General features: G+C 49.1%; 40 protein-coding genes, 2 tRNA genes and 1 pseudogene (2 of these 43 running past the window's edge). 31 read left to right on the top strand and 12 right to left on the bottom strand.

Annotation, left to right across the window (positions count from 1 at the left end; all coding sequences use genetic code 11):
• The 8 genes from tig to METTU_RS17125 all read left to right on the top strand — a co-directional run.
• Window positions 1-362 carry the 3' end of a trigger factor gene (gene tig / locus METTU_RS17160; RefSeq protein ID WP_006893100.1) on the top strand. Its footprint begins 934 nt before the window's first position, so 362 of the gene's 1,296 nt are visible here — the last part of the coding sequence; its start codon lies beyond the left edge, outside the window; it ends in the stop codon at window positions 360-362.
• Window positions 363-371: 9 nt separating this feature from the next.
• A complete protein-coding gene (gene clpP, locus METTU_RS17155; RefSeq protein ID WP_006893099.1) occupies window positions 372-1,019 on the top strand; it encodes an ATP-dependent Clp endopeptidase proteolytic subunit ClpP in 648 nt (215 codons plus the stop codon).
• 87 nt (window positions 1,020-1,106) lie between these two features.
• Window positions 1,107-2,381 carry an ATP-dependent Clp protease ATP-binding subunit ClpX gene (clpX, locus tag METTU_RS17150; RefSeq protein ID WP_006893098.1) on the top strand — a complete coding sequence of 425 codons (1,275 nt, stop codon included), beginning with the start codon at window positions 1,107-1,109 and terminating at the stop codon, window positions 2,379-2,381.
• Between the two features lie 161 nt (window positions 2,382-2,542).
• The gene (gene lon, locus METTU_RS17145; RefSeq protein ID WP_006893097.1) at window positions 2,543-4,975 is read left to right on the top strand and encodes an endopeptidase La; all 2,433 of its coding nucleotides are present in this window, start codon (window positions 2,543-2,545) and stop codon (window positions 4,973-4,975) included.
• A 194-nt stretch (window positions 4,976-5,169) separates the two neighbouring features.
• Window positions 5,170-5,442, top strand: a complete 273-nt coding sequence (locus METTU_RS17140) for an HU family DNA-binding protein (protein ID WP_006893096.1) — start codon at window positions 5,170-5,172, stop codon at window positions 5,440-5,442.
• A gap of 13 nt (window positions 5,443-5,455) precedes the next feature.
• A tRNA-Val gene (locus tag METTU_RS17135) sits at window positions 5,456-5,531 on the top strand.
• 6 nt (window positions 5,532-5,537) lie between these two features.
• A tRNA-Asp gene (locus tag METTU_RS17130) sits at window positions 5,538-5,614 on the top strand.
• A gap of 78 nt (window positions 5,615-5,692) precedes the next feature.
• On the top strand, window positions 5,693-7,555 hold the full coding sequence (locus METTU_RS17125; RefSeq protein WP_006893095.1) for a SurA N-terminal domain-containing protein: 1,863 nt from the start codon (window positions 5,693-5,695) through the stop codon (window positions 7,553-7,555).
• Window positions 7,556-7,619: 64 nt separating this feature from the next.
• Here the strand turns inward: METTU_RS17125 and METTU_RS17120 are convergent, their stop codons facing one another.
• Entirely contained in the window at window positions 7,620-8,402 is a 783-nt protein-coding gene (locus tag METTU_RS17120; protein WP_006893094.1) for an enoyl-ACP reductase FabI, read from the bottom strand.
• Between the two features lie 47 nt (window positions 8,403-8,449).
• On the opposite strand from METTU_RS17120, the gene METTU_RS17115 reads away from it, so the two are divergent.
• From METTU_RS17115 to METTU_RS17090, 6 genes are all read left to right on the top strand, one after another.
• Window positions 8,450-10,648 carry an ABC transporter substrate-binding protein gene (locus METTU_RS17115; protein ID WP_006893093.1) on the top strand — a complete coding sequence of 733 codons (2,199 nt, stop codon included), beginning with the start codon at window positions 8,450-8,452 and terminating at the stop codon, window positions 10,646-10,648.
• Window positions 10,645-11,622 (top strand): ABC transporter permease, encoded by a 978-nt coding sequence (locus METTU_RS17110; RefSeq protein WP_006893092.1) that lies wholly within the window; start codon window positions 10,645-10,647, stop codon window positions 11,620-11,622. Before METTU_RS17115 ends, METTU_RS17110 begins: the two co-directional genes overlap by 4 nt.
• 112 nt (window positions 11,623-11,734) lie before the next feature.
• Window positions 11,735-12,271, top strand: a complete 537-nt coding sequence (locus METTU_RS17105; protein WP_006893091.1) for an REP-associated tyrosine transposase — start codon at window positions 11,735-11,737, stop codon at window positions 12,269-12,271.
• A gap of 110 nt (window positions 12,272-12,381) precedes the next feature.
• Window positions 12,382-13,752 (top strand): ABC transporter permease, encoded by a 1,371-nt coding sequence (locus tag METTU_RS17100; protein WP_006893090.1) that lies wholly within the window; start codon window positions 12,382-12,384, stop codon window positions 13,750-13,752.
• A complete protein-coding gene (locus METTU_RS17095) occupies window positions 13,745-15,349 on the top strand; it encodes an ABC transporter ATP-binding protein (protein WP_006893089.1) in 1,605 nt (534 codons plus the stop codon). Before METTU_RS17100 ends, METTU_RS17095 begins: the two co-directional genes overlap by 8 nt.
• Before the next feature lie 102 nt (window positions 15,350-15,451).
• Window positions 15,452-15,919, top strand: a complete 468-nt coding sequence (locus METTU_RS17090) for a CreA family protein (RefSeq protein ID WP_006893088.1) — start codon at window positions 15,452-15,454, stop codon at window positions 15,917-15,919.
• A 41-nt stretch (window positions 15,920-15,960) separates the two neighbouring features.
• On the opposite strand, the gene METTU_RS17085 is transcribed toward METTU_RS17090, so the two are convergent.
• From METTU_RS17085 to METTU_RS17075, 3 genes are all read right to left on the bottom strand, one after another.
• Complete coding sequence (locus METTU_RS17085) at window positions 15,961-16,548, bottom strand: hypothetical protein (protein ID WP_006893087.1); 588 nt, start codon at window positions 16,546-16,548, stop codon at window positions 15,961-15,963.
• Window positions 16,549-16,782: 234 nt separating this feature from the next.
• Window positions 16,783-17,358: a Uma2 family endonuclease gene (locus tag METTU_RS17080; RefSeq protein ID WP_006893086.1), complete on the bottom strand. Its 576-nt coding sequence runs from the start codon at window positions 17,356-17,358 to the stop codon at window positions 16,783-16,785.
• Between the two features lie 153 nt (window positions 17,359-17,511).
• On the bottom strand, window positions 17,512-18,825 hold the full coding sequence (locus METTU_RS17075) for a TRZ/ATZ family hydrolase (protein ID WP_006893085.1): 1,314 nt from the start codon (window positions 18,823-18,825) through the stop codon (window positions 17,512-17,514).
• Between the two features lie 59 nt (window positions 18,826-18,884).
• On the opposite strand from METTU_RS17075, the gene mtnA reads away from it, so the two are divergent.
• From mtnA to tusC, 5 genes are all read left to right on the top strand, one after another.
• Entirely contained in the window at window positions 18,885-19,925 is a 1,041-nt protein-coding gene (gene mtnA, locus METTU_RS17070; protein ID WP_006893083.1) for an S-methyl-5-thioribose-1-phosphate isomerase, read from the top strand.
• Window positions 19,915-20,634, top strand: a complete 720-nt coding sequence (gene cysZ, locus METTU_RS17065; RefSeq protein ID WP_006893081.1) for a sulfate transporter CysZ — start codon at window positions 19,915-19,917, stop codon at window positions 20,632-20,634. Before mtnA ends, cysZ begins: the two co-directional genes overlap by 11 nt.
• 92 nt (window positions 20,635-20,726) lie before the next feature.
• Window positions 20,727-21,488 carry a hypothetical protein gene (locus METTU_RS17060; RefSeq protein WP_150107884.1) on the top strand — a complete coding sequence of 254 codons (762 nt, stop codon included), beginning with the start codon at window positions 20,727-20,729 and terminating at the stop codon, window positions 21,486-21,488.
• A gap of 280 nt (window positions 21,489-21,768) precedes the next feature.
• A complete protein-coding gene (tusD, locus tag METTU_RS17055) occupies window positions 21,769-22,158 on the top strand; it encodes a sulfurtransferase complex subunit TusD (protein ID WP_006893077.1) in 390 nt (129 codons plus the stop codon).
• 4 nt (window positions 22,159-22,162) lie between these two features.
• Complete coding sequence (gene tusC, locus METTU_RS17050) at window positions 22,163-22,519, top strand: sulfurtransferase complex subunit TusC (protein WP_006893076.1); 357 nt, start codon at window positions 22,163-22,165, stop codon at window positions 22,517-22,519.
• An 80-nt stretch (window positions 22,520-22,599) separates the two neighbouring features.
• On the opposite strand, the gene ettA is transcribed toward tusC, so the two are convergent.
• The 4 genes from ettA to METTU_RS17030 all read right to left on the bottom strand — a co-directional run bounded on the left by ettA (window position 22,600) and on the right by METTU_RS17030 (window position 29,958).
• Window positions 22,600-24,267, bottom strand: coding sequence for an energy-dependent translational throttle protein EttA (gene ettA, locus METTU_RS17045; RefSeq protein WP_006893074.1), 1,668 nt, complete (start codon window positions 24,265-24,267; stop codon window positions 22,600-22,602).
• 1,534 nt (window positions 24,268-25,801) lie between these two features.
• A complete protein-coding gene (locus tag METTU_RS17040) occupies window positions 25,802-26,245 on the bottom strand; it encodes a host attachment protein (protein ID WP_006893072.1) in 444 nt (147 codons plus the stop codon).
• 532 nt (window positions 26,246-26,777) lie between these two features.
• Window positions 26,778-29,396, bottom strand: coding sequence for a PAS domain S-box protein (locus tag METTU_RS17035; RefSeq protein ID WP_006893071.1), 2,619 nt, complete (start codon window positions 29,394-29,396; stop codon window positions 26,778-26,780).
• 118 nt (window positions 29,397-29,514) lie between these two features.
• Window positions 29,515-29,958, bottom strand: a complete 444-nt coding sequence (locus METTU_RS17030; RefSeq protein ID WP_006893070.1) for a host attachment protein — start codon at window positions 29,956-29,958, stop codon at window positions 29,515-29,517.
• Between the two features lie 300 nt (window positions 29,959-30,258).
• Between METTU_RS17030 and dnaE the strand changes: the two genes are divergently transcribed.
• Window positions 30,259-33,753 carry a DNA polymerase III subunit alpha gene (gene dnaE / locus METTU_RS17025; RefSeq protein WP_006893069.1) on the top strand — a complete coding sequence of 1,165 codons (3,495 nt, stop codon included), beginning with the start codon at window positions 30,259-30,261 and terminating at the stop codon, window positions 33,751-33,753.
• Window positions 33,754-33,895: 142 nt separating this feature from the next.
• Here the strand turns inward: dnaE and METTU_RS17020 are convergent, their stop codons facing one another.
• The gene (locus tag METTU_RS17020) at window positions 33,896-36,355 is read right to left on the bottom strand and encodes an Rne/Rng family ribonuclease (RefSeq protein WP_006893068.1); all 2,460 of its coding nucleotides are present in this window, start codon (window positions 36,353-36,355) and stop codon (window positions 33,896-33,898) included.
• 501 nt (window positions 36,356-36,856) lie between these two features.
• Between METTU_RS17020 and rluC the strand changes: the two genes are divergently transcribed.
• The 6 genes from rluC to METTU_RS16990 all read left to right on the top strand — a co-directional run bounded on the left by rluC (window position 36,857) and on the right by METTU_RS16990 (window position 42,029).
• Entirely contained in the window at window positions 36,857-37,816 is a 960-nt protein-coding gene (gene rluC, locus METTU_RS17015) for a 23S rRNA pseudouridine(955/2504/2580) synthase RluC (RefSeq protein WP_006893067.1), read from the top strand.
• Window positions 37,800-38,453, top strand: a complete 654-nt coding sequence (locus tag METTU_RS17010) for an HAD family hydrolase (protein WP_006893066.1) — start codon at window positions 37,800-37,802, stop codon at window positions 38,451-38,453. Before rluC ends, METTU_RS17010 begins: the two co-directional genes overlap by 17 nt.
• A gap of 6 nt (window positions 38,454-38,459) precedes the next feature.
• Window positions 38,460-39,425: a signal peptide peptidase SppA gene (sppA, locus tag METTU_RS17005; RefSeq protein ID WP_006893064.1), complete on the top strand. Its 966-nt coding sequence runs from the start codon at window positions 38,460-38,462 to the stop codon at window positions 39,423-39,425.
• A gap of 230 nt (window positions 39,426-39,655) precedes the next feature.
• Window positions 39,656-39,910 carry a PepSY domain-containing protein gene (locus METTU_RS17000; protein WP_006893063.1) on the top strand — a complete coding sequence of 85 codons (255 nt, stop codon included), beginning with the start codon at window positions 39,656-39,658 and terminating at the stop codon, window positions 39,908-39,910.
• 18 nt (window positions 39,911-39,928) lie between these two features.
• A complete protein-coding gene (locus tag METTU_RS16995; protein WP_006893061.1) occupies window positions 39,929-40,606 on the top strand; it encodes a response regulator transcription factor in 678 nt (225 codons plus the stop codon).
• Between the two features lie 79 nt (window positions 40,607-40,685).
• Window positions 40,686-42,029, top strand: coding sequence for an ATP-binding protein (locus tag METTU_RS16990; RefSeq protein WP_006893060.1), 1,344 nt, complete (start codon window positions 40,686-40,688; stop codon window positions 42,027-42,029).
• 84 nt (window positions 42,030-42,113) lie between these two features.
• Here the strand turns inward: METTU_RS16990 and METTU_RS16985 are convergent, their stop codons facing one another.
• Window positions 42,114-45,557 carry an AAA family ATPase gene (locus METTU_RS16985; protein ID WP_006893059.1) on the bottom strand — a complete coding sequence of 1,148 codons (3,444 nt, stop codon included), beginning with the start codon at window positions 45,555-45,557 and terminating at the stop codon, window positions 42,114-42,116.
• A gap of 295 nt (window positions 45,558-45,852) precedes the next feature.
• Here METTU_RS16985 and METTU_RS16980 point away from each other — a divergent pair, with 295 nt between their 5' ends.
• Both METTU_RS16980 and lplT read left to right on the top strand, forming a co-directional pair.
• Window positions 45,853-47,994: an AMP-binding protein gene (locus tag METTU_RS16980; RefSeq protein ID WP_006893058.1), complete on the top strand. Its 2,142-nt coding sequence runs from the start codon at window positions 45,853-45,855 to the stop codon at window positions 47,992-47,994.
• Between the two features lie 223 nt (window positions 47,995-48,217).
• On the top strand, window positions 48,218-49,387 hold the full coding sequence (lplT, locus tag METTU_RS16970; RefSeq protein ID WP_006893057.1) for a lysophospholipid transporter LplT: 1,170 nt from the start codon (window positions 48,218-48,220) through the stop codon (window positions 49,385-49,387).
• Between the two features lie 133 nt (window positions 49,388-49,520).
• On the opposite strand, the gene METTU_RS16965 is transcribed toward lplT, so the two are convergent.
• Together METTU_RS16965 and METTU_RS25105 are read right to left on the bottom strand one after the other, a co-directional pair.
• Entirely contained in the window at window positions 49,521-50,864 is a 1,344-nt protein-coding gene (locus METTU_RS16965) for an MFS transporter (RefSeq protein WP_006893056.1), read from the bottom strand.
• Window positions 50,865-50,945: 81 nt separating this feature from the next.
• A pseudogene (locus tag METTU_RS25105) lies at window positions 50,946-51,835 on the bottom strand (IS982 family transposase).
• A gap of 497 nt (window positions 51,836-52,332) precedes the next feature.
• Here METTU_RS25105 and METTU_RS16950 point away from each other — a divergent pair.
• From METTU_RS16950 to METTU_RS16940, 3 genes are all read left to right on the top strand, one after another.
• Entirely contained in the window at window positions 52,333-52,608 is a 276-nt protein-coding gene (locus METTU_RS16950; RefSeq protein ID WP_006893054.1) for a hypothetical protein, read from the top strand.
• 142 nt (window positions 52,609-52,750) lie between these two features.
• On the top strand, window positions 52,751-56,302 hold the full coding sequence (locus METTU_RS24105) for a sensor domain-containing protein (RefSeq protein ID WP_006893053.1): 3,552 nt from the start codon (window positions 52,751-52,753) through the stop codon (window positions 56,300-56,302).
• 122 nt (window positions 56,303-56,424) lie between these two features.
• Window positions 56,425-57,671: the beginning of a bifunctional diguanylate cyclase/phosphodiesterase gene (locus METTU_RS16940; RefSeq protein WP_006893052.1), read on the top strand. It continues 1,702 nt past the right edge of the window; only the first 1,247 of its 2,949 coding nucleotides appear in the window; its start codon is at window positions 56,425-56,427; the stop codon falls past the right edge of the window.

Below are 57,671 nucleotides of genomic sequence, written 5' to 3'. Positions count from 1 at the left end.
TGAAACCGTACATAGAGACTGCCAAAAGACAGAAAATGAAGCTGGAAGATTTGAAGCTGCCCAGAGATGCATTTGAAGACCAGGCGAAGCGCCGTGTGGCGTTGGGTTTAATCTTGAGTGAAATTATTCATAAAAACGATATTAAAGTGGACGATAATAAAGTACGCTCTACTATTGAAGACATGGCGAAAAGCTACGAACGCCCTGGCGATGTTGTTGAGTGGTATTATTCCGACGAAAGCCGATTGAACGATGTTCGGCAGATGGTTTTGGAAAACCAAACTATCGACTGGCTAGTTGCGCGAGCAAAAGTGTCTGATGAAGCTATAAATTTTACTGATGCGATGAGCAAACAAGGGTAAGGAGTTCAGATGTATAACCAGTACGCAAGAAATCAAATGATGGCGCCTGAAGCAGCAGGTGGTTTGGTACCTATCGTAATTGAGCAAACTGCTCGAGGTGAGCGTTCTTTCGATATTTATTCAAGATTATTAAAAGAGCGGGTAATTTTTTTGGTAGGGCAGGTTGAAGATTATTCCGCTAATCTGATTGTTGCCCAGTTGCTTTTTCTGGAATCGGAAAATCCTGATAAAGATATTCATTTATATATCAATTCACCCGGAGGTTCAGTAACCGCAGGTATGTCAATTTATGACACCATGCAGTTTATTAAGCCTGATGTCAGTACCATGTGTATTGGTCAGGCTGCGAGCATGGGGGCATTGCTGCTGGCTGGCGGAGCAAAAGGCAAACGTTATTGTTTGCCTCACTCAAGAATGATGATTCATCAGCCGTTAGGCGGTTATCAGGGGCAGGCTTCTGATATTGATATTCATGCCAGAGAAATTCTGTTGATCAGGGAAAAGCTGAATAAAATTCTTTCAGATCATACAGGCCAGCCGATGGAAAAGGTTCAGCAAGACACTGACAGAGATAATTTCTTAAGTGCAAATGATGCTGTTAGCTATGGTCTTATTGATCAGGTGCTGTTGAGTCGAGCAACTGTTGCTGATAAATAACGGTTGGTATTTTTTTGTATTTCGATATATTCTTTGCCCAATCGAAAGTAAAAACATCATCTCTGGATGTTTGCGGGAGTCCAATTTATGAGTAATGACAAAAACAGCAAAGATGACGATAAACTGCTTTATTGTTCTTTTTGCGGTAAAAGTCAGCATGAGGTCAGAAAGCTTATTGCAGGACCATCAGTTTATGTCTGTGATGAATGCGTAGATCTTTGTAATGATATTATAAAAGACGAATTACAGGATGATTCTTCTTCTTTTGGTGGCGGTGAGTTGCCCAAGCCGAAAGAGATAAAAGAAGAGCTTGATAGTTATGTTATCGGGCAGGAAAATGCGAAAAAGATTTTGGCTGTGGCTGTTTATAATCACTATAAGCGTCTGCGCAGTAAGTCTAAAAAAGATACGGTTGAGTTAGCCAAAAGCAATATTTTGCTGATCGGTCCTACCGGTTCAGGAAAAACCTTGCTGGCTGAGACTTTGGCCCGATTGCTGGATGTGCCTTTCACCATCGCTGATGCAACTACGCTGACAGAGGCTGGTTATGTGGGGGAGGATGTAGAAAACATCATTCAGAAAATTCTACAAAAATGTGATTATGATGTAGAGAAGGCTGAAAGCGGTATCGTTTATATCGATGAAATCGACAAGATTTCCAGAAAATCCGATAACCCGTCAATTACCCGTGATGTTTCGGGCGAAGGTGTTCAGCAGGCTTTATTGAAGCTGATTGAAGGGACTATCGCTTCGGTTCCTCCTCAAGGTGGACGCAAGCACCCTCAACAGGAGTTTTTGCAAGTTAACACGGCTAATATCTTGTTCATAGTCGGAGGTGCTTTTGCCGGTTTGGATCGGGTTATTAAAGACCGCTCGGAAAAAGGCGGGATCGGTTTCTCTGCCGAAATAAAAACCAAAGACGAATCTAAGAATATTGGACAACTCTTTGCCGAAGTCGAGGCTGAAGATCTGATTAAATACGGATTGATTCCTGAGTTTGTCGGTCGTCTTCCGGTTATTGCGACATTAGAAGAGCTGGATGAAAAAGCGCTGGTGCAGATATTGACCGAGCCTAAAAATGCGTTGATTAAACAATATAAGCATTTGTTCGAGATGGAGGGCGCTGAACTGGAATTTCGAGATGATTCCTTAACCGCAATTGCTCGTAAAGCGATGGAAAGAAAAACAGGCGCGAGAGGATTAAGGACAATTGTTGAAAATGTTTTGCTGAACACCATGTATGAGTTGCCGTCTGCGGATAATATTTGCAAAGTGGTTGTTGACGGTAGTGTTATTTTAGGTGAGTCAGAGCCTATTCTGGTTTATGAAACAGAAAAGAAAAAGGCCTCTGCTGAATCTTAAAATTTATTCCTGGATCATAAAAAGGGAGCTTTTATTTTTTAAAGCTCCCTTTTTTTATGCTCCGGACAATCAAAGATACAATTTTGAGTCTGATTCCTTGCTATTTTAATTAACGTCCCCATAATCTTATTTTCCAAGAAAATTGTTATAAGGTTCCATTTATGGAAACGCACAAAATGACAGAGATACAACAAATAAATGTACTGATTCCGGTTTTGCCGCTCAGAGATGTAGTGGTTTATCCGCATATGGTAATTCCCTTGTTTGTCGGCAGGGAGCGATCGATTGATGCTTTAGATGCAGCGATGAAGGACAATAAACAGATTTTATTGGTCGCGCAAAAAGAAGCGGAAGTTGATGAGCCGGATATTGCTGACCTTTATGAGGTGGGTACTCTGGCTAATATTCTACAGATGCTGAAATTGCCTGATGGAACGGTCAAGGTTTTGGTTGAAGGGATTCAGCGCAGCAAAGTGTTACGCTATGAAGAAACGGGAAGCTATTTTTCTGCCGTGGTGACAGAAATTCACGATGTTTTAAAGTTGACCGAGCAAGAGCAGGATGTATTGCAGCGAACGGTCATTAATTCATTTGATCAATACGTTAAACTGAATAACAAGATTCCGCCGGAAGTTTTGAACTCGCTGTCGGGTATTGACGACCCAAGTCGGCTTGCCGATACGATGGCGGCTCATATGACTTTAAAGGTTCATGAAAAGCAGGCTATTCTTGAAACGGCAGATATTGAAAAGCGTCTTGAAAATTTAATGACGTTAATGGAAGGGGAGGTTGACCTTCTGGAGATGGAAAAAAGAATCCGTGTGCGGGTCAAGCAGCAAATGGAGAAAAATCAAAGGGAATACTATCTGAATGAACAAATGAAGGCGATTCAAAAAGAATTGGGGGATATGGATGATGTGCCCAATGAAATTGAAGAGCTGGCTAAGAAAATTGAAAGCGCCGGCATGTCAAAAGAGGCCAAAACCAAGGCGGATGCAGAGCTTAACAAGCTTAAGCAGATGTCGCCTATGTCAGCGGAAGCAACCGTGGTGCGCAATTATATTGACTGGATGGTCAATGTGCCTTGGAAGAAGAAAACCAAAGTACGGCATGATTTAAAGCTTGCAGAGCAGGTATTGGAGGCAGAGCATTATGGTTTGGATAAGGTTAAGGAGCGTATTCTTGAGTATCTTGCCGTTCAGCAACGGGTGAAGCAGCTCAAGGGGCCGATTTTGTGCTTGGTAGGGCCTCCGGGCGTAGGTAAAACCTCGCTGGGCGAGTCCATTGCCAGAGCAACCAACCGCAGCTATGTGCGCATGGCTTTGGGGGGCGTGCGTGATGAGGCGGAAATTCGCGGGCATCGTCGAACTTATATTGGCTCTATGCCGGGCAAGATTTTGCAGAATCTGGCTAAAGTGAAAACGCGCAATCCAATGTTTTTGCTCGATGAAATCGACAAAATGGCGGCCGATTTTAGAGGGGACCCTGCGTCGGCTTTATTGGAAGTGCTGGATCCCGAGCAGAATCACACTTTTTCAGATCATTATCTGGAGGTGGATTTCGATTTATCTGATGTGATGTTTGTTGCGACGGCCAATACGATGAATATTCCTCCGGCATTGCTGGATAGAATGGAAGTTATACGCATCGCCGGCTATACGGAAGACGAAAAAATCAATATCGCAATTCGGTATTTGATTCCAAAACAAGTGAAAAATAACGGTCTTAAAGAACGGGAAATTCAGATCACGGAAGACGCTGTCAGGGATATGATTCGTTATTATTCTCGGGAAGCGGGTGTCCGGAGTCTTGAACGGGAGATTTCGAAAATTTGTCGTAAAGTCGTTAAAGATTTGTTGTTGAAGCCGAGAAAAACCAAAATTGTAGTCAATTCTGAAAATTTGGATAAATATTTGGGGGTTAAACGTTTTCATTACGGCCTTGCTGAAGAGAAAGATCAGGTCGGACAGGTTACCGGTTTGGCCTGGACAGAAGTGGGTGGGGAATTATTAACTATTGAGACGGCGGTAATTCCGGGAAAAGGCAAGCATTCGGCAACGGGTAAGCTTGGCGATGTGATGAAAGAGTCCATTGAAGCGGCGATGACTGTGGTCAGGAGTCGATCACAAGTCCTGGGTATTGATAATGAGCTGTTCCAGAAGAATGATATACATATACACGTGCCCGAAGGTGCGACGCCAAAAGATGGCCCGAGTGCCGGTGTCGGGATGTGTACAGCCATTATCTCCGCCTTGACCAAGATACCTGTTCGAGCTTGTGTAGCTATGACCGGTGAAATTACCTTACGAGGTGAAGTGCTGCCTATCGGGGGCTTGAAAGAAAAGCTTCTGGCGGCTCATCGCGGTGGAATAACAACGGTTTTGATTCCTGCCGAGAATGAAAAAGATCTGGCGGAGATACCGGAAAATATCAAGAAAAACCTGGAGATAAAGCCAGTTCATTGGATAGATGAAGTGTTGGAAGTCGCTTTGCAATATATGCCGGTTCCCGTTGAAAAAATGGGCGTCGAAGAACAAGGAAAAAATGAAGCTGAGGCGGTTAAAGTAATAAAACAAGGTCTAACCGCTCATTAATCAGTTTGCGGTTTTGTCGGGAAAGTTGGCAAAACCGCAAAAATCATGGCTTCCGGGGTGGTTAGTGCTTGACACTGCGTAAGTGCAGTTGTTATAAATACAGGTGTTTCTTGTGTCGCTGACGATGGGATATAAGAATTATCACGCTGGTCTTCTAGAATATAACTTTAAAAATGACTTCCTAAGGGGGAATAATGAATAAATCGGAACTTATTGACGCTATAGCAGAATCTGCTGAATTAACTAAAGCGGACGCGGGTCGTGCATTGGATGGCTTTATTGGTGCAGTGACAAAAGCATTGAGCAGCGGTGATTCGGTCGCTTTAGTTGGATTTGGAACCTATGCCGTAAAAGAAAGAGCGGAGCGTAAAGGACGTAATCCACAGACTGGAGCTGAGATTACTATTAAAGCTGCAAAAATTCCTTCATTTAAAGCTGGTAAATCTTTAAAAGATGCTGTAAACTAGGATTTCTTTAGTCGGGTGCTTAGCTCAGCCGGGAGAGCATCGCCCTTACAAGGCGAGGGTCGGGGGTTCGAACCCCTCAGCACCCACCAGACTTTGGAGTGGTAGTTCAGTTGGTTAGAATACCGGCCTGTCACGCCGGTGGTCGCGGGTTCGAGCCCCGTCCACTCCGCCAAAATCAAAAAGCTCCGGATCGATTGGTTCGGGGCTTTTTTTTTGATTAAAATTTAAGTTGTTTCTTTAGGACAGAGCTATGCTGACAAAGATTAGAGAAAAAGCACAAGGTGCTTTTGCATGGGGTATTTTGATAATAATTTGTGTGCCTTTTGCTTTATGGGGTATTCAGAATTATCTGGACACCGGGGAAGAAGCCCCTGTCGCTTCCGTAGGCGATAAGGATTTTTTTCAGCGCGATGTTAACAAGGCTTATGAACAATATAGCCAGAATCTTCAAGGAATGACGATTGACGAGCAAACTTTGAAGGCGCAAGCGCTAGAGAAACTGATAAAGGATGAGGTTTTATTGCAGTATGTGCATGCCAATGGCCTTGTTACAACGGATGATGCCGCGCGTGAATTTATACAGTCCCTGCCTTATTTTCAGGTAGACGGTAAGTTCGATGACAAGCGGTATAAGACAATGCTCAATTTACAAAAAATGTCCTCCGGGGAGTTTGTAAACAGAATCAAGAATGCGCTGATCATGGAACAGTTTCAGCGCAGTATTATAGATAGCAGTTTTGCAACGAAATACGATGTTGAAAGTTTTTTCAAAATCCAGAATCAACAGCGCGATGTGGATTATGTCACCGTTGCGGTACAAAAGTTGGCAGAACAGCCCGCAGAGGAAGAAATAGCGGCCTATTATCAGCAGCATCAGGATTTGTATCAAACGCCTGAGCAGGTTTCTGTAGAGTACATAGAATTATCGCTTGAAGATATAGCCAAGACTATAGCGGTAACCGATGACAAGTTGAAAGCCTTCTATGAAGAGCAAAAAGATCAATACACCACTCCCGAGAGAAGAAAAATAAGCCATATACTGTTTGCAATTAATGATAAGGTCGACGAAAAGACCGCGTTGGAAAAAGCCTTAAAAGCGCAAAAAGAATTGGCAAATAAAGACTTCGCAGCTGTTGCGGCGGAAGTTTCCGATGATAAATTAACCGCTAAAACAGGCGGAGATTTAGGCCTGTTTAATGCAGGCGTTATGGAGAAATCGTTTGAAGATGCGGCAAGCGCTTTAAAGCTGGGTGAAGTATCGAATCCAGTGAAATCGGCATTCGGTTATCACTTGATTAAGGTAACCGAGTTAGTGCCGGGAGAGATCAAACCGTTCGAGTCAGTTAAAAATGAAGTCACCAAGGCTTATCAGAAAGCCCAGGCAGAAAACGCGTTTTATGAGGCGGGTGAAACTTTAACCGAAATGAGTTATGAAAACCCCGACAACCTGAAAACAGTGGCGGATGCTTTAGGTGTCACCATTAAGAAATCAGCGTTGTTCACTAAAGATAAAGGTGACAGCATTGCAGCTGACGAAAAAATTCGTAACGCTGCCTTTACCGAAGAAGTTCTGCAGGGTAACAACAGTACCCCCATAGAATTGGGAACCGATCGCCTGGTTGTATTGCGAATGTTGGAGCACAAGCCAGCTGCTGCGCGAGAGCTAAGCGATGTTAAGAAGGACATAGTCGCTGTATTGTTGTCTGATAAAGCTAAACAACAGGCTATTGAAACATCTAAAAAGATCAAGACCAGATTACAGGCAGGCGAGTCCATTCAAACTGTTGCGGCTGAAAATAAATTGCAAGTAAAGACAGTTGCAGGATTAACGCGCAGCAAGGAAGATGTGCCGTTGCCGTTGAGTCAGGCGATTTTCAAGGCGGCTAAACCTGTTGGCGGCAAGCCGACTGTCTTTATTGCCGAATTGCCCGCCGGCGAACAAGTGGTGGTGAGTCTGTCAAAAGTAAAAGAAGGCGTGATGACTGAGGATGACAAGAAGCAAATGGAACTGGCGACCAAGAATATCGCCAAAGCTTTCGGTCAGACTGAATTTAATGCGTTGATAAACAGTTTGCAGGCAGAAGCCGATATATCGGTGAAGGCGCCTAAGTAAAACTGCTGAACCGGAAATAAAAAAGGGAGCTTAAAGCTCCCTTTTTTGTGTCAAAATTATTGCTTTAAGATGCCGCTAAACCGGCAATGTTATAGCCGCAATCGACAAAAGTGATTTCGCCGGTAATACCCGAAGCCAGATCGGAACACATAAATGCCGCCGCATTGCCGACTTCTTCAATGGTTACGTTTTTCTTCAGCGGTGCCGTATCGGCCGCTTTGTTAAGCATGGATTTAAAGTCATTAATACCCGATGCGGCAAGCGTTCTGATTGGCCCTGCTGAAATCGCATTAACGCGCGTACCTTCGGCGCCCAAGGCCACAGCCATATAGCGGACATTGGCTTCCAGGCTGGCTTTAGCGACACCCATGACATTGTAGTTAGGAATCGCCCGGTCGGCGCCTAAATAAGTCAGGGTTAAAAGAGAACCGTTACGGCCTTGCATCATCGCGCGTCCGGCTTTTGCCAGAGCGGTAAAGCTGTAGGAGCTGATGTCATGGGCAATCTTAAAGTTTTCGCGGGTGGTGACATCAACATAATCACCATTCAGTGCGTCGCGGGGCGCATAAGCGACCGAATGCACGATACAATCCAAGCCGTCCCAGTGTTCGCCCAGCTTGTTAAATACCGTGTCGATATGCTCATCAATGCTGACATCGCATTCAATGGTAATGTTGGAATTACATTGCCCAGCCATTTCTTCGACGCGACTTTGCAGCTTTTCATTTTGAAAGGTAAAGGCTAATTCAGCGCCTTCGCGGTGCATGGCTTGAGCAATGCCCCATGCAATTGAACGGTTACTGGCTAAACCCACAATCAAGACTCGTTTGCCCTGCATAAAACCCATTATCATCTCCCAATGTTTTTGTTGTTACAATAGAGTTTCAAGTATCTATGACCCTTTTATTGATGTCCAGTCTTTTGTCTATGAAGATGCAAACCTGCAAAGCTCGCGTATTAGTTCTGATGTTGTCGGTCATATTTTGGGCGGCCTCGTATTCGTGCGCGGCGTGGGCATCCGCACAACCTAATAACCCTTATCCGGAAGATGAGGACAAACAGGTGATTTTGTATGAATCATTTTCAGAGCGGCCCAAGCATATGGATCCGGCTGTAGCTTACAGTTCCAACGAATATGCCTTTATCGCGCAGATTTACGAGCCGCCGTTTCAATATCATTACCTGAAAAGGCCTTATCAAGTGGTACCGCTAACCGCTACCCGCATGCCTGAAGTTATTTATCTGAACCAGAAAGGCGACAAACTGGAGCAGGGCGCAAATGACAACGACATTGCATTTACTGATTATATGATTGAAATCCAGCATGGTATCCGCTACCAACCGCACCCCGCGCTGGCTACAAACACTCAGGGCGATTATGAATATCATCAGTTAAGCACAGCGCAAATCAAGGCCGCTACGTCGTTGAATGATTTTAATATTACTGGCTCGCGTGAACTCACCGCCGAAGATTATGTGTACCAGATCAAGCGTCTGGCGCATCCCAAAATTCAGTCGCCGATAGCCGAAATCATGAAAAACTATATTGTCGGCTTTGACAATTTTTCCAGACAGGTCAAAGATAAACCCAAGACGGCGATTAGAAATTTGCCGATAGCCGGTGTAACAGCACTAAGCCGTTATCAATACCGGATTCGCATTAAAGGTAAATATCCGCAATTTATCTATTGGTTAGCCATGCCGTTTTTCTCGCCGATGCCGTGGGAAGCCGATGTGTTTTACGACCAGGCGGGACTTGCCGACAAAAACATTACGCTGGACTGGTTTCCGATAGGCACCGGGCCTTACCTGATGGCGGAGAATAACCCGAACCGGCGCATGATCCTTTTAAAAAACCCGCTGTTTCATCTCGAAACCTATCCGACCGAAGGCGAGCCGGAAGACAAACAAAAAGGCCTGCTGACTGATGCCGGAAAACAACTGCCGTTTATCGATAAAGTGGTTTTCATGCTGGAAAAAGAAACCATTCCCTATTGGACCAAATTTTTGCAAGGTTATTACGATGCGTCGGGTATTGCCTCGGACAGTTTCGATCAGGCCATACAATTTACCGGCAGCGGTGGCGTGGCGCTGACGCCGACCCTGCTGGAAAAAGGCATCCAGTTGCAAACTTCGGTGACCACTTCCAGTTTTTACATGGGCTTTAATATGCTTGACGCCACCGTGGGCGGTGCAACCGAGCAGGCCAGAAAGTTGCGGCAGGCTATTGCTATCGCAGTTGATTATGAAGAGTTTATCTCTATTTTCATGAATGGCCGCGGCGTCGCGGCGCAAGGCGTTTTACCGCCTGGCATCTACGGGTTTGCGGAGTCTAAAGAAGGTATCAATCCTTATATTTACGATTGGCTGGATGGCAAGGCGCAGCGCAAAAAAATCGATGCCGCGCGGCAACTGATGGCCGAAGCCGGTTATGCCGGCGGCATAGACCCCAAAACCAAAGAAGCCCTGATTTTGTATTTCGATACCACCGCCACCAGTGTTGACGATCGCCCCAGGATGAACTGGTATCGCAAGCAATTTGAAAAGCTGGGCATCAAACTGGTGATACGCGCCACCGACTACAATCGATTCCAGGAAAAAATGCGCACCGGTAACGCCCAGCTCTTTGTGTGGGGCTGGAATGCCGATTATCCCGACCCCGAAAACTTCTTTTTCCTGCTGTACGGTGCAAATTCCAAGGTGCAATACGGCGGCGAAAATGCCGCCAATTATCATAACCCTGAATTCGACCGTTTATTCGAGCAAATGCGCAACATGGATAACAGCGAGCAACGCTACCGGATTATTCAACAACTCCAGGAAATAGCGCGTCATGACGCGCCGTGGATTTTCGGCTTTCATCCGAAGAATTTTGCGTTGTTTCACAGCTGGTACAAAAACCTTAAGCCGAATCTGATGGCGAATAACCAGCTTAAATATACTCGCATCGATACGGCCGCCCGTGCCGAAAAAAGGCAGCAATGGAACGAGCCGGTGTTTTGGCCTTTGGTGCTGGGCGGCGTGGTATTTGTGCTGATGTTGATTCCGGCGGTTAATGCCTACCGCCGACGCGTTAAGGAAACCAAGCGATGACCCAATATATTATCCGGCGACTTTTATACAGCCTGCCATTGTTGATGGGCGTCAATATTTTAACGTTCGTCCTGTTCTTCGTCGTCAACAGCCCGGGCGATATGGCGCGGATGCAGCTGGGGCAAAAGCACGTTACCGAGCAATCCATCGCCAACTGGAAACAGCAACACGGCTACGATGTGCCGCTGCTCTGGAATTCTGACGCGCAAGGCGAGAAAAAAATAACCGACACCATTTTTTATCAAAAATCGGTCGGCTTGTTTTTGTTTCGTTTCGGCGTGTCCGATAGCGGCCGGAATATCGGTGCGGACATTAAAGAACGCGCCTGGCCCAGTCTTGCCGTGGCGTTGCCGACGTTGATTGTCGGCCTGCTGGTGAATATTTGTTTTGCGCTGCTAATGGTATTGTTCCGCAACAGTTATCTGGAGCATGCAGGCATCGTGCTGTGCGTGATTTTGATGTCGATTTCCTCGCTGTTTTACATCATCGGCGGGCAGTTTTTCATCGGCAAGATATTAAGGCTGGTGCCCATTTCCGGCTATGACGACGGCATGGCGGCGATCAAATTCCTGATCTTGCCGGTGTTGATCGGCGTGTTTTCAGGCATAGGTTCAGGCGCACGCTGGTACCGGACCTTGTTTTTGGAAGAAGTCGAAAAAGACTATGTGCGCACCGCAAGAGCCAAGGGGCTGTCAGAAACCCAAACCCTGTTCCAGCATGTGTTGCCCAATGCGATGATTCCCATTTTGACCGGCGTTGTGGTGGTGTTGCCGCTGTTATTCATGGGCAGCTTAATCATGGAATCGTTTTTCAGCATTCCCGGTTTAGGCAGTTACACCATAGACGCGATCAACAGCCAGGATTTTGCGATCGTTCGCGCGATGGTTTTTCTGGGTTCGGTGTTATATGTGATCGGGCTGTTGTTGACAGATATTTCCTATACCCTGGTTGATCCGCGCGTGAGGTTGTCGTAATGATTTGGGTATTGTTCAAAGCCAGCTTTGAACTCCACCGGTGGTTTAACACGTATTCAGTTATTTAGTCGGAGTTCAAAGCTGGCTTTGAACGATTTGTAAAGGTTCTGCGATGCTAAAGAAAAGCTTACATACGCCAGCGCATTTATTTTTGGATAATACGCCTTATTTCGTCACCAGCGCCATTTACCAAAAAAGACCGCTATTAGCAGACAATGCCATTAAGCAGCACTTACTTGAGACGATTCAGGATTGCTTTCGTGAGAAAAATTGGACGTTAAACGACTGGGTGATTCTGGATAACCATTATCATCTGCTAGGCGTGAGTAATAAGGGCGATGATTTAAGTCATATTTTTCGTAAAATTCATGGCATAACCAGTCATGTTATTCACGCGCATTGTTCATGTGAGCTACCGGTTTGGTGGAACTTTTGGGATTATTGTCCGCGTGATGAAAAGGATTACATGCTGCGGTTGAATTATTTGCTGATTAACCCAGTCAAGCATGGCTACTGTGACAATTTACACGATTACCCGTTTTCCAGTTTTCATCAACGGTTAGCGCAATCGGGACGGGAAAAGCTGGCTAAACAATTTAAAGACAATGACGGCTATCAAAAAATGGTGTTGCAAGAAGATGATTTTTAACTGTCCAAAGCCAGCTTTGGACTCCGACTTAGGCGTCCGTCATTTAAAATGGAGTTCAAAGCTGGCTTTGAACATTGTCGAACATGACTTGACCAACACAGGCTAATGTAATGATTATTCTATGGACAGACGCACTGATCTATTTGCTGATCCTGGTGATGCTGGCACTGGGCTTGTATCTGCGCGGCAAAGAACACATCAAGCGCCCGTTGCAACAAATAGGCAGCAGTAAAATCGGCATGATATCGCTGGTGGTGCTGCTGTTTTTTGTGCTGATCGGCTTGCTCGATTCCGTGCATTTTAAGCCTGCCGATGACAAGAAAAACGAGATTATCAGCCTGTTGGACGATTGGGCGACGCCGCTGCGGGAGCATGGCGAAAAAACCTATTCCGCGCCTTTTGCGACTAAGCTATACAGCAAGGAAATGATGGCGATGCCGGACGGCTCGATGCAATGGGGTTATCCGCGCCTGGAGTTCGGCGGCAGACATTTGGATGATCCTGAAACGCAGCGTATTCGCGATATTCTGCAAAAAGGATTTTATGGCTTGGCTCAAGGCGTAGGTTTGACGGGATTATTTATGATGCTCTATCTCTGTATTCCCACGCTCCGGCGTGGGAATACAGTCCGTGTCGCTCCAGCGGCACGAGCGGTGGTGAACCCAAGCACCAAAGTCGTCTGGTTAGTCCTGTTTATTATCGTGCCGCTCGCCACGACCCTGATCCACCTGTCCGCCTACTACCACGTGTTCGGCACCGACAAAGTCGGCGAAGACGTCTTTTATCAAGCGGTAAAGAGCATCCGCACCGGCTTGGTCATCGGCACCTTAACCACGCTAATCATGCTGCCAATGGCGATCATCTTCGGCATCCTGGCCGGGTTTTTTCGCGGCTGGGTGGACGACGTCATCCAATACGTCTACACCACGCTCAATTCCATTCCCGGCGTGTTGCTGATCGCCGCTTCCATCCTGATGGTGCAAGTGTACATGGCCAATCACGAAGCGGCTTTTACCAGCGTCATCGTCAGGGCCGATATGCGCTTGCTGTTCCTATGCATGATCCTCGGCGTGACCAGTTGGACAGGCTTATGCCGGTTGCTTCGGGCGGAAACCCTCAAGCTCAGGGAAATGGAATACGTTCAGGCCGCCCATGCCTTGGGCGTTAAGCAAGGCGCGATTTTACTGCGCCACATCCTGCCGAATGTCATGCACATCGTGTTGATTTCAGTAGTACTGGATTTCAGTTCGCTGGTGTTGGCCGAAGCGGTGTTGTCGTACATCAATATCGGCGTCGATCCGACCAGCTACAGCTGGGGCAATATGATTAACGGCGCGCGGCTGGAAATGGCCCGCGAGCCTATCGTGTGGTGGTCGCTGACGGCCGCCTTCGTGTTTATGTTCGCGCTGGTGCTGGCAGCCAATCTGTTTGCCGACGTGGTGCAGGATGCGTTCGATCCGAGACGGAGCGGTAATGAATAATCCGATACTGGCTGTTGAGCGTCTTAGCATCACCTTCAACCACCGGCAGACGGTGGTCGACGACATCAGTTTTGAAATCCATGCAGGCGAAACCTTTGCATTGGTCGGGGAATCCGGTTCCGGCAAATCGATCACAGCCTTGTCGGTGCTCAGATTGTTGCCTAATAATGCACGGCTTAATGCCGAAGCGATCAACCTGCACGGCGATGATTTACTGAAGCGTTCGGAATTCGAGTTGTGCAAAATTCGCGGTCGACGCATCGGTTTTATTTTTCAAGACCCGATGTCTTCGCTGAACCCGGTGATGACCATCGGCAGTCAAATCGAGGAAGTCATCAAACTGCATTTCGACTTACCCAGAGACGCGATACAACAAAGGGTGCTGGAACTATTACAGCAAGTCGAACTGCCCCAAGCCCCGCAGCGCATTAAGGACTATCCGCACCAGCTTTCCGGCGGCCAGCGGCAGCGGGTGATGATCGCCATTGCACTGGCGGGCAAGCCGGATTTGCTCATCGCCGATGAGCCGACCACGTCCCTGGACGTGACTATCCAGGCGCAAATCCTGGCGTTGCTGAAAGACATCCAGGAGCAAACCGGCATGGCGTTGTGGCTGATTAGTCATGACTTGGCGCTGGTGTCCAGCATCGCCGACCGGGTTGCAGTTATGCAGCAGGGCAAAATCGTCGAAACCGGCGCGACCGCCGAGTTCTTCAACCAGCCCAAACATCCGTACACCCGCAAGTTGCTTAACGCCTTGCCGTCGATGCAGAACTGCTTAGCGCACAGCACAGAGGAAAATCCGCCGCTGCTGCAAGTCAGCGATTTTTATTGTCATTACCCGATCCGTAAAGGCATATTCAAGCGAATCGTCGATTATGTGCGGGCGGTCGATGGCGTCAGTTTCGACATCCAGCAAGGCAAAACTCTGGCCTTGGTCGGCGAGTCCGGCTGCGGCAAAACCACGCTGGGCAAGAGTTTGCTAAACCTGATACCCGGCAGCGGTCGGGTCGTCATCAACGGCGTCGAGTTGAATGGCTTGACCGGCGAAGCCTTGCGGCGACAACGCGCCAATATCCAGATCGTATTCCAAGATCCGTTTTCATCAATGAACCCGCGGATGCTGGTCGGCGACATCATCGCCGAAGGCATCAGGGCCTTGCATCCCGAGGTGAGCGCGGAGCAGCGTAAGGCCAGAGTCCGGCAACTGTTGCAGCAAGTCGATTTGCCCGAAGATTCGGCGCTACGTTATCCGCATGAGTTTTCCGGCGGCCAACGTCAGCGCATCTGCATTGCCCGCGCCCTCGCGGTCGACCCCAAACTGATCGTCTGCGACGAGCCGACCAGCGCGCTGGATGTGTCGGTGCAGGCGCAGATTATCCAATTGCTGAAAACCTTGCAGCAGGAAAAGGGCGTCAGCTATTTGTTCATCACCCATGATCTTGCCGTTGTCGCGGAAATAGCCGACGACGTTGCTGTCATGTACCAAGGCAAGATCATAGAGCAAGGCGGCGTGGCCGAGGTTTTGACCCAGCCCAAACACGCCTATACCAAAAAGCTGCTGGCGGCAGTGCCGGTTTTGAAAATGGATCATTGAGAGTAAAACATGATCATCGGGTTCGCAGCAAAGGGGTTTAACATTCAAAGCTGCGTTCAGGTAATAAAGACAGTATAACTTCTTAACTTTGTGGATAAACTTATGAAAAAACAAATTCTGCTTGCGGCAACAATGGTGCTCGGCACCTTAGCCTTTACGGCGTCAGCCGAAGAGATCGGCGATGTAACCACGACATTTAAGCTGCTGGGAGCCAATCATAAAATTGTGGTTGAAGCCTTCGACGATCCTGATGTTCCGGGTGTTGCCTGTCATATATCGCGCGCTAAAACAGGCGGCATGAAAGGCGCGGTAGGCCTGGCTGAAGATCCGACAGAAGCGTCAATTGCCTGTCGGCAAATAGGCGCAATCGATCCGAGCAAACTGGATAAATTAAAAAGTGGCGATGTGGTGTTTAAAGAGAGCCTGTCGCTGGTTTTTAAGACCCTGCAAGTGGTGCGTTTCTATGATAAAAAACGTAATGTCCTGGTCTATCTGGCTTACAGCGATAAGGTGATTGAAGGCTCCCCTAAGAACTCTATTTCATCCGTGCCGGTTATGAAGTGGGATTAGTAACGCTTTGGACATCGGGCATTTGTTTGTGTATACGGATGTTACGATAAAAACACAAAAATAAAAGCAATGGAAAAACTCAGGTTGCCGAAAAACACGGGGTCTTGCAAAAATCTTTTAAAGATTTCAATCAGTATGGCGCCTCCCAGAAGATAAACAGGGAAGACATAAACAGTGGTCAAATGTCCCATATCTCCAGGCAGATAATAAAATATGAAGGTGTTAAGGAAAAATTTACTGGAAATATTGACGAATATTTCCAGTAACAACGCCTCTACAGAGATCACTGCAGCAAAAATATAGGCTTCATGTTTAAGGTTAAGGGACTGAATCTTGTTTTGAACAAAATAAAGATGATAACCATAGAGTGACCATTGAAAAAACGCAAAAATTGAAGTGTCTCCATTATGTACAGGTGTCACCTGATATATCCAAAGAGGCGAGTCGAAAGCCGTCCTGCAGAAGCTATTAATAGCCACCTCACTAATGCATCCTATCAGGGCGAGTGTTCCTGAATACATGTAGACTTCTTTGATTCTTATCTGCGTTGAGCTACTGATCAGAGCAAAGCCCGCGAAATAAATAACTGCAACCAAATACAAGAAAAAAATGATGAGGTTTGTAACCATAAGGGGAGTTCTCTAAACTGATTTAATCGTCAAAGTTGGGCGGGGCAGGGTGCCCTGTTCGAAATCTTTTACGTGGGTTAAGGCGTAGCCATTTAGCTCGGACATTGCTGGAGCGTTAAGGGCGGAGTTGTAATCCCCGTCCCGCAAGGAGGTTTCATCAAAATAAGTGGGTGCAGAGTAAATTAGATGGCTAACGTTAAATTCATGTAGGGTGCGCCGAGCTTACTTGCGGTCTTATATGGCCGCCATAAACGACCAATCAATGCTCAAATCCGGGAACCGTTGCACAGCGGTAGCTTCATCCATGCCGAACACGCCGGGCTGGCCGTACCGTCCTTGTTCGTCCAGCGTATACACCAAAAGCCAACGATCTTCCGGGTGGATAATCCAATATTCCTGCACCCCATGCAGTTGGTAAAGGCTGCGTTTGGTGTTCATGTCTTTGAGCGCGGTGTAAGGCGAAAGCACTTCGACAATCCAATCCGGCGCGCCACGGCAACCTTGCTTGTCCAGCTTGGTCGGATCGCAAATGACGCTTAGATCGGGCTGCACTACCGTTTCCACATTGGCGTCGGCTTCATCCTTGCGCGGCAGGCGCACGTCGAAGGGGGCGGTATAGCCTTTACAGGGCTTGCCTTGCAGGTAATTGCCGACTTGTCTACTCAACTCAAAGACAATATCCTGATGCAACCGTTGCGGGGCGGTCATGGCATAGGGCTCGCCGTCAATCAGCTCCCAGCGCCCATCTTCAGGCCATTTGAGATAATCGCCATAGGTGTACTTTTGTTGCAATTGTTCTGCGGTACTCATTGTTTGCTCTCCAAAGTGGAAGCCATGTAACTTACAACATCAAAGGTATGGGTTCATCAATAATGTGCTGGGCAGAAAAAGATAATTGACTTAAATATATCACCACGAAGGCACGAAGCTTTATATTTTTCTTCGTGTCTTCGTGGTGAAAAATCAATTCGCTAACCGCTCCTGCCATTCGGCGATTTTCATCCTCAACTCATCAATATTAACCGTGGTCAGGCGACGTTGCTTTAACAAGCGCTTCCCCGCCACCCAGACATCGGTGACTTGCTGACGGCTGGCGGCGTAAACGATCTGCGAAATCGGGCAATATAACGGCTGGGTTTCCAAGTGCGATAAATCAATGGCTATCACGTCGGCGGCTTTGCCGATGCTTAACGAGCCGATTTCATTGTCCAAGCCTAAGGCTTTCGCGCCGTTGATGGTCGCCATGCGCAGGGCGGTCATCGCAGGAATGGCGCTGGCGTCACCGGCAACGGCTTTGCCGAGCAGGGCTGCGGTGCGCATTTCGCCGAACATATCCAGGTCATTGTTGCTGGCCGCGCCGTCGGTGCCCAACGCCACATTGATGCCTGCCGCGATGCATTTGGCAACCGGGCAAAAGCCGCTGGCCAGTTTTAAATTGGATTCGGGACAATGCACGATATGAGCGCCGGATTCCGCATAGCGGGCGATTTCGTCATCGGTTAACTGGGTCATGTGTACCGCGATGAACGACGGATCGATCAGGCCGAGCTCATGCAATCTTTGCAGGGGCCGCTGCCCGGTTTTTTCCAGTTCCTGCTCGATCTCATGCAGCGTTTCGTGGACATGCATATGGATCGGCAGTTCCAGTTCGTCGACCAGGGTCTTTATTTTTTGCAAGGGCTCGTCCGACACCGTGTACGGCGCATGCGGCGCAAACGGCGTGGTAATCAACGGGTGGTGCCGCAGTTGATCATGCAGGGCTAGGCCTTTTTCAATATAGGCCTCGCTGTTTTCGGCCCAGACTGTCGGGAAATCGATAACGATAAGGCCGACACTGGCGCGGATGCCGTGATGAATCGCCTGCGCCGCAGTGATTTCTGGGAAAAAATACATGTCGTTGAAGCAGGTCGTCCCGCCCAGGATCATCTCGGCTATCGCCAGATCTGTGCCGTCTTTGACGAACGCTTCGCTCATCCATTTTTGTTCCAGCGGCCAGATGTGGTTTTGCAGCCAGTCAATCAGCTGCAAATCGTCGGCAATGCCGCGCATCAAGGTCATCGCGGCATGGGTGTGGCTGTTGATCAGGCCGGGCAGCAGCGCATGATTTTCCAGGTTTTCGGTAGTCGTGCCCTGGTATTTTTGCTTGGCAAGCTCGGTAGGCAGCAGGTCGATAATTCGGCCGCCATCGATTACCAGCGTATGGTGTTCATAGGTTACGGATTCCGGTTCAACGGGTATAATCCAGCGAGCGTGGATGAGGGTATCGACAACTGTCATATGGTATTCCTGTATTGGGTTGCCGAATTATAACTTTTTACCATTGGTTTTTGATAAAAATGACTATACAAAATAAATTGACTGTACAAGCCTTGCAATGGACGGGCGATGCTTTAAAAGTGCTGGATCAGCGGCAATTGCCGGAAAAAATTGTTTACGACGAATACAAGGATGCCGTCGGCGTCACCGAAGCCATTGCCGGCATGCGCGTTCGCGGCGCACCGGCTATCGGTATAGCCGCGGCTTACGGTGTGGCGTTGTCGGTTCGTAAACACTATGCCCAGTCCAATCATTGGCGGCAAAAAGTGGCGGCCGATATAGCCATGTTGGCAACGTCAAGACCCACGGCGGTTAATTTGTTTTGGGCGCTGGATCAGATGAAAGCCGTACTGGCCAAGCAGCTTGATAATCCGATTACGGCGGTTCTGGCGTGTGCGGAAAAAATCCACGCCGAGGATATTGCCGCCAATCACAAGATGGGCGAACTGGGCGCGGATATTCTGGCTGGTGCCAAAGGCGTGATGACGCACTGCAACGCCGGGGCCTTGGCAACCGGCGGCTACGGCACGGCGCTGGGCGTTATCCGTAGCGCTTATCAACGGGAACGCATCAACGTCTATGCGGGCGAAACCCGACCCTGGCTGCAAGGCGCAAGGCTGACCGTTTGGGAATTGGCGCAAGACGGCATCCCGGCGACCTTGATCGCCGATTCGGCGGCGGCATGGCTGATGAAATCCGGCGCGATCGATTGGATCGTCGTCGGTGCGGATCGCATTGCCGCCAATGGCGATGCTGCAAACAAAATCGGCACCTATTCCCTGGCCGTATTAGCCAAACAGCATGGCGTAAAGTTGATGGTGGTCGCACCGACCACGACTATCGACTGGACTATGCCTAGCGGCGACCTGATAGAAATCGAACAACGTAACCCAAACGAATTATTGCCTGCCTGTTATAACAACGAGGATTCCCTGGTTAGCGCCTGGAATCCGGTCTTTGACGTGACCCCGGCGGAACTGATTGCGGCGATTGTGACCGAGCGCGGTGTGGTATTGAATCCAGCCGGGCAAGGCGTGGGAGGTTTAAAAAATGCAATTTGATAAGAAAGGCAACAATCCGGTATTAGCCATCGGCTTTTTATTGAAGGGCCTGAAATTATTGACCAGTCCGGAATTGCGCAAATTCATCATCATCCCGATGTTGATTAACGTGGTGCTGTACAGCGCCGCCTTAACCTTGGGTTATTTTTATATCTCGGATTTGATCGATCAATTCATTCCCGGCTGGCTGCATTGGTTGAGCTGGGTGTTATGGCCGCTGTTTTTCATCAGCTTTTTTATCGCCGGGTTTTTCACCTTTACGGTCTTGGCGAATCTGCTGGCCTCGCCTTTTTACGGCAAATTATCGGCAAAAACGCTGGCAATGGTCAGCGGAAAGCCCCTGTCAGCTGCCGAACAGCCTTTAGTTAAAGTTCTTTTTGCGGAATCAAAGCGCATGGGCTATTTGGGGGCTCGAGCCTTGCCGTTGCTGGTCTTGTCGATTATTCCCGGCATCAATGTGCTTGCGCCTTTTTTATGGGCGCTGTTCGGGGCCTGGGGCATGGCGCTGGAATATCTGGCTTATCCGCTGGAAAATCAGGGCGTGTTGTTTTCCGAGCAAAAAGAGTTGGTTAAAAGTGTCAGGCTGGGCGCATTAAGCTTTGGCGGACTGGCGGTGCTGGGACTGACCATTCCGGTGCTGAATATCATCGTCGCCCCGGCAGCGGTGATTGGCGCTACGCTTTATTTTAATGAGATTAAGCGGGATTGAGCGGTAGATGGGCAAGTGTTTCTAGGTACTGATGCACTTAAAAAAGAGCCTATTTATAGTTAGACGACTACACTGAGGTCAAACATTGCACTATGAAGGAAACTGAAGGAATGGTGACTAAACTTTTTTATCGTCTTGATTGTACAACCCCGTTCTCTGAACCTGATCCAATACTGGGTAAAAATGAGATTGGTAGCTTCGAGTTGAAAGATGAAGTGTTAACCATAGAACTCGCTTCTGAATGCAAGTTGATCGCTGAAGCTCGCCATCTTGTGAGTCCCTTCATTAAGGCATGGCAAATAGAAGCAGAAATATGTCGCCATCCTTGCAAAAAATTTCGGTTTGCCTTCTGGAAGGCAGAGACAACAGGTGTCGTGGTTGACCAAACCGGGCACGCACCGGAAGCACTTAAGTATGAGAAGGATGACAAGGGGCAGCTAATATTCGAGTTGCAAGAATATCCCCCGGCACCTAGCACCAAGTTTTCACCACACTTAGAGGCAGCGTGGTCGCGTTACTTGATGGCTTTTTATGACAGCGGTGAGCCAATTCAGTCCGCTGCCTATTACATACTCACCGTAGCAGAAACACCTGCTGGAGGTAGAAAAAATGCTGCGTCAATACTTCAAATAGATAAGCGAGTTCTTAATAAATTAGGTGAGCTAACTTCCGAGAGAGGGAGTGTAACTACTGCGAGAAAGATGCTCGGCTCTATGAAGCCACTAACGTGTGAAGAAACACGATGGATTGATAAGGCTATAAGAATGCTCCTACTTCATCTTGGTGAGGTAGAAGCAGGTGGATTGCCTGATCGATTAACAATGGATGATCTTCCTGATTTGAGTCTTCAGTAGATGCCAGTAAAAAGACGAAGACAGCCATGTAGGGTACGCTGTGCGTACCATCAATGCCGAACGCCGAAAGGTACGCACAGCGTACCCTACATGACTTATGACTATATTGTTTGTGCTAGTTCCCAAGCTCCAGCTTGGGAATTCGGTGAGGGAAGCTCTAGCTTCCCGTCTCGCGAAGCTAGAGCTTCGTTACCTGGGTTCCCAAGCTGGAGCTTGGGAACCAGCGTATTTCTTAACTTGATGGTAGTAACGTGTTGCGTGGGAACGAGGTTAAACCCCAATGAAATTCGCCATCCAAGTTAACGCCAGCCCGTACCAGTCGAATGCCGGGTATAGCGCGTATCAATTCATCAATGCCGCCTTGGCAGCGGGGCATGAAGTGTTCCGGGTGTTTTTTTATCATGACGGCATCTACCATGCGTTCAAGTACGCCACGCCGCCGGATGACGAACTCCAGTTCACCGCGCAATGGAGCGAATTGGCAAGACTGCACCAGGTCGATTTGGTAGTGTGCATTTCCGCCGCGCAACGGCGTGGTTTGTTATGTAGCGACGAGGCCAAGCGGCAGGGCAAGCAGGATAATGACCTGGCCGAGGGTTTTCGTATTTCCGGTTTGGGGCAGCTGGTCGAGGCTACCCTGGAAGCCGACCGCTTTATCGTATTCGGGTGAGGGCATGAAGCGTTATTTATTCGTACTGCGCAAACCGCCGCACAGCGGTGCTCAGGTTCAGGAAATGCTGGACATTATCCTGACCACTGCCGCGTTTGACCAGCATGTCAGCATTTTGTTGCTGGACGATGGCGTGTTTCAGCTGAAAAACGGGCAGAATCCTGAGATAGCGGACATGAAAGATACCGCAGCCATTTTTAAAGCGCTGGAAATTTACGATGTGAACGACATCTATGCCGAAGTGGAGTCGCTACAGGAACGCGGCTTAAAGCCGGACGATTTGTGTTTACCGGTGCAGGAGTTTTACCGGAAAGATATAGCCGGATTGATGAAGCGGTTTGATGTGGTGTTTGCGGGGTAGGTTGTAGGGGCGCCCCTTGTGGGTGCCCAATACATGACGCAAAACAGGGCACCCACAAGGGGCGCCCCTACGAACTCCAATTAACCGGTCAGCTTTTTGTACTTCAACCGATGCGGATTATCCGCATCGCTACCCAAGCGGCGATGACGGTCGGCTTCGTAATCTTCATAGTTACCCTCAAACCAGACCACATTACTGTCACCTTCAAACGCCAACATATGCGTGGCGATCCGATCCAAAAACCAGCGGTCATGCGAAATAACCACGGCGCAACCGGGGAACGCCAGCAGCGCTTCTTCCAAGGCGCGCAGGGTTTCAACGTCCAGATCGTTGGTCGGTTCGTCAAGCAACAGTACGTTGCCGCCGGTTTTAAGCAGTTTGGCTAAATGCACGCGGTTGCGTTCGCCGCCGGAAAGATCGCCGATACGTTTTCCCTGGTCTGCACCTTTAAAATTGAAACGACCGACATAAGCCCGTGATGGAGTTTCATATTTGCCAACGGTAATCAAATCCAGCCCGTCGGAAATTTCATCGAACACGGTTTTTTTCGGATCCAGGTCATCGCGCAACTGGTCAACATAGGCGAGTTGAACGGTTTGCCCCAGTGTTAGGGTGCCCGAATCGGGCTTGTCGACACCGGCCATCATGCGGAACAGCGTGGTTTTACCCGCGCCGTTCGGGCCGATAATGCCGACGATGCCGCCGGGCGGCAGTTTAAAACTCAAACCGTTGAATAACAGCTTGTCGCCGAAAGCTTTGCTGACGTTGTCGGCTTCAATTACCACGTCGCCCAAACGAGGGCCGGGTGGAATATAAATTTCCTGGGTCTCGTTGCGCTTTTGCACGTCGGTTGACGACAGTTCGTCAAAACGGGCCAGACGGGCCTTGCTTTTGGCATGTCGGCCTTTGGGGTTGGAGCGCACCCATTCCAATTCTTCTTTCATGGCCTTCTGGCGGGAAGATTCCTGTTTCTCTTCCTGCAACAGACGGTTGCTCTTTTGCTCCAGCCAGCTGGAGTAATTGCCTTCCCACGGAATGCCGGAACCTCTGTCCAGTTCCAGAATCCAGCCAGCCACATTGTCCAGGAAATAGCGATCATGGGTGACCGCAACCACGGTGCCCGGATAACCGTGCAGGAATCTTTCCAGCCAGGCGACCGATTCCGCGTCCAAATGGTTGGTCGGTTCGTCCAACAGCAGCATGTCGGGGTTGGACAGCAACAACCGGCACAACGCCACTCGGCGTTTTTCACCGCCGGACAGCTTGGTCACATCGGCATCCCAATCGGGCAAGCGCAACGCGTCGGCGGCGACTTCCAGCTTGCGCTCCAGGTTATGGCCGTCGCAAGCGTTGATGAAGTCTTCCAGGAACGCTTGTTCGGCGGCCAGTTTGTCGAAGTCGGCATCGGGCAGCGCGTAAGCGGCATAGACGGCGTCGAGTTTTGCCAAGGTTTCCTTGATTTCCGCGACGGCTTCTTCGACATTGCCGCGCACGGTTTTATTGGGATCGAGTTGCGGCTCTTGCGGCAGATAACCGATCTTAATGCCTTTAAGCGGGATAGCCTCGCCTTCGATTTCCTTGTCGATGCCCGCCATGATGCGCAGCAGCGTCGATTTACCGGAGCCGTTTAAGCCCAGCACCCCGATTTTTGCGCCGGGGAAAAAAGACAGCGAGATGTCCTTGAGGATGTATTTTTTGGGCGGGACAATCTTGCCGACCCGGTTCATTGAGTATATGTATTGCGCCATAGTGTTTTAGTTTATCGGTTTAAGGTTGATAGAGAGTGCCGGAAGTAGGCGCTTTGGGCGCAGCTTCCGCTCCCGCTCACGCTAAGTACCAACATCCTTGCGGGTAACGCGATGTCGGCTATTATTCCATGTTATTTGGCAATTTTTAAGAGTTATAGTTTTTTATCTGTATGCGATAGCGCGGAAGGTCGATGCACGATCCCAATAAGAACCACCAAACAGTGGGATTTCCGAACGCGCCGCGTCCTACGGCCTTTAAGCGGCCATTTTGACGTTGGGATGGGGGAATGGTTTTGATTCAATAGGACCGCAGGATGCGCTAAACGCAGTGAAGCGCATTGTTCGCGTGAATCAAACACATCAGCCGGATAGGTCGGACACCCAAAGTAGGCGCTTTAGGCGCCCGCTTTTCGTTGCCTGACATTCCGGCATTGGGTAGTGGAATGACGTTGGGCAAACCAGAAATTCGCCGCCATATTGAAGCATGGGAATATCGGGCATAAACAGTACGCCTGATCTATAGTGCTTGGTAGTTATTGATTTTCAAGGTGTTCCGTTGTTTTAATATCGTAGATTTTCAATAGCTAAAGTTGTTCTTTTTTGGGCATGAGAGTATGCTTAAACCGTTGTATTTGGCAATCAAACTTTGCCACATCAACCTTCAAAACATTGGCATATCGGTGTCATTCGAATGAATTTTCAGAAAACCCCATCAATTATTTGGAGCGAGCGCCATGAGCAAAGAACAAAAAAGCAATAAAGAAGACAAGAAAAAACCGGCTCTGAGTCCGAAAGAAAAGAAGGCTGTAAAGAAATCCAAGAAAGATGCTAAGAGTTAATAAATTTAACGAAAATTTAATATAATTCTGCGGGTTCCCAATTGGGAGATTGGGAACCCTGAAGAGTTCTTGCTTCCAAATCCTAATTTCCAAACTTGAGTTTGGAAATTAGCGAACCATCCGGCAACCGCCACGGGAACATCAAATCCGCGCGAGCGGGACATCTAAAAACATTGCCATTACAGTCATTGAATCCAGCGAAGCATGGCCGGGTTCGGCAAGTGGTGAATTGGCCCTACTCCAGCTCCCCTATTTATCTTGAACGTGAAATTCTTCAAAGCATTGGGGAGCATTGATCTCCCGAATGTTTCGGCTGGCGAATGACACGATTGGTGCGGTTCGCGAATTCACCACATTCTACGGCTCTTAAGCAGCAAATTTTGGCGCTGGGAGGGGGGAATAGTTTTGATTCAATAGTATTTGCACACAGCAACAATCAATAACTTAGCGGAGCCTTTAAATGTGCCGTTTAAAGTTCGATAACTGACTGTAAGTTATTGATAGTTGATAAAATTATTGATTTGTTGAGTTTTTGTACAATTTAACAAAACACTAATAATAACCGCAGCTAAGCGGTAAATAAAACAATCAATCCACAGAGTTATCCACAGGTTTTGTGAATAACTTTGAGTGCAGGGTAACCGCTATATTTTGGTGTGAAATAGCGCTTCTGCGAGTAGAAACGAGAAGGCTTATTAAAAATTCGGCAAATATTGGGGCAGGTGTTGGCGAATTTCGGCGGTACTCAACATGGTGATTTCTTTATCGAGCTCGAAACGAACCAGCTTTTTAATCTGTTCCGGCAGATGGTTGCGCAGCAAACCGAGAAAAGAGGGGCCGGCAACAATCAGCAGTTGGTCAAAACGGTTGGCGTTATGCGCGTCTTCCAGATATTGGGCGACGCGATGCGCAAAATTGTCCGCTTCGTGTTTTTTCGGATCGGTAGGTTGTTCAAAAGCGTGTCCGCCTCCACCGACGCTTTTGATCCTTCCCGGCAGGTCGGAGGTTATTTCCCGGTCATGTAAACGACCTTCGGCATGAGAAAAGCCTTCGATTTCCTCTAAAGGGGAAGAGGGCGCGTCGGCAGTAAAAATGCGAGCACGGGTATTATCGGCAACGAGTATCCAGGTTAATTTCATGATTGTTCCCTCTGCGGCGATTTTGTTTAAATGACATAGTATTTTCAAAAACCGTTAAACCTAAAAAACATCCGGTTTTGTACTGCTGACTATAGGATAGAGAAATAAAGCCCCTCAAGCAATAAGTAGTAATACCAAGCGGGTGAGGCCTGTAGGGGCATTATTTTAGTCTTACGTATAAAGAAAGCGGCCTGTCCGTAAAAGGGTGCGGGTATACATCGAAGGCATTGATTAATTGGTTTTTGACAAGTGCATTTAACATTTGCACACAGAAACAATCAGTGACTTAGCGATGCTTTTGAATGAGCGGTATAAGGTCCGATAAGCAGCTGTAAGTCATTGATAGTCTGTAAAATTATGGATTTGTTAAGTTTTTGTACAATTTAACAAAACACTAATAAAAACCGCAAGTAAGCGACAAGCAGAACAATCAATCCACAGAGTTATCCCCAGGTTTTGTGAATAACTATTGGATGCATGATTAACAATCGGTTAGCAACATGAAATGCTTCAGACCGATGGGGAATCGGCTTTATGACGATGTCAGTAAGGCTGATAATTCATCAAAATTCAACGGCTTGAGCAAGTGATGGTCGAATCCTGCCGATTGTGAGCGATTATGGTCTTCAGATTGTCCATAACCGGTTAAGGCGATCAGGGTCGCATCCCGAGTCTCAGGCAATGCGCGTAGCCGTTTGGCGACCTCATAACCATCCAGATCGGGGAGACCAATATCGAGCAGCACAACCTGCGGGTGGAAAACTTGCGCCTGCTCTATTGCTTTTATGCCGCAATCGGCTATTTCGACTTCATGCCCTTTCGCTTGCAACAGCATCATCAGACTTTCGGCCGCATCAGCATAGTCATCCACAACCAGAATGCGGAATTTAGACGTCGGTAATACGGATTCGGTCCGCGCGGATTCGGCAGCAGATGAATCCATCGGTAATGCGGGCAGCCGCACGGTAAATGTGCTGCCTTGTCCGATACCTTCGCTCGCTGCGGTGACCGTGCCGCCATGTATTTCTACCAGCTGACGCACCAGCGTCAATCCAATGCCCAGCCCGCCCTGAGAATGAGCCAGGGTATGGTCTGCCTGAGTGAAGAGATCGAAGATTTGAGGCAGAATATCAGGGGAGATGCCGATGCCGGTATCCTTGATCTCGATGACGGCATCGGAGCCTTTCCGCATCACGCTCAACATGATTTTGCCGCCCTCACCGGTATATTTGGCGGCGTTATTCAACAGGTTGGACAGCACTTGCGCCAACCGGACATGATCGCCTTCGAGCCATTGCGGCGTCATGGTTTGTGAAATGATCAGCTCCTGCTTACGCGATTCGAGCAGGGGGCGACTGGTTTCTATCGCATTATTGACAATATCGGTAAGCTCGAAATGCTCGATTTTCAACCTGATTTTACCTTGCATGATGCGAGCCATATCCAGCAGGTCATCGAGCAGCCGAGTCATATGAGTTACTTGGCGGTCGATGATATTGCAGCTCAATGTCAGCTTGGGATCGGTCGCTTCCTGCATTTTTAGCAGCCGCACGGCATTGCGGATGGGCGCCAGCGGATTGCGGAGTTCGTGGGCCAGCATCGCCAGAAATTCGTCTTTACGGCGATCCATCAGGCGTAGCGTTTCCTCGGCGTGCTTGCGTTCGGTAATGTCGGTTGCCACGCCCAGCAGTTTGCTGCAACTATTGTCGGTGTCGCACAACGGAATCTTGACGGTGCTGTACCAGTGTACGGAACCATCGGCATGTGTGACTTTTTCCTCCGGAATGAGTTTTGGTTTACCGGTTCTTATGACGTCGAGGTCATTTTGATAGAAGTGAGTCACTTCGTCCGCGTTGGGATTGAAATTTTCGTCGGTCAATCCTGTCAGACTTTCAGGGCTTGTGCCATAGCACTGGGCCAAAGCCTCATTACTTAACATGAACCGTCCTTCCCGGTCTTTGACAAAGATCATACTGGGTACCGCATCGATTATTTGTCTGAGGAAGGCTCGTTCATACTGTAATGCTTCCTGAGTGCTTTTGATGTCGGTAATATCTTCGGTGGTTCCGAAACCGCCGAGCAGCACTCCATGCTTGTCAAATTCGAGCTCAGCCAGTTCACGCACCCATTTGACTTTTTTGTCCACTATAAGCCGATGTTCAATATCGTAGGGCATGCCGGTAAGCGCTTGTTGCCATGTCGTATCGACTAATTGCCGGTCTGCCGGGTGGACAATATCCAGAAATGATTGATAGGTTAAAGGCGTGCCTTTAGGTGTGCCAAAGATTCGAAAATTTTCGTCAGACCATTCCAATATATTATTGCGGATGTCCATTCGCCAGTTGCCGATATGAGCGACTGCCTGGGCGTGGTTCAGGTCCCTCTGGCTCTCGCGCAAAGCCTCTTCGATTTGCTTGTGCTCAGTGATGTTGGTACTCACTGTGCCGAATCCGACTATGTTGTCGTGTAAGTCCTTCAGGGCGAAGACGTTGAAGATCATCCACAGCACTTCCCCGGTTTTGAAGTGCCGGAAGCGGATTTCAATCTCGGCACGACTGTCCCGTAATACCGTAGGAAAGAATTCATCCATGATAAATGCCTGGTCTTCCGGAAAAAAGAAGTCTTTGACGGGGGTTTTAAGAGCCTGTTCTAGGCTATCAAGACCTACCAGCTGCAGTCCGGCATCGTTAACAAAGAAAGGTTCCAGCTGGGTATCGCACATACCGATAAACTCGGTGCTGCTTTTAGCCAGTGAGACATATAGATTCCGCTCTGCCTGGGTTCGATTGCGCCTGGCGATTTCCTTTTTAAGTTGCTCCTCTCGATCCATGACCGTATGTAATGCCCGTTTTTCCTGGTCGTGCAAACGAGCAATGACCAAGGTACATACGGTGCCTATGCCAACCAAAGTCGCGATGCGCAGCATTTCGCTGGGTCTGGCGATATAAAAGGAGTTGTAAGGTTCTGTTAAGAAATAAACACTTGTTACCGCACTCAACACTGTAGTGAAAAGACCGGCTTTTGTCCCGCCGTACCAAGCGGCGGAGGCGATGACGACCAAAAAGAGCAATAGCGGTGGCGAGCCCCCGAAAATAAACTGGAGTTCTTCTAGAACAAACAAGATAGCCGCAGTCCCCAGTATTGAGGTCATATAGGCGTTGCTGAAAAGATATTTAATGGGAGCCTCTAATTAATGGTTTTCTTCATAATAGGGGCCAATGTAGGTGATAGCCTGCATTTTTCAGAATTAAATTAATTGAGGGTTTTTATCAAAGATTCGGCAAATATTGGGGGAGATGTTGGCGAATATCGGCGGCGCTCAACAGGGTGATGTCTTTGTCGAGCTCGAAACGAACCAGCTTTTTAATCTGTTCCGGCAATTGGTTACGTAGCAAACCGAGGAAAGAGGGGCCGGCAACAATCAGCAGTTGGCCAAAACGGTGTGCGTTGTGCGCGTCTTCCAGGTATTGGGCGAGGCGATGAGCAAAAACGTCGGCTTCGTGCTTTTTCGGGTCGGTGGGTTGCTCAAAGGTGTGTCCGCCCGCACCGGCGCTTTTGATCTTTCCCGGCAGGCCGGAGGTTATTTCCCGGTCATGTAAACGACCTTCGGTATGAGAAAAATCTTCGATTTCCTCTAGGGGGGACGAGGGGGTGTCAGCAGTAAAAATGCGTGCGCGAGTGCTATCCGCAACGAGTATCCAGGTTAATTTCATGGTTGTTCCCTCTGTGGTGATTTTGTTTAAATAACACCCTACTTGCAAAACGCGGGAAGCCTAAAAAACAGCTGGATTTGTGTTGCCGGCCGTAGGCTTTGTACTACTTTACGTAAGTTTTATATTACTTTTTGTAGGATAGAGAAATCAAGTCTTTCAATCAATAAGTAATAATACCTAGTGGAGGGCTGGGTTAATTGTTTTGTGATTGTCATTATGTTGGTCACACGAAAGCGTGCGGACGGGGTAAAATAGCCTATCCGGCATAATAGTAAATCTGAATCAACTTTCTAATCCCCCATGCAGCCAGCTTTTGTCCATTTAAGACTCCATACCGAATTCTCTCTGGTCGACGGGATCGTTAAAATCAAGCCCTTGGTCAAGCGCCTGGCCGAGTTGAATATGCCGGCGATTGCGGTTACCGAGCACGCTAACCTGTTCTCGCTGGTCAAGTTTTATAAGGCGGCATTAGGGCAGGGCATCAAGGCGATAGCCGGTTCCGATGTGCTGGTTTTTAATCCCGAAGATCCCGCTACGCCGTACCGGTTGACCTTGCTGGTCAACAATCATGCCGGTTACATCACGCTGACCGAATTGATTTCAAAAGCTTATCAGGAAGGTCAGCATCAGGGTGTGCCGATGCTCAGGCAGGAGTGGATAGAAGCCAATCATAACGGCTTGATTGCATTGTCCGGCGCGATGAGCGGATGTATAGGCAAGGCGCTGTTAGCCGAAAACCATGATGCGGCGAAACGGCTGGCGGAGTTTTGGGGCGCGTTGTTCGAGCAAAGTTTTTACCTGGAATTACAGCGGGTCGGCAAGCCCGAAGAGGAGCGCTATATCGCCGCCGCCGTCGAGCTGGCGCTGGCAACCGGTTTGCCGGTGGTTGCGACCAACGATGTGCGTTTTGTTTATCAACAGGACTTTGCGGCCCATGAAGTGCGGGTCTGCATCAACCAGAGCCGGGTGTTGGACGATACGCGCCGTCCCAAGGATTATACCGATCAGCAATATTTACGCAGCATCGAGGAGATGCAGGCGCTATTTGCCGATATACCGGAGGCGCTGGAAAACACCGTAGAGATTGCCAAACGCTGTAATTTACAACTGACGCTGGGGAAGAATTTCCTGCCGGATTTTCCGGTACCCGAAGGCATGAATCTGGGCGAGTTTATGGCCGAGGAGTCGATGAAAGGCCTGGAAGAGCGTTTGCAGCACTATCCGGCGGTGGGCAAGGGCACGGATGAGGAAAACCGGCGCATTTATTATGACCGCCTGGATTTCGAGCTGAAAATGATCACCCAAATGGGGTTTCCCGGTTATTTCATGATTGTTGCCGACTTTATCCAGTGGGCGAAAAACAATTTGATTCCGGTAGGTCCTGGCCGGGGTTCGGGTGCGGGGTCGTTGGTGGCTTACGCGCTTAAGATTACCGACCTCGATCCTATCGAATTCGATCTGCTGTTCGAGCGGTTCTTGAATCCCGAGCGGGTTTCGATGCCCGACTTTGACGTGGATTTCTGCATGGACCGCCGGGACGAAGTGATCGATTACGTTGCCCGTCATTACGGCCGCGATCATGTTGCGCAGATCATCACCTACGGTTCGATGGCGGCGAAAGCGGTGATTCGCGATGTCGGTCGGGTGCTGGGTTTCGGCTACGGGTTTGTCGACCGGTTGTCCAAGCTGGTTCCGTTTGAAATCGGCATGACGCTGACCAAAGCGCTAAAAGACAGCCCTGAACTGAAACAACTTTACGATACCGAGGAAGAAGTCAAGGCGTTGATCGATATGGCGCTGTCGCTGGAAGGCACGTCCAGGAATGCGGGAAAGCATGCCGGGGGCGTGGTGATTTCGCCGACCAAGTTGACCGATTTTACGCCGCTGTATTGCGACCAGGACGGCAATAACCTGGTCACCCAGTTCGACAAGGACGACGTCGAAGCGGTCGGCCTAGTCAAGTTCGACTTTTTGGGACTGCGCACGCTGACCATTATCGATTGGGCATTGCAGGACATTAACGCCAAGCACAAGCAACTGGGCAAGCCGCTGGTCGATATAACGATCATTCCCCGGGATGACCCGGATTCTTACAAGCTGTTAACCGCCGCCCAGACTACCGCCGTATTCCAGCTCGAATCGCGGGGCATGAAGGAGCTGATTAAAAAGCTCAAACCCGATTGCTTCGACGACATTATCGCGCTGGTGGCGCTGTTCCGTCCGGGACCTTTGGAATCGGGCATGGTGGACGATTACATTAACGTCAAGCACGGGGCCAAGGCGGAGTACGCGCACCCGTTGCTGGAACCTATTTTAAAGCCCACCAACGGCGTTATTTTGTATCAGGAACAGGTGATGCAGATCGCCCGGGAAATGGCGCTGTACACGCTGGGCGGAGCGGACATGCTGCGCCGGGCGATGGGTAAGAAAAAACCGGAGGAAATGGCCAAGGAGCGGGATAAATTTACCGCCGGTGCGATAGAAAATCAGGTCGATGAAAAAATCGCCACTTACGTGTTCGACTTGATGGAGAAATTTGCCGGGTACGGTTTCAATAAATCGCATTCCGCCGCTTACGCGCTGGTCGCCTACCAAACCGCGTGGCTGAAGGCCCATTATCAGCCTGAGTTCATGGCGGCGGTGATGTCCGCCGATATGGACAATACCGATAAAGTGGTGATTTTGATTGAAGAATGCAAACAGATGAAGCTGGAAGTCTGTCCGCCCACCATCAATGTTTCCAAATACAAATTCACCGTTAACGACGCGGGCCATATCGTTTACGGTTTGGGCGCGCTAAAGGGCGTGGGCGAGGCGGCGATTGAAGAAATGCTGGTCGAGCGGGAAGCAAACGGCCTGTTTTCAGGCCTGTACGATTTATGCAAGCGGGTGGATTTACGCAAATTCAATCGCCGGGTGCTGGAAGCATTGATACGCGCCGGGGCTTTCGATGAGTTCGATGATAACCGGGCCGGGCATTTGGCGGAGCTGCCGACGGTTTTAAAAGTCGCCGAGCAGCACGGAAAAAATGCGCAAACAGGCCAGAACGATTTGTTCGGCTTGGCCGTTAATGCCGAAAATGCGGATGATGTAGACGCTTATAACACCGTGGTTGAGCCGTGGTCTGAAAATGAGCGACTGGCTGCGGAAAAGCTGGTTCTGGGTTTGTTTTTGACCGGGCATCCGATCAACCAATACGAGGCTGAGTTAAGGCAATTTACCAACGGGACCATAGAGTCGCTGTTGGCCAATGTGGAGCGGTCCAAAAGCAGGAAGATGGAAGCCCGAACGGCCGGGTTGGTCGTCGAAGTGCGCACCCGTCAGACCAAGAACGGTAAAGTTATGGGTTTTGCTACGATTGATGATAGGACCGGAAGGCTTGAAATCGCGGCATTTGGCGAAGTTTATGATAAATACCGGAGCATTTTTACTCGTGACAGCCTGTTGATTGCCGAAGGGGCGCTGGGTGTTGACGATTATTTGGGCACGCTACGCTTGACGGTAGAAAAGCTTTACAGCATGGAGCAGGCCAGGGAGGTTTATGCCAGAAGTATTCAGTTGGTATGGCATGCGGCGGACAATGAGAGCGAAGGTCATGACTTTGTGACGAAGTTGATTGCGGTTCTGGAGCCTTTTAAGGGCGGCGGTTGTCCTGTGGGAATCAGTTATACGTCAAAGGTTGCAAAAGCGAGTCTACAGTTGGGTGATGAGTGGCGCGTCCAGCCAACCGATGAATTGGTTGCGCGATTGAGGGCGTTGTTGGGAAGCGAGGCTGTTGAGGTTAAGTACAGGTAGAAAGTATTTAGAATTAATTCACCACGAAGACACGAAGTTTTTATTTTCTTCGCGAACTTCATGTCTTCGTGGTGAATTATTTTGAGTTGGCGCGATTGATGGGCAATGTTGTTTTGCCCCCCCAATCGCGCCGATCCGCTTGTTATTCCGTTTCTTGCCTTACCATTTCAGCTGGTTTTGGCGCCGCTTCAACAACCGGTTTTGGTGCTGCTGGAGTTGGAGCCGGAACCGAAGCCGGTTCAGCGGTAGCCGCCGGTTTTCTGGCTTCTGAATCCTGATTGCCGGTGTTATCCTGGCTGGGGACATTAGCCGGGGATTCCGGGCGTTCGGTTCTTTCCGCTCTTTTTGCAAAGTCATTGTCATAAGAACGGGGAGCCGGACGCGACTCGTCGTTGCTCTCGCTGGACGCTTCATGCGTGCTATTTGAATCGCCATCCGTTTCAGGCTTTTTGTAGTTGGGATTACGCGGTCTTCTACGATTCGGCCCTCTTCTGGCATTGTTTCTTTTGGGATGTTCTCCGGCAGCAGCAGAAGCCAGTTCAGGCGCGCTTGAAACAATCTCGCTAACTTCAACCGCTTCACTTTTAACGGCTTCGGTTTTTGCTACAGGCAAATTAGCCGGGTCGAGATTGCGTTTTACGTTTCTACCTTGACCGCGCGGCGGACGATTCGGACGAGGTGCGTCCGGATTTTGTTCCGGTTTTGGTTTTGGCGCCTGTACTTGTTCAGACGCTTGAGCTTGTTCCTGACTCGGATGTTGACCGCGCCCTTGACCTCGTCCGCGGCCACGTCCTCGGTCCTGAGTTTGCCCCTGTCCTTGTCTGTCACCTCTGTTTTTTCTCGGTTGACCCTCGTCAACCGGTTTGATTCTTTCAGTGGTTTGAACGGCGGCCGTTACTTTTGCTTTAGGCTCTGTGCTGGCACTGGGGCCGACAAGTTTATGCCAGAAGCGTTGGATCAGGCTGGCTGATTCATTCTTGCTTTGCACCGGTGCAGGGGAATCATGCAGGAATTCCTTGATTGCCGCTTTTGCGGTGCTCGGTTTTATTTGCTGGGCAAATTCAGGGATAGTGATGTCTTCCGCTTTGATCTGTAAGTAGCTGGCCTTACCGTCGCCGGACTCTTTTTCCTTGATGCGCTCAATGTCATAAGCCGGTGTTTCCAAATGCTTGCTGGGCAGGATCACAATGCCGACTTTCAGCCTGTTTTCAATCTGCTCGATGGCGCTGCGTTTTTCGTTTAACAGGAAAGTCGCGCATTCGATAGGCAGGTGGGCAATGACTTTTTCCGTGCCTTTCTTCATGGCTTCTTCTTCAAGAATACGCAGTACGGAAAGTGCGACCGACTCTACATTACGAATCGTACCCTGGCCTTTGCAGCGCGGACACGGCAGTTGAGTCGAGTCGCCCAGCGAAGGACGCATTCTTTGTCTGGACATTTCCAGCAGGCCGAAACGCGAGATGCGGCTGGTCTGAATGCGGGCGCGGTCGATTTTAAGGGCGTCACGCAGATGGTTTTCAACGGTTTTCTGGTTCTTATTGGACATCATGTCGATGAAGTCGATAACAAACAGGCCGCCCAAATCACGTAATCTTAGTTGGCGGGCAATTTCATCGGCCGCTTCCAGATTGGTGTTCAGCGCGGTTTCTTCGATGTCGCTGCCTTTGGTGGCGCGTGCCGAGTTGATGTCGATGGAGGTCAGCGCTTCGGTATGATCGATGACTATCGAACCGCCCGACGGTAATGAAACTTCACGGCCGTAAGCGACTTCAATTTGGGATTCGATCTGGTAGCGGTTAAACAGGGGGACGGCATCCTGATACAGTTTTGCCTTGGGCAAAAAGTGCGGCATGACTTGTTTCAAGAAGTTTTGCACCAGTTTGAAGGCGTCTTCATTGTCGATCAATATCTCGTCGATATTGCCGCGCAAATGGTCGCGCAAAGCCCTGATGATAACGTTACTTTCCTGAAAGACCAGGAACGGCGCGGACTGTTCGCTGGAAGAGCGTTCTATGGCTTCCCAGAGTTGCAGTAAATAATTTAAGTCCCATTGCAGTTCTTCGACATTTTTGCCGCATCCTGCCGTTCTAACAATGAGTCCCATGCTTTCAGGGATCTCAAGCGCCGCCATGACTTCACGCAGGTCGCTACGGGTTTCGCCTTCGATGCGTCGCGAAATACCGCCCGCTTTAGGATTGTTGGGCATCAACACCAAATAGGTGCCGGCCAAACTAATATAGGTGGTTAAAGCTGCGCCTTTGTTGCCGCGTTCTTCTTTTTCAATTTGAACAACGATTTCCTGACCTTCTTTAATCAGGTCTTTTATGGCTGGACGGCGGCCGTCGTTTTCGACGCCTTCTTGCAGGTGACGGTAGAGCGGAGAGATTTCTTTGAAAGGTAAAAAGCCGTGTTTTTCAGCGCCGTAGTTTACAAAGGCCGCTTCCAAGCTGGGTTCTACGTGGGTTACTATCCCTTTGTAAATGTTTGACTTTTTTTGTTCTTTCGAAGGTACTTCTATGTCAAAATCATACAGTTTTTGACCGTCTACCAAAGCGACTCGCAGTTCTTCCGGTTGCGTAGCGTTGATAAGCATTCTTTTCATTCAATATTCCTTGTTGTTTCCTGCTCCATGGTCAGATTTTACTGAACAGACTGGTTTTGGTCATCGTGTTTGTGTAGAGGGGGCTGCTAAAGCCGCTTCTACATAGCTTAGTTTTTACGGCTTTAATGAGCCGTTTCTGCGTGTTGTAGTGGGCATCCCGCTCTTCACTTAGGTGAAGACCGTGGATAGTTGCACGGACAGAGTCTAAGCAAATAAATATTCTTTCTTCAGTCTTGATTGTAAATTCCGTCTTAGACAGGAGTTATAAATCGTTCGTCTAGGGTCGAACGATGAACCCGAAAATCTTACAATGATGAGTCAGCGTGGTAATTTATCGCTACGTTAATCATCATCGAGTAATGCTCCAGGGCAGTTTTGTTAGTGAAAACCGCAGAGCAAAAGCATGTTTTTTATATTAAAAACTTGCTTAATATAGCAATCTTATTGCTATACATCAATTTAAAGAATCAATCATAAGCAGATGCTGGTATTATTTACACTATGAATAGTGAAGAAAAAAGCGTAACACCCAAAGTTCAACTGGTCGAAATTACCGAAGAGAATTGCGATCAACGATTGGATAATTTTTTAATTGCCCGCCTGAAGGGCGTCCCTAAAAGCCGAATTTACCGGATTGTTCGTAAAGGTGAAGTGCGGGTTAATAAGGGGCGCGTCGATGTTAAATACCGTCTGGTTGCAGGCGATATCGTCAGAATTCCTCCGGTCCGGGTGGCCGAGCGTAGTGAAGAATCGTATGTTCCGCAGGGTTTGCAAGCGGCATTGCAACAGGGCATTTTGTTTGAAGATGAGGGTTTCCTGATCGTCAACAAACCGGCAGGTTTCGCTGTGCATGGCGGCAGCGGCGTGAGTTCCGGGATTATCGAAGGACTGCGCCTGATAAGACCCGAAGCGCATTTTTTAGAGCTGGTGCATCGACTCGACAAAGATACCTCCGGTTGTCTGATCATCGCCAAAAAACGTAGCGCCCTGAAACTGCTGCATGAGTTGTTTCGCGACAATCACATCCATAAAACCTATCTGGCCTTGCTGGCCGGGCAATGGGCGAGGAAAAAACTGGTGGTTACTGCGCCCTTGCTAAAAAATGTCGCCAAAGGCGGTGAGCGTATGGTTGTGATCAGCCAATCCGGCAAAGAGGCGGAGACGCTGTTTCGGCGCGTGAAGTTATTTAGCGATTCGACGCTGGTTGAGGCCTCGCCAAAAACCGGACGCACCCATCAAATACGCGTTCACGCCGCGAGCCTTGGGCATCCGATCGTCGGTGACGAGCGTTATGGACGGGACGACATTAATCGCGGATTTAAAGGCCGAGGCTATAAGCGCATGTTCCTGCATGCGGAAAAATTAAAATTTCAACACCCTGTTACCGGGGAGCCGCTAACCATTTTGGCGCCTTTGCCGCAGCCATTGGAAGATTTGTTAAAACATGAAGAACAAGTTTGATTTAATTATATTCGACTGGGACGGCACCCTGATCGATTCGATAGACTGGATCGTACATTGCCTGCAAACGGCGGGGCAACACTGCGGCTGCGATATTCCCGAACCCCAGGCGGCAAAAGACGTGATCGGCCTGAGCATAACAAACGCCTGCGCCAAGCTATTTCCCGGCGTCGATCAGGAAACGCTGACGCAATTGACGGACTGCTACCAGCAAACGTATTTGTCCAGACAACTGGATCGGGGCGATTTATTTCCCGGCGTTTACGATATGTTGGTGGAACTGAAACAGGCCGGTTATCAACTGGCCGTTGCTACCGGTAAAACCAGAGCGGGCTTACAGGAAGCATTACAGGCGACAGATACGGAAGCGCTGTTTTGCATCACCCGTTGTTCCGATGAGACCGCCTCTAAACCGGATCCGCTGATGCTGCATCAGATTATGCAGCATACCCAGGCAGCGAATGAACGGAGTTTAATGGTGGGCGATTCCACCCATGACTTGCAAATGGCGATGAATGCCCAAATATCGTCTATAGCGGTGTCGTGCGGAGCGCATCCGGAAGACATCTTGCAACGCTACAATCCGTTGATGTGCTTACAGCAGCCTGCGGAATTACTGAATATTATTAGAGGTTAACAAGGCATGGACAATCAGAACAAACCAGAAGTTACACGGGAATCCGGTTGGGAGCGGGAAGTTATTGAAAAACTGGCGCTGGCCGCAATCACCGAGCAAACCCGAGCAAGGCGTTGGGGCGTTTTTTTTAAGAGTTTGATGTTTGTGTATTTGATCGCCGTGTTCGGCGTGGCTATGTATCCAAAGCTTAAGCAGGATATTGGCGTTGACAGTAAAGATCATACCGCCGTTATCGATGTGGTCGGCATGATTGCCGAAGGCAAAGAGGCCAATGCAGACAGTATTATCGAAAGCTTGAGAAATGCGGTCAAAGACAAGCACACCAAAGGCATTATCCTGCATGCCAACTCGCCGGGCGGCAGTCCCGTCCAGTCGTCTTATGTGTATGAGGAAATCAGGAAAATTAAAAAAGAACATCCTGAGTTGCCGATTTATGCCGTGGTCAGCGATATTTGCGCATCGGGTTGTTACTTCATTGTATCGGCCAGCGATAAAATTTTTGTGAACCCTTCCAGCTTGGTGGGTTCCATAGGCGTGCTGATGGACGGCTTCGGTTTTGTCGATGGCATGCAAAAACTGGGCGTAGAGCGGCGCTTGTTCACGGCCGGCGCACATAAAGCCATGCTTGATCCTTTTTCGCCATCCAAAGAAGACGAAACGCAGTATATACAAAGTCTGCTAAACCAAGTGCACCAGCAATTTATCGGCGCGGTTAAAGCCGGTCGCGGCGACCGGCTTAAAGAAAATCCCGACATGTTTTCGGGACTGGTCTGGACAGGCGAAGAAGGCGTGAAACTGGGCATAGTTGACGGCGTCGGCAATCAGGATTACGTCGCCAAGGAACTCATCGGCGCGGAAACACAGGTTGATTTCAGTCGGCAGGAGCATTTGCTGGATAAGATCGCAGGCAAATTGGGCGCATCTTTCGGGCAAGTAATTGGCAGCCTGGTTCAGGGCGCATCGTTACGCTAAAGGTTCAGCATCGATTCAGGGTGATCGGCTAAAATGCTTTGCACTCAGTAATAGAACGCAGATGACGCGGATATTTATGATTGAATAAGATTTTTTGAATTATTCTGGAAAAATCAGTTGATCGCCATTTTGAGGTTATCCGCGTTCATCATAATCATCTGCGCCATCCGCGTTCTATTTTTGTCGTTGCGTTGAACAAACATTTTGTGCCCGGATAGCTTGGATTGCCCATGAGAAATTTGCTTAAAGCCGTTATAGTTGCCTTGTTGTTTTCCAATAGCTGTTTTGCAGATAATAACCAGCCGGCAAGCATCAGTTTGGACGAGGCGACCAAACAAATAATCGAAGGCACCTACAACAAGGTGCTGGGCGCGCAAACAGAAATAATTGATGGCAAAGCAGTGCATGTCATTAAAGTGCTGACCCCCGATGGACGTATCCGGTATTACAAAATCGATGCCGAAACCGGCCAATTAGTTAACTAAGCTCGACAGACAAAAAACATGCGCATTCTAGTTGTTGAAGATGAAGTAAAACTCTGCGAACAAATTCAGCAGTTCTTTGCCGATAAAGGTTTTGCCGTTGATACCGCACACACCGGCCAAGACGGCTATTACATGGGCAAGGAATATCCGATTGATGCGGCCGTGATCGACATCGGCCTGCCCGATTTTTCCGGCATCGAACTGATCAAGCGCTTGCGTAAAGACAAAGTGACCGTGCCCATCCTGATTTTAACCGCCCGTAGTCGCTGGCAGGAAAAAGTAGAAGGATTGGAAGCGGGAGCGGATGATTACCTGGTTAAACCTTTTCATTATGAAGAGTTGCAGGCCAGGATTAACGCATTGATAAGGCGGTCGGCCGGGGTGGCCCATCCGGTGTTAACCCACGACAATATCGAACTGGATACCGTGGCTCAGGAAGTTACCGTATCCGGCGTCAAGCAGGAATTAACCGCTTACGAATACAAGGTGCTGGAGTACCTGATGTTCCGCAAGGGCGAAGTGGTTTCAAAATCGGTATTGACCGCTCACATTTACGATGAAGACTTTGACCGGGATAGCAATGTTCTTGAGGTTTTTATCGGGCGATTGAGAAAAAAGCTCGATCCCGACGGGACGCGTAAGCCCATTGAAACCCTGCGTGGCCGAGGCTACCTGATTTCCGCCAAACGCGATTGATTAGATTCTCAAGTAATGTTTGAAAAGTAAGTTCTTTTGAAGGAACTTATGACCCTCCGATTATCCCTAAAGGCCTTGAATGCAGGTTAAATCATTAAGCTTTCGATTGCTGGTTTCCGCCGGACTGGTGCTTGCCGCATTTTTCGCGCTGGCTTCGGTGGTGCTTGAACAGGGCTTTCGGGAGAGCGCCGAACAGGCATTAAAGGAAAAGTTGCAGGTTTATGTGTATTCGCTGCTGTCGGCCGCCGAGCTTAAAAACTCCGGTGATTTAAGCATGCCGACCAACTTGCCGGAACCGCAGTTTGCAACCCCAGGTTCCGGTCTTTACGGTTTTATACACTCGGCAAAAAAAAATCTGGTATGGCGTTCGCCGTCGGCTATCGGACTTAATGTAACGCCCCCGCCGGAATTAAGCGCGGGCAATTCCGCATTTTTGTTGGCTGAACACGGGCGTTACGCATTGCATTACGCGGTCATCTGGAAAAATGTAGTCGGTGTAGAACGCGAATATATCTTTACCGTAACTGAAGATGCCCAGTTCGTCAGCAATCAGGTGGAGCGGTTTAGAGAAACCTTAAGAGTCTGGTTATTGGCTCTAGGCCTGGTGCTGATATTTATTCAACTGGCCTTGTTGCGCTGGAGCATAAAGCCTTTGCGGATTATCGTGAAAGATCTTGAGGCGATAGAAAAGGGGCGCAAAACCCATTTAGACGGCGACTATGCAACGGAACTGGAAAGTCTTGCCGGTAATCTTAACGCCTTCATCAACAGTGAGCGGGCGCATCTGGAACGTTATCGCAATGCCTTGGCGGATCTGGCGCACAGCCTGAAAACGCCGCTGTCGATATTGCGCGGCTGCGCCGAATCTTTCAGCGTAAACAAGGAGACGGTAAAGGAACAGATTTTCCGTATGGATGAAATCGTCGAGTATCAATTACAACGGGCAGCGGCAAAGGGCGAACATAAAACCACCGGCGCCGTGGATTTGTCGCTGATTATCAAAAAAATAAGCGCGTCGCTGGGTAAGGTTTATATCGATAAAAACATCCGTTTCGATATGGCTGTGCCGGAACAAAGCCTGATTTATTATGACGAAGGCGACCTGTACGAAATAGCCGGGAACCTGATGGATAACGCCTGCAAGTGGTGTCGTAGCACGGTCAAAGTCAGCGTTACCCTGAATGCGCGCAAAGGCAGGCGGAATTTTGCGGTGTTGCTGGAGATTGAAGACGACGGGCCGGGAATCCCTGCCGGAAAACTGGCGGAAATTTTAAAAAGAGGCGTCCGCGCCGACGAAAATATTCATGGGCACGGTATCGGCATGGCCGTCGTCTACGAATTAGTCGGATTATTGGGCGGATTATTGGAAGGCAAAAAGAGCGAAGCGCTGGGCGGCATGAAATGGGGTGTTTATTTTGCGTGATGATTTGGACAGATTAGCTCCAGCCGATTTCAGGGCATGATAAAGCAGGGGAGTCAATACTGGGTCCTGCTGTGTTGAGCAAGCTTATGACACCTGCTTCAACATCCCCATGCCATTAGGTTTCTTGACGACTTGCAGCTGGGCTTTAAAGCGCTTTTGCACACCTTCAACATGAGAAATAACACCGACGGTTTTGCCGTGGGTTTGCAAGCCTTCCAGGGTGCTGATGACCGTGTAAAGCGTTTCCGAGTCCAGGTTACCAAAGCCTTCATCGAGAAATAACGAATCCACGGACTTGCCGTTATTGGCCAATTCCGAAAGTCCCAGCGCCAGCGCCAGGCTCACCACAAAACTCTCGCCGCCGGACAAAGTCTTGGGCAGTCGGCGCGCATTGTCTTGATAAGTATCTTCAACTTCCAACGCCAAACCCTGATCGCTGGGCATTTGCCGGAGATAATAACGGCCGCTGACTTTTTCCAGCACGGCATTGGTTTGGGACAATAGCCGATCGGCGACCCGTTGTTGAACCCGACGACGAAAAGCCATGCCGCTTTCCTCGGCTAGTTGAGCGGCTTCGGCGCCGCACAGACGGGCAATTTCCTCTTGATCCTGTAATTGAATCAGGATTGCATCGGCCTTCTGTTTCAGTTGTTTTTGCTCGTTCAACAACTGTTCCAGACGTTGCGTTTCCAGGCCAGCTATTGCCAGTTTCTCGGTCACGCTTTTCAGCTGGGCATCCAGCTGTTCCGGGCTTAGTTCCGTTGCAACCAGCGCATTTTCAGCCTCCAGCTCAAGTCGGCTTTTTTCCAGGTCTATGGTTTTGGCGTCAATCTCCTGTTCCAATTCGGCCAGATGCCGCTCCAGTTCCGGCTGATGTTGCAGCAGCTCCAGCACTTCAGTCAGCTCATGCAGGCTGGTAAATTGCGTTCCCTGCATTTTGTCTTGCAAGGCCCGTTTCAACAGGTCGAGCTCGGCTTCCTGTTTGGCAATAAGCTGTTCCTTGTCGGCAATCAGTTTTTGCTTTTCGATCAATGCCAAATGCAGGCCGACGATTTCTTCGCTTTGCAATTGTTGGTTGTAACGCTCAAGTTTTTCGTTGCATGCCGTTATTTCAACCTGGCAATGCTCCGCTTTTGCCTTCAATACTTCCAGTTCCTCGGCTAAGCTTTTTTGACGGAATGCGTAGCTTTGATAATCCTGGCGACGCGCATTCAGCCGGTCGAACAAGGCGTCTTCTTTGCCTTTAGCGGGCATCTTTTCGCCCAGCAAGGCTAGTTGTGCCAGTACCTTGTCGGCCAGTTGCTGCTCTTCCTGCCGGCAGGTCGCCAATGCGGCATCGTAATCGATCTCTTCCTTGGGGCGTTCCCGCCATTCGGCATCCAGTTGCCGGGAGTTTAGCTGTAAGCGTTCAGCGGTGGCTTCGCCCTTGGCGATCAAGGCTTCCAGTTGTTCGATGCCGGACTGTTTTTTCCGATAATCGGCGACCACGGCGGTAATGGTTTTTAATTCACTTATTTCGGTATTTAAGCGGTGTTGCAGCAACCCTAATTTATTGATTTTCAGGTCTTCACTGGCCGTGTTAAGCCGGTTAGACAAGGTTTGCCATTGGGATTTGATCCTGACCTGCTCTGTCTGATTGGCCTGATTTTTTTCCGCCTGTTTTCGAGTTGCTTTAAGCTGTTGTTCCAGCTTGGTGGCTGCTGCCATTAAGGTCTTTATTTTCGCCTTTTGATCCGCTAAGGCCTGCTGGGAGTTGGCCTCTTTCGGTGGATGCTGGGCATAGGGATGCTTCAACGCACCGCATAAAAAACAAGGTTCGCCATCGACCAGATGCGGCCGGTCCGCGGCCATTTTTCTAAGCAACGTTTCACGGAACACAGCCGTTTCCAGCGTCAGTTTAATATTTTCTTCCCGGCTTGTTTCCTGTTTTAACGCCGCAAGTTTGGACTCCAGTTCCTCAATATCATGATTCGGCTGCTCTTTACGACCAAAGATGCCGAAAAAGCTAAAACCGCTTTTGGTCAGTTTTTGGTAAGTTACAGCCAAGGTATAGAGCGCCCGAAAATCCTTAACCCGCTCTTGTTGCTCTTGTTGAAACTCCTCAAGTTCAGCCAGATTCTTGCCCTGCGCCAGTTCTTCCAGCGCCTTTTTTGCCAGCGGTAATTGGTGTTTTAAATCGGCAATTCTTTTATTTTCCTGCGCAATGGCGGAGGTGTTGTTTTTCAGCGATGCGGTCGTATTTTTGGACCATTTGGTGAATGTTTTCTGTTTTTCTTTCAGCTCGACCAGTTCAGCCCGGAGGTTTTTTAACCGGCCTGTTTCAGGAAAGCTTGCCAGCAAAGATTCATCCGCGACATGCTCTTCCAGCCATTTCGACACATTGGCAAGATTGGATGTTTTATCATCAATCTGCATGCCTAACGATTGCCATAAGTCTGATTCCGATTGTCGCTGAGCATTAAGCTGACCTACCTGGGCCCTGATTTCGGATAGGATTTGCCCTTGTTCGGTTACCGATTTATGGGGCAATCCATCCGGAGCCGTTTTATCGGCGCCGATATGGTCTTGTATCTGCTTAAGTTCGCCGCGAAAATCCGTGAGAATTGCTTTATCCTGATGAATTTCTTTATTTTTTTCCTTAATCGCTTCCAAGTCATCTTTAAACAGCAGTGCGTCCTGGGCCGTAGTCAGCTGATCCAGTTTTTGCCGCTCGCTTTCCGATAGCGATTTGGTTTGCTGTAGGTTTTTTTCCTGGTCGGCAATCCTGCTTTGCAGGGTCAACACATTTTGCAGCGAGGCTTGCTGCTGCTTCAGGTCGCTTTGTTCCTCCCGCAACTCGGTCGTTTGATCGGTAAAGTCGATCAAATCATGTTCGCAGGCTTCCAGCTTTCCCGGTTCCATGATCGGTATAACCGATAAGTCCTGCTTTAAATAATCCAGGCGTTGTTGCGCCTCAGTGGCTTTTTCATTGACTTCGTTTCTATAGTCTTCATAAATATCGACGCTGATGATTTTTTCCAGAATGTCCATGCGCTCATTGTCCAGCGCGTTGAGGAATGCGGCAAAATCGCCCTGGGCCAACAGTATCGAGCGGGTGAAGTTACGGAAATTCATCCCGGTAATTTCGGTAATTCGCGCGCAGACCTGCTGGGCCGTGGTCGCCAGCACTTCGTCGTCGCTCAAACGGGTCAACTTCATTTCGGGCGGCGTTAATTCGCTCTCGGGATTCGCATCACGCCGTTGCGCATGCCAGCTGGACCGGTATTTCACCTTGTTCAGGGTAAATTCAATTTCCGAAAAACACTCGGCCGTATGTTGGGTCATCACATGTCCGGCAGGACGGTCAAAACGAAAAGTCTCGCCGTACAAGCCCAGCGTAATGGCATCTAAGATACTGGATTTTCCCGAGCCGTTAGGACCGGTAATGGCAAAAACACCGGTATCCGAAAAAGGCGATTGTTCAAAATCGATCCGGCTCTCGCCTTCCAATGAGTTGATATTTTTGAAATGAATATTGAGTATTTTCATTGGCTGACGACTTTAGCTTTGCAACAGCTGGGGATTTTTAAATGAAACATTATAACGCTGTCTGGCGATTTTTTCCCAACCTATGCGACATGCTGTAACAACCGGTAAATATAATGACGGAAACATAAGGGGCATAATCTGGAATTTTTGAAGAAATGGATTTGTTGACAGCCGGGAATTGAACTATGCATTTGCAGCCGAGAGGCAAGCGCATGAGTCAAAAAACATTACTTGGGACTTTAGTGTTCCAAAATTAAATAAAACATCTGCTAAAATGGCGCAAGGAGGAACCTTAATGCTGAAAAAAACTTTACGCTGGCTGCTGACCTTGATTTACAAGGTTGAAATCAAAGGGCTGGACAACTACAAAAAAGCCGGAAAACGTGTCCTGATTATATCCAATCACACGTCCTTTCTGGATCCGTTATTGCTGGGTGTGTTTTTACCCGATGACGTCACTTTTGCGATCAATACCCAGATTTCCGAGCGCTGGTGGTTGAAGCCTTTTTTGGTGTTATCCCGCGTATTTCCAATGGATCCGACCCATCCTATATCGTTGAAGGATTTGATTCATCATTTACAGCAAGACACCCGCATCGTTATTTTTCCTGAAGGTCGCATTACCGTAACCGGCTCGTTGATGAAAATTTACGACGGCACCGGCATGGTCGCCGATAAGTCCGAAGCGGCCATATTGCCGGTACGGATTGAGGGCGCCGAATATACGCATTTTTCCAGGCTGCGCAATATCGTCCGCTTGCGTTTATTCCCCAAAATCACTATTCAGATTTTGCCCCATACTTTCGTTTCGCCTCCTCCTGAATTAAGAGGTAAAAACCGGCGTAAATACAGCGGACACATTTTGGCGGATATTATGACTGAAATGATGTTTGCCACCAGTCATTACCGGCAAACCATTTTCGCCAGCCTGCTTGAAGCACGCAAGATACACGGCGGCAAGCATACGGTTGCCAACGATCTGGAGCGCATTCCGTTATCCTACGACAACTTGATTACACGCACCATTGCCATTGGCAACGCCCTAAAAACGACGACGGTCGAGGGGGAAAATATCGGGGTTTTTTTACCCAATTCGACCAAAACCCTGTCGGTTATTTTGGGCTTGCAACTTTATGGCCGGGTACCGGCCATGTTGAATTATTCAACCGGATCAGCCGGTATGGTTTCCGCGTGTAACACGGCGCAAGTCAAAACCGTGTTAACTTCCCGCCGCTTTATCGAGATGGGCAAGTTAAGCGCGGAAGCCGATCACTTGGGCGAACAGGTCAGGCTGGTTTATCTGGAAGACTTGGCCGCGCGCCTGTCCGGATGGGATAAATTCAAGGCGCTGGTGCAATGCAAAACCGTTAATATCTGGTACAAACACACCCAATACAGCCCTGACAGTCCGGCGGTGGTTTTATTTACCTCCGGTTCCGAAGGCACGCCCAAAGGCGTGGTATTGTCCCACGCCAATATCCTGTCCAATCTTAAGCAATTGGAAGCCCGGATCAATTTTACGGCTCGGGATGTGGTGCTCAACTTCCTGCCGATGTTCCATTCCTTCGGCTTTACCGTCGGCACTATGCTGCCGATACTGCATGGCATGACGACCTTTTTCTATCCGACCCCGTTACATTTTGCGGTCATTCCCGAAATCGCTTATGAAATCAGCGCCACCATCATGTTTGGGACCAATACCTTTTTAGCCGGTTATGCCAAAAAAGCCCACGCCTATGATTTTTTCAATATGCGTTATGTGGTTGCCGGTGCGGAAAAATTGCAGGAAACCACTCGCCAGCTTTGGGCGGATAAATTCGGCATACGCATACTGGAAGGTTATGGCGCCACCGAAACGACGCCTATCGCCTCGGTCAATACGCCGATGGATTTTAAAGCAGGCACTGTAGGCCGGTTTATGCCGTCTATGGGCTACAAGCTGGAGCCGGTCGAAGGTATTGAAGAAGCGGGCAGGCTGCACGTCAGCGGGCCCAATATCATGTTGGGTTACCTGCTGGCCGACAATCCGGGCAAGCTGGTGCCGCCCAAATCAATCTATGGCGAAGGCTGGTACGACACCGGCGATATTGTGCATGTCGATAATGAAGGCTTTCTCAGCATACGCGGCCGCAGCAAACGTTTTGCCAAAGTCAGCGGCGAAATGGTCTCATTAACCGCCGTAGAGCAGATGGCGACCAATGCTTGGCCGGATGCGCATCACGCTGCAATCAGCCTGCCGGATGCAAAAAAAGGCGAACAGGTTATTTTGCTCACCACCCATAAACAGGCGACCGTTAATGACTTGGCGGCGGCATCTAAAGGTGTGGCTCTTATCCTCCTGCCCAAGAAGATTTTGATCGTTGATGCGATTCCGGTGATGGCGACCGGTAAAACCAATTATATTGCAGTGACGGAACTGGCGGCCGGCAAGGCATAAAAGAGGCTAAAGGCTAAATTCTTAGGCGATGTCCGGTAAAGAATATACCTCGTATAATTTATTTTTTATTCACCACGAAGACACGAAGGACACGAAGTTTATGTTTTTTCTTCGTGGTGAGAAAATAATGCGTAATTCGGGTATGTTCTTTCATGGAAACGGCCTTAAACCGCAATGCAAGTATTTTTTGCCCTTCGTCCTTCGCCTTTTGCCTTAAATAATTATGAACAAACAAATCTATCCGTTACTGATCGCCCAGTTCCTATCCGCATTTGCCGATAACGCTATTTTGTTCACAGTGATTGCCATGGTGATGCAATCTGCACAACTGGCAAGTTGGTACGTTCCGGCTTTGCAAAGTGCGTTTCTGGTTGCCTTTGTATTACTTGCTCCGTGGGTGGGCGGGTTTGCCGATAATCATCCCAAATCCAGGGTGTTGATTATCGGCAATCTAATTAAAGCGGCGGGTGCAGGATTATTGCTGTGCAATGTGGAACCGTTGATTGCTTATTGCGTGGTCGGTGTCGGCGCGGCCATTTACAGTCCGGCTAAATACGGCATCCTGCCTGAGCTGGCAGGGCATGAATTTCTGGTGAAAGCGAACAGCTGGATTGAAGGTTCCACCATCCTGGCTATTTTACTGGGCATGATGATAGGCGCCAAGGTCGCGGATTATTCGATAACGTGGGCGTTAATCGGCACCATCGTCATTTTTATAATCTCCGCATTGACTACGCTGTTTTTACCGGCGAGCATTGCCAAAAAAACCGCTCCCGGTTCGGCATTGCCGATGTTTTGGCGGGAAATAGGCCTGTTTTTTTCTACGCCGCGATCACGCTTTGCCATTCTCGGTGGCTCTTTATTCTGGGCCGCTGCGGCAACGTTAAGAGTGATTATTGTGGCCTGGGCGCCGCTGATTTTATTGTCAAAAAATGCGTCCGAAATTGCGGAACTTACCTTATTCATCGCTATCGGCATCATCGCCGGATCGGCCTTGGTGCCGGGACTCATTCCGCTTGAACATTTACGCCGCGCCAGATTACCCGCTTATTTAATGGCGTTGTTTATTTTTGGGCTGAGTCTGACCGACAGCATCTGGCCGGCCCGGTTTATGCTGTTTTTCATCGGCGTAATGGGCGGGATGTTTATCGTCCCCGTCAACGCCGCCTTGCAGGAACTGGGGCAACAGAGCATCGGCAGCGGCAGCGCTGTCGCTTTGCAGGGTTTTTTCCAGAATCTCACCATGTTGGCCGCGGTGGGCAGCTATACCTATGCCGTCTCGCAGCATGCCGATCCCGTTCTGTCCATGCTGAGTCTGGGGATGCTGGTTTTTATGGCGACTTTTCTGGTATCGCTGCACCTGCCGGATAATCAGTCTAAAAACGGCGATTAGTCCACGAAAAGCACGAAAGACAGGAAATAAACCAATATACTTTTACGCTGATCCTCAACGCTGGGGCTTGGGGATCCGCACAAATATTTTCGTGCTTTTTGTGCTTTTCGTGGATGAAATGGTTTTTCTAGAATTAACCCGCATCGCCCATTAGTGCAGCGGCTTTACCCCGACTTTCATTGACTTTGCACAGCAAAGCGAGGCCGACGATAAAAAACGATAAAGTCGACAGCAATGACATCCGGTGGTCGCCATTGCTCCAGTAATTGATCAGGCCGTAGCTCAATGGACCGACTATGGCCGATAAGCGATTGACCAATCCCCATAAGCCTAAAAATTCGCCCGCTCGCTCGGTCGGCGAAAATTTACTGACTAAAGCGCGCCCGACAGCTTGGCTTGCGCCCATCGCCAGACCAATAATATTTCCGGCTATCCACATATGCGCCGTCTTGCTGGCAAATAACGCCACCATTACCGCAACAATCCAGATGAGCAGGGTAATGGCCAGCGTTGGGACCGATCCCATCCGGTCTTGTAAATGTCCGCAAATAAAAGCGCCGACAGCGGCGGTCACATTAACGACCATAATCAGCACAATCAATGACTGGGTATCGAAGCCCATGACTTCCTGCGCATAAATGGCGGCCAGAACAACCACGGTGCTAACGCCTGACTGGTACACGCCCAGCGTTACCAAAAACCAGAGCAAGTCGCGAAAGCGGGCCGCTTCTTTAAACGTGTGCGCCAATCGAGCGTAACCTATCTGTAGGTTTGACAGGCTCCGGTTTAGCGCAACAGGTATTGCCCGTTCATGCAGCCAAAGAAAGGTAGGGGTGGCCGCCAAGGCAAAGATTGCGGCGGTGATTAGTAAGGTAACAGGGACAACATGGGTTTCCGGCAACCCGTGCTGTTTGGCCCAGATAATGTAGGCCAGACAAATCCCCAGTGTCAGAAGGCCGCCAAAATATCCCAGACTCCAGCCATAGCCGGACATTCTGCCCATATTCTCTTCAGGCACAATCTCCGGCAGAAATGCGGCAATCAGGTTTTCGCCGCCGGCAAACATGATGGCTGAAACAGTAACCAGCACCATTCCCAGCCCTATATCGCCGGGCCCGACCAGTGCCAGCAAGGCTGTCGATGCTATGCAGCCTACCGAGGAAATCAGCAGGAAACGTTTCTTGCAAGCCCGTTGATCGGCGATTGCACCGATCAACGGGCCGCCGATCATGACTATAAAATTAGCAACGCCGATAGCCAGAGACCAGAGCAGGGTCGATAAGCCGGGCGCGACGCCTTGTGCGGCACCGGCAATCACGCCGACAAAATAGGTGCTGAAGATAGTGGTCTGCACCACCGTGGTATAGCCGGAGTTGGCAAAGTCATATAGAGCCCAGGCCAGTAATTCTTTACGGTTTGCATTACCCATTAGTCGACTATTTTCGTCAGCAGACGGTTTATTCTGATCGCTGTTCATACCTGGAGAGTTCGCCACAATCGCTATAGGTGTTATCCTTTAACAGTAAGGAATAATAGTATTTTTAATTTAAAATGTGAATTAAGAGCTAACGCGTAAATAATTCCAAAAAAACATGGCGGCGGCCAACTTGCCGAATACATGCACCATCAGACCGCTGTATGATCGAACCTTACCCGCGCATTCAATGCCTGTTTGTTGTTCAATCCAGCCGAATAAAGTTTCAATCGGCTGCCTGATACGAGAAACGGCAGTCGATAACCATTGATCCTGGGGGCCTAAATACCTTTGGCCTTTTTGTTTTTTTACCGGCGTTAATACCGTCAGGTTTTGAGTTTCTTTCACTTCTTTTGCATCTGATCGGTGATAGGCTTTATCGCCATAGAGCTCATTGTGAGTTAATTCAGGCCTAATCTGATCAAATACTGTTCCATCATGGCAACTTGCTCCGGTTACACCAATGTATTCAGGATTCGGCAACGTGCCCGCTTGACGACGCCCGACGATATGAACCCGAACACCGTAATAGTACAGTTTCTTGGTTGAACAATAGCCCGCATCCGCTAACTCCCTTGCAACGCGTGCTTTAAACCGGTGACCTTGCTTGGCTAGCGCCACAGGGAAAGAATCCATCAACCAGACTTGCCCTTGATTTTTTCTTCTTGCTCTTGCTGAATGATTTCCAGCAACGGCGCGAAAACATCAGCTACCTTATTCAGTCGCTGAACAAAGGCTGTGTAACTGGGTAGCCTTGGAAACCAATGCCGCAAATGGCGATCGGCATAACCATAGATCTTTTTTAGCTCTCTATTTTTATCAATGACACCGAATAGATAGATCGCTATGACTTCTTCATCTGTAAAACTCAAGTCTGCGTAATTCGACATTCGCTGACTATAAACCCAAAGGTTATCCTGATAGCGCTTGCATACATACAGGTAAATTGTTATTAATTGTTCTTGCCATTTCATCGCTTACTTAGAGGATTGGGGGGAGTCGTGTCTTTCCCAATATTCTAGCCCAACCGGTGATCTGGCTTCTATTTAGCTCTTAATTCACATTAAAGTGTAGCAGTTCAGCGCCACTGATGGGTAGGGCTAGCTTTAGTCCGACATTAGCCTGTCGGAAACAGGGAGCATGAGTCAGGCTAAGTTTTTTATCACGGTATGATGGGCGGTATGTTTATAGTCTCCCGTTAATGCCGGGTTTCAGGAATCAGGACAAAAAACAACGGTTTTATAAGGTTCTTTTTAAAATCTTGTTATGTTATTGGCTGTTGGCAGCTATACTTTTACGCTGTTGTTGCCGTAAAAAAGTAAACCCTGTGCTTGTAATGCTTAAGCTGAGCTTGCCGGTACTCGGAGTCATTTTCCCCGTATTTTTGTAACTGCCGGATAATCAAGAAGACAAAAAACGGTTAACGACTATAAGTAAGCTTTAGACTACAATATTATGAGGAACTTATCAAATGAAGCTGTTTGAACTCGGAAAAATCACTATGACGCCATCGGCTATTTCAGTTATAGCCAGTTTTAAGATCCCCATTGGCGACTTATTGGACAGACATGAAAAAGGTGACTATGGGGATGTGTCTGAGGTAGATTGGCGTGAAAATACGCTTGCGTTGCTACCGGAGTCGGTGGAAAGGATAATGTCAGTCTATAGCATTGAAACCGAAAAACTATGGGTTATCACGGATCCGGACAGAAAGGTAACAACGCTATTAACAGAGGAAGATTTTTAACGATTCGTTATGTTTATGTTCCATCACCAGAATCCCTGTTCGTAGAGGCTGTGAAAGTATTATCCATGTTAATGGGTAACACTGTTTAATTCTGTATTTTGGTCTGGCAACAACAAAGCGTATCAATGGAGAGCAACACTGAATGTTTGCGTGGTTTAATGATTTACTGGTCGGCACCAGCAGTTTTATGCCTCACGGTGCTTGCTATCTATGGCTACCGCCAATGTTGTGGTTACATATTATCAGCGATAGTATTATTGCGATTGCCTACTTTTCCATCCCGTTTGCATTATTGTATTTTGTCAAAAAGCGCACCGATTTGGCTTATCGCTGGGTATTTGTGCTGTTTGGGGTTTTCATTTGTTTATGCGGTACCACCCACTTAATCAGTATCTGGACAATTTGGCACCCCGATTATTGGCTGGACGGTTTGGTAAAACTTGCCACTGCGCTCGTTTCGATAGTCACGGCCTTGCTGATTTGGCCGTTGATTCCAAAACTGTTACGACTGCCTAGTCCTCAAGCGCTACAAACCAGCGAAACCTATCTGCGTGCTATCTTCGATGCTACGCCGGACGCCATGCTAATCAGCAACGAGCACGGTATTATTACCATGGCCAATCAGCAGGCCGAACGCTTGCTGGGTTATTCGATTAACGAACTGCTCGGGCTATCGATCGAAACCCTGGTGCCGGAGAGTTTTCGGGCGGCGCATCCGGGATTGCGGACACAGTTTGCCGCCGTGGCGGTGACTCGTCCGATGGGCGCCGGGCAGACGGTAAAGGTGCTACGAAAAGACGGCAGTGAATTGGATGTGGAAATCAGCCTAAGCCCGATTCGAACAGAGCAAGGCTTGTTTTTCGCCAGTGCCTTGCGGGACATCACCGAACGGAAACAAGCCGAGGCTACGCTACGGGCAAGTGAGGAGCGTTTTCGCCGGATGGCCAACAGCTCGCCCATTATGATCTGGATTACTAATGCCGAGGGTGAGCCCACTTTTGTCAATCAATCCTGGCTTGATTTTACCGGTTTTGACTCGATGCAAACCATGACGCACGGGGACTGGATCAGCTCTATTCATCCCGATGACCGGGAAACTGCCTTCGTGGCGTACTATCAAAACACCGAAGTTCAGGCAGCGATTACTACAGAATACCGGCTTCGCAACGCGACTGGCGACTGGCGTTGGATTTTAGATAAAGGCATGCCGCTTTATGATGAAAGCGGCGTATTTAACGGTTACATCGGTTCGGCCATCGATATAACCGAACGCAAACAAGTACAGGAAATATTACAGGACAAAGAGCAGATGTTGTCCGAATCGCAGCGCATCGCTCATGTCGGCAGTTGGTCTATGGAGCTGGCGACCGGCTGCATTAGCTGGTCGGACGAAATGTATCGAATTTTTGGCGTTGCGCAGCAGACATTCGGACTCTCCTTAAAAACGTTTCTTGATCTGATCTATCCCGATGATCGTGCCGCGATGAAAAGATGGCTCAGTGACTGCCGGGCTGGGAAGGAGTCGCAGGAACTGGATTTCCATATTAGGCTACCGGACGGCGCCGTTCGTTTTATCCGTGGCAGCGGTGGATTGCAATACGATGAAATGAACAGACCGCTACGCATGGTGGGCAGTGCGCAGGACATCACCGAGCGTAAGCAGGCTGAGCGGGTATTAAATCAAATCAAAGCGATGATTGATATATCCCTGGACGGGTTTTGGGTAGCTGATTTGATGGGTAATGTGCTGCAAGCTAATGAGGCCTATGCAAAAATAATCGGTTATTCGATTGATGAATTGGTGAACATGCGCATCAGTCAATTGGAGGCAAAAGAAGGATCGGAGCAAATAAAAGCGCATATTGTAAAAATTGTTACACAGGGTTATGACCTGTTCGAAACCCGTCACCTCCATAAAGACGGGCATACCATTGATATTGAAGTCTCTGCCGCCTTCCTGTCTGAATTCCAGCAGTTTTGTGTTTTCTGCCGCGACATCACCGAGCGTAAACGAATAGAAATGGATTTACGCATCGCCGCTGTTGCGTTCGAATCCCAGGAAGCAATGGTCATCACTGATACGACAAGTGTCATCCTGCGGATCAACAAAGCCTTTACCGAATCCACCGGCTATACCGAAGAGGAGGCCGTGGGACAGAAAATAAGCATACTCAAATCCGGGCGTCATGGCGCGGCTTTTTATGCGGCGATGTGGAAGGGTATTTTAAGCGTCGGCGCCTGGCAGGGAGAAATTTGGGATCGACGCAAGAATGGCGAAATTTATCCCAAATGGTTGTCCATTACTGCGGTAAAAGGGAGTGACGGCGTAGTCAGTCATTATGTCGGCACCCATACCGACATCACCGAGCGTAAGGCTGCCGAGGAGCAAATCAAGCTGCTGGCCTTCTATGATCCGCTCACCCGGCTGCCCAATCGACGGCTGTTGCAGGAACGGCTAAAACACGGCATTAATGTGGAGCGCCGTGACGGCAAGCAACTGGGGTTACTGATGCTTGATTTGGACCGCTTTAAAGCGATTAACGACAGCTTGGGGCATTTGGCGGGCGACGACTTGTTGCAACAAGTTGCTGAACGCATCAAGGCAAGATTGCGCGATGTCGACATGGTGGCTCGTTTGGGTGGCGATGAGTTTATTGTGTTGCTGGAGGATATTGCCCAGCCGGAAGATGCTGCACGGGTGGCTAAAGAAATCATTGCCGATTTAACCAAACCCTTTTGTTTGACCCATAGCGACAACGTCCAGATTGGCGTCAGTATCGGCATTAGCTTGTATCCGCAACACGGTGACACTTCTGAGCTACTCATGGACCATGCCGATGCTGCGTTGTATCAGGCTAAAGACGCGGGGCGCGGTTGCTTTGCCTATTTTTCGGAAGATTTGACGATTGCGGCCCGTGAGCGCATAGCGTTGGAGACGCGGCTGCGCCATGCGATTGAGCAACAGGAGCTGCGCGTTTTTTTTCAGCCGCAAGTGGATATTGCCAGCGGCCGCATAGTCGGCGCCGAGGCATTGGTGCGCTGGCAAGATCCGGTTGAGGGACTGATTCCGCCGATCCGCTTTATTCCTATTGCCGAAGAAACCGGCCTGATTGTGGAGGTCGGCGAATGGGTGTTGCGCGAAACCTGTCGTCAAGGTCGACAATGGCTGGATGCGGGTTTGCCGCCATTAACCCTGGCGGTGAATGTTTCCTCGCACCAGTTTCGCCGTAGCGACATTTGTGCTTTAGTGGCTACTGTGCTGAGCGACACCGGTTTTCCGTCTCAGCAACTGGAATTGGAAATAACCGAAAGCGGGTTGATGGAAAATCAGGATAACGCAACGGCCATTCTTAATAGTCTCCGCGCTCAAGGCGTTCGGCTGGCCATTGACGATTTCGGCACCGGTTATTCATCGCTGGCTTACCTTAAACACTTCCCGCTGGATGTATTGAAAATCGACAAGCGCTTTATCGACGATATTCCTTTTCAGCAGGATGACATGGAAATCGCCGCAACGATTGTCGCCATGGGGCATATTCTGGGCTTTAAGGTCTTGGCCGAAGGCGTGGAAACGATGGCGCAACTGGCGTTTTTGCAGGAAAAAGGCTGTGATATGTATCAGGGCTATATTAAAAGTAAACCGGTGCCTGCGCATGAGTTTGCCGAGTTATTGCGTGCTCAACAATATTCGTAGGTTAAATGCTTCGCCTAAAGCGCCTACGGGGGGTATTGTTAACGTAATACATCGGAGCTCCAAAGGTTGTGCCGCTTAAAAGCGCGACCCACTAAAAATCGTAGTAAGGAAAAATAATAACAATGATAAATTTCCATCAACTTGCCGTGCTACTAAAGCAACTCGGCGTAGCCGCACTGTATGCGTTGCTCGGTTTGACTGTTCTTGCCTGTTGTTCGGACAACGGCGTGATCAGTATCATCTGGCTACCTGCGGGACTGGCGCTGTCGGTTTTGTTGATGGGCGGGAACAGGTACGCCTGCGGCGTATTCCTCGGGGCTCTCGTCGTCAACGTCATCACAATCAACGCCTTTTGGATGGCCGTAGCCGTTGCCGTCAGCAATACGCTGGAGGCGCTTTTGGGCGCCCTGCTGCTGAAGCGCTACGACCTATTTAATCAATCTTCGCTATCCACGCACAACTACCTGCAACTGCTTATAGCCGGGGGGATTGCCAGCGTCATAGCCGCATTGCTCGGAACTGTAACATTGGTTTTTTCCGGATTCCTGACCGGAGAAACTTTTTTAAGGTATCTGAGTTATTGGTGGCGCGGCGATACGCTGGGTATTGCCCTGATTACTCCGATGATGCTGGTTTGGCGGCGAGCGCCTGATGATTGGCTTAGACCGAAGCGGCTGATCGAGTTCATAGTGTTGATTGCGACGGCCTTTCTGGCCGGTCAAATGATTTTTATGGGCTGGATGCACGATGCAGTAGGCGATGTCGCCAAGGCCTACTGGATGTTCCTGTTTGTTACCTGGGCGGCGGTGCGCATGGGGCCTCACGCGTTAGTCATAATCCTTGTTATGGCGGCAACTCAAGGGCTTTTTGGCGCGCAGCAGGGAACCGGTTTTTTCGCAGAGGACATTGCCAAAACCTATTTGACCAGTTATTGGTCTTTTATGGCGATACTGTCTGTGACCGGCATGACGCTGGCTACCTATTTCGTCGCACGCAGGCGAGCCGAACAGACGCTGACCGCAAGTGAGGGCTATCAACGCGCCATTTTCAATGCCACGCCGGATGCCATGCTGATTAGCGACAAGCGGGGGATTATTACTCAGGTCAACCGGCAAGCCGAGTTAATGCTGGGTTATAAGCTTGGCGAACTGGTCGGTCAGTCGATTGAAGTTTTGGTGCCGGAAGGCTTCCGCCCCAACCATCCTGAGCTGCACGCCAAATATGTTGCTGCGCCGGTTGCCAGGCCGTTGGGAGTGGGGCGGACAGTGCAGGCGCGGCGAAAAGACGGCAGCAGTTTTGACGTGGATATTAGCGTAAGTCCGATTAAAACGGAGCAGGGCTTGTTTTTTGCCAGCGCATTACGAGATGT

It is taken from the genome of Methylobacter tundripaludum SV96 (assembly GCF_000190755.2).
Lineage (GTDB): Bacteria > Pseudomonadota > Gammaproteobacteria > Methylococcales > Methylomonadaceae > Methylobacter_A > Methylobacter_A tundripaludum.
Note: the sequence above shows the minus strand (reverse complement) of the source record. Positions and strands in the feature narration are given on the sequence as shown.

What these genes read in the sequence shown, in the direction of transcription:
- clpP (WP_006893099.1), top strand. Translation starts at nt 372, where the DNA reads ATGTATAACCAGTACGCAAGAAATCAAATGATGGCGCCTGAAGCAGCA.
- clpX (WP_006893098.1), top strand. Translation starts at nt 1,107, where the DNA reads ATGAGTAATGACAAAAACAGCAAAGATGACGATAAACTGCTTTATTGT.
- lon (WP_006893097.1), top strand. Translation starts at nt 2,543, where the DNA reads ATGGAAACGCACAAAATGACAGAGATACAACAAATAAATGTACTGATT.
- METTU_RS17140 (WP_006893096.1), top strand. Translation starts at nt 5,170, where the DNA reads ATGAATAAATCGGAACTTATTGACGCTATAGCAGAATCTGCTGAATTA.
- METTU_RS17125 (WP_006893095.1), top strand. Translation starts at nt 5,693, where the DNA reads ATGCTGACAAAGATTAGAGAAAAAGCACAAGGTGCTTTTGCATGGGGT.
- METTU_RS17120 (WP_006893094.1), bottom strand. Translation starts at nt 8,402, where the DNA reads ATGGGTTTTATGCAGGGCAAACGAGTCTTGATTGTGGGTTTAGCCAGT.
- METTU_RS17115 (WP_006893093.1), top strand. Translation starts at nt 8,450, where the DNA reads ATGACCCTTTTATTGATGTCCAGTCTTTTGTCTATGAAGATGCAAACC.
- METTU_RS17110 (WP_006893092.1), top strand. Translation starts at nt 10,645, where the DNA reads ATGACCCAATATATTATCCGGCGACTTTTATACAGCCTGCCATTGTTG.
- METTU_RS17105 (WP_006893091.1), top strand. Translation starts at nt 11,735, where the DNA reads ATGCTAAAGAAAAGCTTACATACGCCAGCGCATTTATTTTTGGATAAT.
- METTU_RS17100 (WP_006893090.1), top strand. Translation starts at nt 12,382, where the DNA reads ATGATTATTCTATGGACAGACGCACTGATCTATTTGCTGATCCTGGTG.
- METTU_RS17095 (WP_006893089.1), top strand. Translation starts at nt 13,745, where the DNA reads ATGAATAATCCGATACTGGCTGTTGAGCGTCTTAGCATCACCTTCAAC.
- METTU_RS17090 (WP_006893088.1), top strand. Translation starts at nt 15,452, where the DNA reads ATGAAAAAACAAATTCTGCTTGCGGCAACAATGGTGCTCGGCACCTTA.
- METTU_RS17085 (WP_006893087.1), bottom strand. Translation starts at nt 16,548, where the DNA reads ATGGTTACAAACCTCATCATTTTTTTCTTGTATTTGGTTGCAGTTATT.
- METTU_RS17080 (WP_006893086.1), bottom strand. Translation starts at nt 17,358, where the DNA reads ATGAGTACCGCAGAACAATTGCAACAAAAGTACACCTATGGCGATTAT.
- METTU_RS17075 (WP_006893085.1), bottom strand. Translation starts at nt 18,825, where the DNA reads ATGACAGTTGTCGATACCCTCATCCACGCTCGCTGGATTATACCCGTT.
- mtnA (WP_006893083.1), top strand. Translation starts at nt 18,885, where the DNA reads ATGACTATACAAAATAAATTGACTGTACAAGCCTTGCAATGGACGGGC.
- cysZ (WP_006893081.1), top strand. Translation starts at nt 19,915, where the DNA reads ATGCAATTTGATAAGAAAGGCAACAATCCGGTATTAGCCATCGGCTTT.
- METTU_RS17060 (WP_150107884.1), top strand. Translation starts at nt 20,727, where the DNA reads ATGAAGGAAACTGAAGGAATGGTGACTAAACTTTTTTATCGTCTTGAT.
- tusD (WP_006893077.1), top strand. Translation starts at nt 21,769, where the DNA reads ATGAAATTCGCCATCCAAGTTAACGCCAGCCCGTACCAGTCGAATGCC.
- tusC (WP_006893076.1), top strand. Translation starts at nt 22,163, where the DNA reads ATGAAGCGTTATTTATTCGTACTGCGCAAACCGCCGCACAGCGGTGCT.
- ettA (WP_006893074.1), bottom strand. Translation starts at nt 24,267, where the DNA reads ATGGCGCAATACATATACTCAATGAACCGGGTCGGCAAGATTGTCCCG.
- METTU_RS17040 (WP_006893072.1), bottom strand. Translation starts at nt 26,245, where the DNA reads ATGAAATTAACCTGGATACTCGTTGCCGATAATACCCGTGCTCGCATT.
- METTU_RS17035 (WP_006893071.1), bottom strand. Translation starts at nt 29,396, where the DNA reads ATGACCTCAATACTGGGGACTGCGGCTATCTTGTTTGTTCTAGAAGAA.
- METTU_RS17030 (WP_006893070.1), bottom strand. Translation starts at nt 29,958, where the DNA reads ATGAAATTAACCTGGATACTCGTTGCGGATAGCACTCGCGCACGCATT.
- dnaE (WP_006893069.1), top strand. Translation starts at nt 30,259, where the DNA reads ATGCAGCCAGCTTTTGTCCATTTAAGACTCCATACCGAATTCTCTCTG.
- METTU_RS17020 (WP_006893068.1), bottom strand. Translation starts at nt 36,355, where the DNA reads ATGAAAAGAATGCTTATCAACGCTACGCAACCGGAAGAACTGCGAGTC.
- rluC (WP_006893067.1), top strand. Translation starts at nt 36,857, where the DNA reads ATGAATAGTGAAGAAAAAAGCGTAACACCCAAAGTTCAACTGGTCGAA.
- METTU_RS17010 (WP_006893066.1), top strand. Translation starts at nt 37,800, where the DNA reads ATGAAGAACAAGTTTGATTTAATTATATTCGACTGGGACGGCACCCTG.
- sppA (WP_006893064.1), top strand. Translation starts at nt 38,460, where the DNA reads ATGGACAATCAGAACAAACCAGAAGTTACACGGGAATCCGGTTGGGAG.
- METTU_RS17000 (WP_006893063.1), top strand. Translation starts at nt 39,656, where the DNA reads ATGAGAAATTTGCTTAAAGCCGTTATAGTTGCCTTGTTGTTTTCCAAT.
- METTU_RS16995 (WP_006893061.1), top strand. Translation starts at nt 39,929, where the DNA reads ATGCGCATTCTAGTTGTTGAAGATGAAGTAAAACTCTGCGAACAAATT.
- METTU_RS16990 (WP_006893060.1), top strand. Translation starts at nt 40,686, where the DNA reads ATGCAGGTTAAATCATTAAGCTTTCGATTGCTGGTTTCCGCCGGACTG.
- METTU_RS16985 (WP_006893059.1), bottom strand. Translation starts at nt 45,557, where the DNA reads ATGAAAATACTCAATATTCATTTCAAAAATATCAACTCATTGGAAGGC.
- METTU_RS16980 (WP_006893058.1), top strand. Translation starts at nt 45,853, where the DNA reads ATGCTGAAAAAAACTTTACGCTGGCTGCTGACCTTGATTTACAAGGTT.
- lplT (WP_006893057.1), top strand. Translation starts at nt 48,218, where the DNA reads ATGAACAAACAAATCTATCCGTTACTGATCGCCCAGTTCCTATCCGCA.
- METTU_RS16965 (WP_006893056.1), bottom strand. Translation starts at nt 50,864, where the DNA reads ATGAACAGCGATCAGAATAAACCGTCTGCTGACGAAAATAGTCGACTA.
- METTU_RS16950 (WP_006893054.1), top strand. Translation starts at nt 52,333, where the DNA reads ATGAAGCTGTTTGAACTCGGAAAAATCACTATGACGCCATCGGCTATT.
- METTU_RS24105 (WP_006893053.1), top strand. Translation starts at nt 52,751, where the DNA reads ATGTTTGCGTGGTTTAATGATTTACTGGTCGGCACCAGCAGTTTTATG.